56 protein-coding genes (1 of these 56 only partly in view) are annotated in these 55617 nt (G+C 63.4%); 34 read left to right on the top strand and 22 right to left on the bottom strand.

What is annotated here, in order from left to right; genetic code table 11:
• Positions 1-111: 111 nt before the first annotated feature.
• The 5 genes from ACL9RI_RS24985 to msrB form a co-directional block, all read right to left on the bottom strand.
• Positions 112-885: a ferredoxin--NADP reductase gene (locus ACL9RI_RS24985; RefSeq protein WP_422729171.1), complete on the bottom strand. Its 774-nt coding sequence runs from the start codon at positions 883-885 to the stop codon at positions 112-114.
• Positions 886-1067: 182 nt separating this feature from the next.
• Positions 1068-1640, bottom strand: coding sequence for a DJ-1/PfpI family protein (locus ACL9RI_RS24990; protein WP_422729172.1), 573 nt, complete (start codon positions 1638-1640; stop codon positions 1068-1070).
• Positions 1641-1755: 115 nt separating this feature from the next.
• Positions 1756-2478, bottom strand: coding sequence for a peptide-methionine (S)-S-oxide reductase MsrA (gene msrA / locus ACL9RI_RS24995; RefSeq protein WP_422729173.1), 723 nt, complete (start codon positions 2476-2478; stop codon positions 1756-1758).
• A gap of 27 nt (positions 2479-2505) precedes the next feature.
• On the bottom strand, positions 2506-4299 hold the full coding sequence (locus tag ACL9RI_RS25000) for a cytochrome c biogenesis protein DipZ (protein WP_422729174.1): 1794 nt from the start codon (positions 4297-4299) through the stop codon (positions 2506-2508).
• A gap of 38 nt (positions 4300-4337) precedes the next feature.
• Entirely contained in the window at positions 4338-4844 is a 507-nt protein-coding gene (gene msrB / locus ACL9RI_RS25005; RefSeq protein WP_422729175.1) for a peptide-methionine (R)-S-oxide reductase MsrB, read from the bottom strand.
• A 163-nt stretch (positions 4845-5007) separates the two neighbouring features.
• Here msrB and ACL9RI_RS25010 point away from each other — a divergent pair, with 163 nt between their 5' ends.
• Positions 5008-5727, top strand: a complete 720-nt coding sequence (locus ACL9RI_RS25010; protein ID WP_422729176.1) for a response regulator transcription factor — start codon at positions 5008-5010, stop codon at positions 5725-5727.
• Positions 5724-7211, top strand: coding sequence for a HAMP domain-containing sensor histidine kinase (locus tag ACL9RI_RS25015; RefSeq protein WP_422729177.1), 1488 nt, complete (start codon positions 5724-5726; stop codon positions 7209-7211). Before ACL9RI_RS25010 ends, ACL9RI_RS25015 begins: the two co-directional genes overlap by 4 nt.
• 184 nt (positions 7212-7395) lie before the next feature.
• Here ACL9RI_RS25015 and ACL9RI_RS25020 read toward each other — a convergent pair whose 3' ends face one another.
• Together ACL9RI_RS25020 and ACL9RI_RS25025 are read right to left on the bottom strand one after the other, a co-directional pair.
• Positions 7396-7692 carry a type II toxin-antitoxin system RelE/ParE family toxin gene (locus ACL9RI_RS25020; protein WP_422729178.1) on the bottom strand — a complete coding sequence of 99 codons (297 nt, stop codon included), beginning with the start codon at positions 7690-7692 and terminating at the stop codon, positions 7396-7398.
• Complete coding sequence (locus ACL9RI_RS25025; RefSeq protein ID WP_422729179.1) at positions 7689-7910, bottom strand: TA system antitoxin ParD family protein; 222 nt, start codon at positions 7908-7910, stop codon at positions 7689-7691. Before ACL9RI_RS25025 ends, ACL9RI_RS25020 begins: the two co-directional genes overlap by 4 nt.
• A 109-nt stretch (positions 7911-8019) precedes the next feature.
• Between ACL9RI_RS25025 and ACL9RI_RS25030 the strand changes: the two genes are divergently transcribed.
• The 8 genes from ACL9RI_RS25030 to ACL9RI_RS25065 all read left to right on the top strand — a co-directional run bounded on the left by ACL9RI_RS25030 (position 8020) and on the right by ACL9RI_RS25065 (position 19243).
• Positions 8020-8193, top strand: coding sequence for a hypothetical protein (locus tag ACL9RI_RS25030; protein ID WP_422729180.1), 174 nt, complete (start codon positions 8020-8022; stop codon positions 8191-8193).
• 327 nt (positions 8194-8520) lie between these two features.
• Positions 8521-9207, top strand: a complete 687-nt coding sequence (locus ACL9RI_RS25035) for a glycine zipper 2TM domain-containing protein (protein WP_422729181.1) — start codon at positions 8521-8523, stop codon at positions 9205-9207.
• Positions 9208-9326: 119 nt separating this feature from the next.
• Complete coding sequence (locus tag ACL9RI_RS25040) at positions 9327-10592, top strand: MdtA/MuxA family multidrug efflux RND transporter periplasmic adaptor subunit (RefSeq protein ID WP_422729182.1); 1266 nt, start codon at positions 9327-9329, stop codon at positions 10590-10592.
• A 16-nt stretch (positions 10593-10608) separates the two neighbouring features.
• A complete protein-coding gene (locus ACL9RI_RS25045) occupies positions 10609-13755 on the top strand; it encodes a multidrug efflux RND transporter permease subunit (protein WP_422729183.1) in 3147 nt (1048 codons plus the stop codon).
• On the top strand, positions 13752-16859 hold the full coding sequence (locus ACL9RI_RS25050) for a multidrug efflux RND transporter permease subunit (protein ID WP_422729184.1): 3108 nt from the start codon (positions 13752-13754) through the stop codon (positions 16857-16859). The genes ACL9RI_RS25045 and ACL9RI_RS25050 overlap by 4 nt, the downstream gene beginning before the upstream one ends.
• Before the next feature lie 4 nt (positions 16860-16863).
• A complete protein-coding gene (locus tag ACL9RI_RS25055) occupies positions 16864-18333 on the top strand; it encodes an efflux transporter outer membrane subunit (RefSeq protein ID WP_422729185.1) in 1470 nt (489 codons plus the stop codon).
• Positions 18334-18455: 122 nt separating this feature from the next.
• A complete protein-coding gene (locus ACL9RI_RS25060; RefSeq protein ID WP_422729186.1) occupies positions 18456-18662 on the top strand; it encodes a hypothetical protein in 207 nt (68 codons plus the stop codon).
• A 122-nt stretch (positions 18663-18784) separates the two neighbouring features.
• Positions 18785-19243, top strand: a complete 459-nt coding sequence (locus ACL9RI_RS25065; protein WP_422729187.1) for a hypothetical protein — start codon at positions 18785-18787, stop codon at positions 19241-19243.
• A 14-nt stretch (positions 19244-19257) separates the two neighbouring features.
• On the opposite strand, the gene ACL9RI_RS25070 is transcribed toward ACL9RI_RS25065, so the two are convergent.
• Positions 19258-19989 (bottom strand): response regulator, encoded by a 732-nt coding sequence (locus tag ACL9RI_RS25070; protein WP_422729188.1) that lies wholly within the window; start codon positions 19987-19989, stop codon positions 19258-19260.
• Between the two features lie 49 nt (positions 19990-20038).
• Between ACL9RI_RS25070 and ACL9RI_RS25075 the strand changes: the two genes are divergently transcribed.
• Positions 20039-22129, top strand: coding sequence for an ATP-binding protein (locus ACL9RI_RS25075; protein ID WP_422729189.1), 2091 nt, complete (start codon positions 20039-20041; stop codon positions 22127-22129).
• Here ACL9RI_RS25075 and ACL9RI_RS25080 read toward each other — a convergent pair.
• Positions 22112-22921, bottom strand: a complete 810-nt coding sequence (locus ACL9RI_RS25080) for a hypothetical protein (protein ID WP_422729190.1) — start codon at positions 22919-22921, stop codon at positions 22112-22114. The two genes, ACL9RI_RS25075 and ACL9RI_RS25080, sit on opposite strands and share 18 nt — an antisense overlap.
• A gap of 65 nt (positions 22922-22986) precedes the next feature.
• Positions 22987-24141, bottom strand: a complete 1155-nt coding sequence (locus ACL9RI_RS25085; RefSeq protein WP_422729191.1) for an FAD-dependent oxidoreductase — start codon at positions 24139-24141, stop codon at positions 22987-22989.
• 94 nt (positions 24142-24235) lie between these two features.
• Between ACL9RI_RS25085 and ACL9RI_RS25090 the strand changes: the two genes are divergently transcribed.
• The gene (locus ACL9RI_RS25090) at positions 24236-25036 is read left to right on the top strand and encodes an AraC family transcriptional regulator (RefSeq protein ID WP_422729192.1); all 801 of its coding nucleotides are present in this window, start codon (positions 24236-24238) and stop codon (positions 25034-25036) included.
• Here the strand turns inward: ACL9RI_RS25090 and ACL9RI_RS25095 are convergent.
• On the bottom strand, positions 25021-26457 hold the full coding sequence (locus ACL9RI_RS25095; protein WP_422729193.1) for a serine hydrolase: 1437 nt from the start codon (positions 26455-26457) through the stop codon (positions 25021-25023). The genes ACL9RI_RS25090 and ACL9RI_RS25095 overlap by 16 nt on opposite strands.
• Positions 26458-26500: 43 nt before the next feature.
• Positions 26501-27337 carry a DUF2306 domain-containing protein gene (locus tag ACL9RI_RS25100; protein WP_422729194.1) on the bottom strand — a complete coding sequence of 279 codons (837 nt, stop codon included), beginning with the start codon at positions 27335-27337 and terminating at the stop codon, positions 26501-26503.
• A gap of 145 nt (positions 27338-27482) precedes the next feature.
• Between ACL9RI_RS25100 and ACL9RI_RS25105 the strand changes: the two genes are divergently transcribed.
• The gene (locus tag ACL9RI_RS25105; protein WP_422729195.1) at positions 27483-28550 is read left to right on the top strand and encodes a sensor histidine kinase; all 1068 of its coding nucleotides are present in this window, start codon (positions 27483-27485) and stop codon (positions 28548-28550) included.
• Positions 28547-29311 (top strand): LytR/AlgR family response regulator transcription factor, encoded by a 765-nt coding sequence (locus ACL9RI_RS25110; RefSeq protein WP_422729196.1) that lies wholly within the window; start codon positions 28547-28549, stop codon positions 29309-29311. Before ACL9RI_RS25105 ends, ACL9RI_RS25110 begins: the two co-directional genes overlap by 4 nt.
• Here the strand turns inward: ACL9RI_RS25110 and ACL9RI_RS25115 are convergent, their stop codons facing one another.
• Positions 29312-30550: an NADH:flavin oxidoreductase/NADH oxidase family protein gene (locus tag ACL9RI_RS25115; RefSeq protein ID WP_422729197.1), complete on the bottom strand. Its 1239-nt coding sequence runs from the start codon at positions 30548-30550 to the stop codon at positions 29312-29314.
• Positions 30551-30691: 141 nt separating this feature from the next.
• On the opposite strand from ACL9RI_RS25115, the gene ACL9RI_RS25120 reads away from it, so the two are divergent.
• Positions 30692-31090, top strand: coding sequence for a MerR family transcriptional regulator (locus tag ACL9RI_RS25120; RefSeq protein WP_422729198.1), 399 nt, complete (start codon positions 30692-30694; stop codon positions 31088-31090).
• A gap of 64 nt (positions 31091-31154) precedes the next feature.
• Here ACL9RI_RS25120 and ACL9RI_RS25125 read toward each other — a convergent pair whose 3' ends face one another.
• Positions 31155-32072, bottom strand: coding sequence for a 2-dehydropantoate 2-reductase (locus ACL9RI_RS25125; RefSeq protein WP_422729199.1), 918 nt, complete (start codon positions 32070-32072; stop codon positions 31155-31157).
• Between the two features lie 190 nt (positions 32073-32262).
• Between ACL9RI_RS25125 and ACL9RI_RS25130 the strand changes: the two genes are divergently transcribed.
• On the top strand, positions 32263-33543 hold the full coding sequence (locus tag ACL9RI_RS25130; RefSeq protein WP_422729200.1) for an arsenic transporter: 1281 nt from the start codon (positions 32263-32265) through the stop codon (positions 33541-33543).
• 4 nt (positions 33544-33547) lie between these two features.
• Here ACL9RI_RS25130 and ACL9RI_RS25135 read toward each other — a convergent pair whose 3' ends face one another.
• The 3 genes from ACL9RI_RS25135 to ACL9RI_RS25145 form a co-directional block, all read right to left on the bottom strand.
• Positions 33548-34324, bottom strand: a complete 777-nt coding sequence (locus tag ACL9RI_RS25135) for a phosphodiester glycosidase family protein (RefSeq protein WP_422729201.1) — start codon at positions 34322-34324, stop codon at positions 33548-33550.
• A 108-nt stretch (positions 34325-34432) separates the two neighbouring features.
• Positions 34433-35041, bottom strand: coding sequence for a class I SAM-dependent methyltransferase (locus ACL9RI_RS25140; RefSeq protein ID WP_422729202.1), 609 nt, complete (start codon positions 35039-35041; stop codon positions 34433-34435).
• 20 nt (positions 35042-35061) lie between these two features.
• Positions 35062-35514 carry an Rrf2 family transcriptional regulator gene (locus tag ACL9RI_RS25145; protein WP_422729203.1) on the bottom strand — a complete coding sequence of 151 codons (453 nt, stop codon included), beginning with the start codon at positions 35512-35514 and terminating at the stop codon, positions 35062-35064.
• 278 nt (positions 35515-35792) lie between these two features.
• Here ACL9RI_RS25145 and ACL9RI_RS25150 point away from each other — a divergent pair, with 278 nt between their 5' ends.
• From ACL9RI_RS25150 to ACL9RI_RS25190, 9 genes are all read left to right on the top strand, one after another.
• Positions 35793-36785: an aldo/keto reductase gene (locus tag ACL9RI_RS25150; protein WP_422729204.1), complete on the top strand. Its 993-nt coding sequence runs from the start codon at positions 35793-35795 to the stop codon at positions 36783-36785.
• A 47-nt stretch (positions 36786-36832) separates the two neighbouring features.
• Positions 36833-37729 carry a LysR family transcriptional regulator gene (locus tag ACL9RI_RS25155; protein WP_422729205.1) on the top strand — a complete coding sequence of 299 codons (897 nt, stop codon included), beginning with the start codon at positions 36833-36835 and terminating at the stop codon, positions 37727-37729.
• A 120-nt stretch (positions 37730-37849) separates the two neighbouring features.
• The gene (locus ACL9RI_RS25160) at positions 37850-39286 is read left to right on the top strand and encodes an NAD-dependent succinate-semialdehyde dehydrogenase (protein WP_422729206.1); all 1437 of its coding nucleotides are present in this window, start codon (positions 37850-37852) and stop codon (positions 39284-39286) included.
• An 11-nt stretch (positions 39287-39297) separates the two neighbouring features.
• Complete coding sequence (locus tag ACL9RI_RS25165) at positions 39298-39612, top strand: hypothetical protein (RefSeq protein WP_422729207.1); 315 nt, start codon at positions 39298-39300, stop codon at positions 39610-39612.
• A 13-nt stretch (positions 39613-39625) separates the two neighbouring features.
• A complete protein-coding gene (locus ACL9RI_RS25170; RefSeq protein WP_422729208.1) occupies positions 39626-40708 on the top strand; it encodes an epoxide hydrolase family protein in 1083 nt (360 codons plus the stop codon).
• Between the two features lie 327 nt (positions 40709-41035).
• Complete coding sequence (locus tag ACL9RI_RS25175) at positions 41036-41218, top strand: hypothetical protein (protein ID WP_422729209.1); 183 nt, start codon at positions 41036-41038, stop codon at positions 41216-41218.
• Positions 41219-41232: 14 nt separating this feature from the next.
• Complete coding sequence (locus ACL9RI_RS25180) at positions 41233-41817, top strand: sigma-70 family RNA polymerase sigma factor (protein ID WP_422729210.1); 585 nt, start codon at positions 41233-41235, stop codon at positions 41815-41817.
• A complete protein-coding gene (locus tag ACL9RI_RS25185; protein WP_422729211.1) occupies positions 41814-42020 on the top strand; it encodes a hypothetical protein in 207 nt (68 codons plus the stop codon). Before ACL9RI_RS25180 ends, ACL9RI_RS25185 begins: the two co-directional genes overlap by 4 nt.
• 30 nt (positions 42021-42050) lie before the next feature.
• Positions 42051-42968: a catalase family peroxidase gene (locus ACL9RI_RS25190; protein ID WP_422729212.1), complete on the top strand. Its 918-nt coding sequence runs from the start codon at positions 42051-42053 to the stop codon at positions 42966-42968.
• Here the strand turns inward: ACL9RI_RS25190 and ACL9RI_RS25195 are convergent.
• Positions 42965-43897 (bottom strand): LysR family transcriptional regulator, encoded by a 933-nt coding sequence (locus ACL9RI_RS25195; protein ID WP_422729213.1) that lies wholly within the window; start codon positions 43895-43897, stop codon positions 42965-42967. The two genes, ACL9RI_RS25190 and ACL9RI_RS25195, sit on opposite strands and share 4 nt — an antisense overlap.
• Positions 43898-44017: 120 nt before the next feature.
• Here ACL9RI_RS25195 and mdcA point away from each other — a divergent pair, with 120 nt between their 5' ends.
• The 9 genes from mdcA (at position 44018) to mdcH (ending at position 51334) form a co-directional block, all read left to right on the top strand.
• Positions 44018-45688 (top strand): malonate decarboxylase subunit alpha, encoded by a 1671-nt coding sequence (gene mdcA / locus ACL9RI_RS25200; RefSeq protein WP_422729214.1) that lies wholly within the window; start codon positions 44018-44020, stop codon positions 45686-45688.
• Positions 45688-46584, top strand: a complete 897-nt coding sequence (locus tag ACL9RI_RS25205) for a triphosphoribosyl-dephospho-CoA synthase (protein ID WP_422729215.1) — start codon at positions 45688-45690, stop codon at positions 46582-46584. The genes mdcA and ACL9RI_RS25205 overlap by 1 nt, the downstream gene beginning before the upstream one ends.
• Positions 46571-46879: a malonate decarboxylase subunit delta gene (locus tag ACL9RI_RS25210; RefSeq protein ID WP_422729216.1), complete on the top strand. Its 309-nt coding sequence runs from the start codon at positions 46571-46573 to the stop codon at positions 46877-46879. The genes ACL9RI_RS25205 and ACL9RI_RS25210 overlap by 14 nt, the downstream gene beginning before the upstream one ends.
• The gene (locus ACL9RI_RS25215) at positions 46876-47730 is read left to right on the top strand and encodes a biotin-independent malonate decarboxylase subunit beta (RefSeq protein WP_422729217.1); all 855 of its coding nucleotides are present in this window, start codon (positions 46876-46878) and stop codon (positions 47728-47730) included. The genes ACL9RI_RS25210 and ACL9RI_RS25215 overlap by 4 nt, the downstream gene beginning before the upstream one ends.
• The gene (mdcE, locus tag ACL9RI_RS25220; RefSeq protein WP_422729218.1) at positions 47727-48557 is read left to right on the top strand and encodes a biotin-independent malonate decarboxylase subunit gamma; all 831 of its coding nucleotides are present in this window, start codon (positions 47727-47729) and stop codon (positions 48555-48557) included. The genes ACL9RI_RS25215 and mdcE overlap by 4 nt, the downstream gene beginning before the upstream one ends.
• 72 nt (positions 48558-48629) lie before the next feature.
• A complete protein-coding gene (madL, locus tag ACL9RI_RS25225) occupies positions 48630-49040 on the top strand; it encodes a malonate transporter subunit MadL (RefSeq protein ID WP_422729219.1) in 411 nt (136 codons plus the stop codon).
• Positions 49033-49797 (top strand): malonate transporter subunit MadM, encoded by a 765-nt coding sequence (gene madM / locus ACL9RI_RS25230; protein ID WP_422729220.1) that lies wholly within the window; start codon positions 49033-49035, stop codon positions 49795-49797. The genes madL and madM overlap by 8 nt, the downstream gene beginning before the upstream one ends.
• Positions 49797-50405: a malonate decarboxylase holo-ACP synthase gene (locus tag ACL9RI_RS25235; protein ID WP_422729221.1), complete on the top strand. Its 609-nt coding sequence runs from the start codon at positions 49797-49799 to the stop codon at positions 50403-50405. The genes madM and ACL9RI_RS25235 overlap by 1 nt, the downstream gene beginning before the upstream one ends.
• On the top strand, positions 50402-51334 hold the full coding sequence (mdcH, locus tag ACL9RI_RS25240; RefSeq protein ID WP_422729222.1) for a malonate decarboxylase subunit epsilon: 933 nt from the start codon (positions 50402-50404) through the stop codon (positions 51332-51334). The genes ACL9RI_RS25235 and mdcH overlap by 4 nt, the downstream gene beginning before the upstream one ends.
• Before the next feature lie 70 nt (positions 51335-51404).
• On the opposite strand, the gene ACL9RI_RS25245 is transcribed toward mdcH, so the two are convergent.
• From ACL9RI_RS25245 to ACL9RI_RS25260, 4 genes are all read right to left on the bottom strand, one after another.
• The gene (locus ACL9RI_RS25245; RefSeq protein WP_422729223.1) at positions 51405-52238 is read right to left on the bottom strand and encodes an oxidoreductase; all 834 of its coding nucleotides are present in this window, start codon (positions 52236-52238) and stop codon (positions 51405-51407) included.
• Positions 52239-52503: 265 nt separating this feature from the next.
• Positions 52504-53070: a TetR/AcrR family transcriptional regulator gene (locus tag ACL9RI_RS25250; RefSeq protein WP_422729224.1), complete on the bottom strand. Its 567-nt coding sequence runs from the start codon at positions 53068-53070 to the stop codon at positions 52504-52506.
• An 80-nt stretch (positions 53071-53150) separates the two neighbouring features.
• Positions 53151-53582 (bottom strand): EamA family transporter, encoded by a 432-nt coding sequence (locus ACL9RI_RS25255; RefSeq protein WP_422729225.1) that lies wholly within the window; start codon positions 53580-53582, stop codon positions 53151-53153.
• A gap of 131 nt (positions 53583-53713) precedes the next feature.
• Positions 53714-55617: the 3' portion of a TonB-dependent receptor gene (locus tag ACL9RI_RS25260; RefSeq protein WP_422729226.1), read on the bottom strand. It continues 421 nt past the right edge of the window; only the last 1904 of its 2325 coding nucleotides appear in the window; the start codon falls outside the window, past its right edge; its stop codon occupies positions 53714-53716.

Consider the following 55617-nt stretch of genomic DNA (forward strand, 5'->3'; position numbering starts at 1 on the left):
TTGGGACGCCACCCAACTCCCCCTCTCCCTCTCTCCTTCCGCTCCCCGTTTACAGCCCCGCCCCCCCCGCCCCCGCCATCCCCCCCGGGCCTCCGGGCAACATGAAAAAAATTACTTCTCGGCGAAGGCGCGCTCGACCACGAAGTCGCCAGGCGTGGAAGTATTGCCTTCCTTGAAGCCGCGTTCTTCCAGCATTTCCTTCAGGTCGCGCAGCATGTCGGAGCTGCCGCAGATCATCACGCGGTCCACGGCCGGGTCCAGCGGCGGCACGCCCAGGTCTTCGAACAGCTTGCCGTTTTCGATCAGCTCGGTGATGCGGCCCGTGTTGCGGAAGTCTTCGCGCGTCACGGTCGGGTAGTAGCGCAGCTTGTCGGTGACCATTTCGCCGAGGAACTCATGGTTCGGCAAGTGATCGACCAGCAGGTCGTGGTAAGCCAGCTCATCGACCTGGCGCACGCCGTGCACCAGGATCAGCTGGTCGAAGCGCTCGTAGATGTCCGGATCGCGCACGATGCTGAGGAATGGGGCCAGGCCGGTGCCGGTCGACAGCATGTACAGGCGCTTGCCTGGCAGCAGGTAATCGGACACCAGGGTGCCGGTCGGTTTGCGGCCGACGATCACGGTGTCGCCCACTTGCAAGTGCTGCAGGCGCGAGGTCAGCGGGCCGCCCGGCACTTTGATGCTGAAAAATTCCAGGTGTTCTTCGTAATTGGCGCTGGCGATGCTGTAGGCGCGCAGCAGCGGCTTGCCGTCCACGCGCAAGCCGATCATCGTGAAATGGCCATTCGAGAAACGCAGCGACGTGTCGCGCGTGGTGGTAAAGGAGAACAGGGTATCCGTCCAGTGGTGCACGCTTAATACGCGCTCTTCATTCATCGAACTCATAGTGTGTGTTTACTAGTCAAAAATATGGTTATGTGCTGGCAAGTGCTGGCAAAAGTGAAACCCTGTGTCGGCCCAGCTGCTATTGTACGCAGCTCTGCATGAAATTGTTACCGTCTATCGCCACCAATGCTGCCGCACACGATACTGACATTATAGTGCCGATGACAAGATGCGGCGCAATTTCACCATATTTGCCCATGTTCGGCCGCATGCATGGCGATATAGCTTGCAAGATTATCATCGCAGATATCGAGATTACGCAAGATTTCATTCATGAAACTGACGGGCGCCGAGCCGGGCGCCGTGACGACCCTGCCATCGGCGACAGCGTACGGTACATCCTGGTAATGGCCGGCGCCTGCATAGCCCGTTTGCGCCAGGTTCTCTGCACAATTGGACGTATGGCGCACCCGGTCGAGCAGGCCAGCTTGCGCCAGTGCGCGGGTGCCATCGCACATGCCGGCCACCACGCTGCCGCGTGCATGGGCGGCGACCAGCAAGGGGCTGAGGTCGGGCGCCTGCGGCGTCTGCCAGATGCTGCCGCCGCAGACGATCAATGCATCGAGTCCATCGAGCGAAATATCTTCCAGCGCCAGTTGCGGCGTGACCAGCATGCCGCCGGAGGACGCTACCTGCATGCCGCCTGGCGTGGCAAAGCTGGTGTAGAAACCATAGTACTGGCGGGCGGTGGAATTGAGCAGGGCGGTTTCCCAGTCGGAAAAATTATGGCTCAGGATAGTGATGGCGCGTGGCATGGCGGTCCTTTCAAGGCAAAGGCGCGCGCACCGGAGGGACTCTGGTGCGCGCGCGGAAAGGCAGCACTGTAGCTGTCGCCACTGTCAGTTTCTGTCAGTGGCAGGCCAGCGCAGTCTATTTCATGGCCACTTTCACCAGCACCGGATCGGCGCGGTAGACAGCGGGCATGAAACGTTTCAGGTTCGCCACTTTCGGCAAATCGTTGACGGCGATATAGCCATTGTCCGGGTACATGGCCAGGAAGTTCTGGTGATAGGCTTCCGCCATGTAAAAACGCTTGCCGTCTTCGATCTTCGTCACGATCGGCGCCTTGAAGGCGTGCGAGGCGTCGAGCTGGGCGATGTACGCCTCGGCCACCTTGCGCTGGGCCGGCGACGTGGGGAAGATGGCCGAGCGGTATTGCGTGCCGCTGTCCGGGCCCTGGCGGTTCAGCATGGTGGGGTTGTGGGCGACGGAAAAGAACACCTGCAGCAGCTTGCCGTAGCTCACTTGCGATGGATCAAATGTCACTTGCACCGATTCCGCATGCCCCGTATTGCCATAGCCGACTTCTTCATAGTGCGCGCTGCCCGCCGCGCCGCCCGTGTAGCCGGAGACGGCGTTCTTCACGCCCTTGACGTGCTGGAACACGCCTTGCACGCCCCAGAAGCAGCCGCCGGCAAACACCGCCGTCTCTTCATGGCCGCTGACCGGTTCATCGACCGTGGGCGCGGCGATGACGACGGCGTCTTCGGCCGACAGGGCAGGCAATTGCGGCAGCAGCAGGACGGCGGCCAGGGCTGCGCCACCAGCCAGTTTCAACAGCGTCGCTGCACGGGGTTGGGATTGCTTGTTCATGAGCTACTCCTTTACATTATTGAAAAATCAGCCGAAGGTGAAGGCATAGGCCTGCACGCCGGGGTCGAGGAATTCGATGCTGAAAGTGTGGTCAGCCACCGGGCCGTCCAGGCGCAGCAGCTGGTACAGGCGCTGGCCGGTCACCGTGCCGCTGCCATCGGCCTGCACATCGCTGCCGTGGCTGGTGTGTGGCGCGGCGCCATCCAGCGTTACCTTGAAGCGCACCGGCTTGCCATCCTTGCCCGGGCCCAGCACCAGGTGCACGTCACGGGCATGGAAGCGGTAGACGATGCGGCCAGGAGCTTGCGTCAGGGCCACGTTTTCAGCGCTGGCGTGCCAGCTGCCTTCCAGCGCCCACTGGTTCAGGGCCAGTCGGGCTGGCGCCGAGTACTGCTGCGTGCGGTCTTTCTTTTCGCCGCCCGGCGAGGCGAAATTGCTGGCGCGGTCGGTGCCCAGATAGGTTTCCGGCGAACCCACATCGGCGTTATTGCTGGCTTGTTCCACGCCGGTGGCGTCGGGCATGCCGCTGACCACGCCGCCGGCCACGTTCTTGTTGCCCGCTTCGGCCAGCAGTTGCTGGATGATTTTTTCCGACTGCGCATACTCGCCTTCACCGAAATGGTGACCACGGATCTGGCCCTTGGCGTCGATGAAATAGTGGGCAGGCCAGTATTCGTTGCCGAAGGCGCGCCAGATGCTGTAATCGTTGTCGATGGCGACCGGGTAATTAATGCCGAGGTCCTTGACGGCCTTGCGCACATTGCCGATATCGCGTTCAAAGGCGAACTCCGGTGCATGCACGCCGATCACTACCAGGCCCTGGTCGTGGTATTTCGCAGCCCAGGCCTTGACGTACGGCAAGCTGCGCAGGCAGTTGATGCAGGAGTAAGTCCAGAAATCGACCAGGACTACTTTACCTTTCAGGCTGGCGGCCGTCAGCGGTGGCGAATTGAGCCATTGCACGGCGCCATCGAGCGATGGCAACTGGCCTTCGACAGGCAAGCTGGCTGGAGCAGACACGGCAGCGGCGGCCATCATGGCGTTCGAGGCAGCCATGGCAGATGCAGGTACAGCTGCCGGGGCTGGCTTGGGCTTGAATTTATCGAGCAGCGATTGTTCCAGCGAAGTCGTGCCGCTGTTCGACACCTTGGTCAGCAAGCCCGTGTCCAGGCCCAGCGCGATGGCGGCCACGCCGGCCAGCATGGCCAGGCCCAGGCCACGGCGTATCCATTCGCCGGCGCCCAGCGAGCGTTTCATGGCCGTGAATACCTTGCCACCGATCAGCAAGGCCACGGCCAGCGAGGTGGCGGCGCCCGCTGCATACGCCAGCAACAGGAAAGTAGTGCCCACGCTGGCGCCATTCAAGGCTGCGCCCGTCAAGACCAGGCCCAGTATGGGGCCGGCGCAGGGCGCCCACAGCAAGCCGGTGGCGATGCCCAGCAAGAAGGAAGCACTGATGCTGCCTTGCTTGCCGTCAACTGCGGGTTGTTGGGCTGCGTTGGATAAACGGCTGCCCAGCGCCACCAGCGGCGCCGTCAGTTTTTCCGCCAGGTGCGGCAGCAGCAGGGTCACGCCAAAGAAGGCCATCAGCGCCATCGCCAGCCAGCGGCCATATTGGTTCGCCTGCACCACCCAGCCGCCACCGACGGCAGCTAACGTCGCCACGGCGGCAAAGGTCAGGGCCATGCCGGCCAGCAAGGGCAAGCCGCTGCGGCGGAACGGTTCGCTGCTGCGCGCAAACACGAAGGGCAGCACAGGCAGGATGCAGGGGCTGACGATGGTCAGGGCGCCGCCCAGGTAGGAAAGGAGCAGTAATAACATGGTGTCTTCTTTTTATGGGTAGATAAGAGGTGAACCGCTCAGGCTGCGCCGGGCGTAAAGTTCATGGCCACGCCATTCATGCAATAGCGCAAGCCGGTGGGCGCAGGGCCGTCATCAAACACGTGGCCCAGGTGGCCGCCGCAGCGCCGGCACAGCACTTCCGTGCGTTCCATGCCCAGCGTGCTGTCGGTCTTGTCATTGACGGCGCGTGCCAGCGGTTTCCAGAAGCTGGGCCAGCCCGTGTGGCTGTCGAACTTGGTGCTCGATGAAAACAGCGGGAGCTGGCAGCCGGCGCAGCTGAACGTGCCGCGCCGGTGTTCCGAATTCAATGGGCTGCTGTAGGGACGTTCCGTGCCGGCCCGGCGCAGCACGTCAAATTGTTGATCGGTGAGTAACTTTTTCCATTCAGCATCAGAGTGCATGACTTCATACACGGTGCTCGCTGGCGTTGCCGCGTTGGCAGTATTGCGCCAGCTCAGCGAGCCGGCGATCAGGGCAGCGCTACTGGCGGCGCTGGTGAGCAGGAATGTGCGGCGCGATAACATGGGACCTCCCGGGCTGGTTAGATGAAGAATCGTTGATTCGATGTCGCCATTGTGTTCCTGCCCTGGTGACGAAGTCCTCACGTAAAGTTAAATGATTTGTGATACTTTCAAACGGCATCCTCAGGCACAATGCGGCCATACTGACCATGAAAGGCCCGGACAATTGGACAAGAACAAGCGCATCCTGATCGTTGAAGACGACCAGCCCATCGCCGACCTGCTGCGGCTGCACCTGCGCGACGAGGGGTATGAAGTCTGCCATTGCGCCGATGGCGACCTGGGTTTGCAGCAGCTGCGCCAAGGCGGCTGGGACGCGCTGATTCTCGACCTGATGCTGCCCGGCGTCGACGGCCTGGAGATTTGCCGCCATGCCCGCGCCATGCCCACGTACACGCCCATCATCATCACCAGCGCGCGCGCCAGCGAAGTGCACCGCATCCTGGGGCTGGAACTGGGCGCCGACGACTACCTGGCCAAGCCATTTTCCGTGCTGGAACTGGTGGCGCGTGTGAAAGCGCTGTTGCGCCGCACGGACGCCATGCTGAAGCAGCGCAAGGGCGAAGAGGGCAGCCTGTCGCTGCACGGCGTGGCGCTGGACCCGATCACCCGCATCGCCAGCGCCGATGGCAAGCGGCTGGACCTGACGCCGCGTGAATTCGACCTGCTGTACTTTTTCGTCAAGCAGCCGGGCAAGGTGTTTTCGCGGCTGGACTTGCTGAACCAGGTCTGGGGCTACCAGCACGACGGTTATGAACACACGGTCAACACGCATATCAACCGCCTGCGCGCCAAGATCGAGCTGGACCCGGCCGACCCGCAGCGCATCCTGACCGTTTGGGGCCGCGGCTACCGTTTCGCTGCTGCGGACGAGGGCGTAGCGTGAAATTGAACCTGACCCTGACCCAGCGCCTGTCGCTGGTGTTTGCCATCTTGCTGCTGGCCTGCTGCGGGGCCTCGGCCTGGCTGCAGATCCGTTCGAACAGCATGCATGAAAAGGAAGTGGTGCAGGGCTTGTCGCGTGGCGTGGCGGAAAGCATCGCGCACGACACGCCGGTGATGGGCGAACATGGCTTGATGCCCGAAGCCGTGCGGCGCATGTTCGACCAGCTGATGACGGTCAATCCCAGCGTCGAAGTCTATCTGCTGGACCCGCATGGCGTGATCATCGGCCATGCGGCGCCGGCCGGCCATCTGCTGCGCCCGGTGGTGAACCTGGCGCCCATCCATCGCTTCCTGATCGGCGGCATGCTGCCGATCCTGGGCGACGATCCGCGCAGTATCGATGGCAAAAAAGTCTTCAGCGTGGCCGCCTTGCGTTCAGGCGCGCATCAGGATGGCCCCGTTTCCGGTTATATCTATGTGGTGCTGCAGGGCGAGGAACACGACCGCCTGGCTGCCCGCGTGGCGGCCAGCTCCGTGCTGCGCAACACCTTGTGGTCGATGGCCCTGGTCGGCCTGCTGGTCCTGCTGGCCGGTTTGATGGCCTTGCGCCTGATCACGCGCCCGCTGCACCGGCTGACGGAAACCATGCGCGGTTTCGACACCCACGCCGAGCCGGTGGAGTTGCCCTTGACGACCACGCCAGCCAGTGCCGACCAGCGCGATGAAATCGCCGTGCTGGAAACGGCGTTCGTACAAATGGCAGGCAGGATAGGCGAGCAATGGCGCACCCTGTCGCGCCAGGACCAGGAGCGGCGCGAACTGGTAGCCAATATCTCGCACGATTTGCGCACGCCCCTGGGTTCCCTGCATGGCTACCTGGAAACCCTGCTGCTGAAAGACGCCACGCTCGAAGCAGCCGAACGCCGCCGCTACCTGGGCATTGCGCTGGCGCAAAGCAGCAAGGTAGGCAAGCTGGCGCAGTCGCTATTCGAACTGGCGCGGCTCGAGCATGGCTCGGTGGAACCGGTGGCCGAAGATTTCCTGCTCAGCGACCTGATACAGGACGTGTTCCAGAAGTGCGAACTGAAGGCGCAGGCGGGCCACGTCAGCCTCGACGCCGACATGCCGCGCGACGCCAACCTGGTGCACGCCGACCTGGGCCTGATCGAGCGCGTGCTGACCAACCTGCTCGACAATGCCATCCGCCATACGCCGGCCGGCGGCACGGTCACGGTAGCGCTGCAGCGCGAGGGCGAGCAAGTGCGGGTGACCGTCAGCGATACCGGGCCGGGGATTGCGCCCCAATTGCTGGAAAAACTGTTCCGCCGCCCCTTCAGCCCCGGCACCGACGGCCGCAACGGCGGCCTGGGCCTGCTGATCGTGCAGCGCATCCTGCAATTGCACGGCAGCGCTATCGAATTGCGATCCGAAGCAGGCAAAGGAGCGGTGTTCTGTTTTGCGCTGAGGGCGGCGGGGCGTGTTTGAGTAGGAAGGAGAGTGCGTGTGCAAGCATTTGTTTAGACGGCGAGTTGTTTCTTCGAACGCATTGTTATATTCGCTACGTTACTTTTGTCTTACCAGTGGCATCAACAAGTTCCACTGGTAATGCCCAGGTCAAGGCCAGCATAAATAGAATTACTCGCGGTGAGAATTTGCCACATAGTTTTTCCTAATTTAATCGCTTCAAGTCAGTATAGAAATTCTCGTGCGATCCCATGCTCAGCAGTATTACCGAGACAGGCTGGAGCTTTGTCGGATGTAGCTGATACGCCAACAAAATCTCCTGCTTATTGATCTTGAATTTGTACACAAAAATCCCGGCCAGATCCCCTTTTTTTTCTTCTCCAATTGCGGGGTTGCTTGCAACAGCTTTCACAGCTTTATCGACAACAGCCTTATCTTTGGCATGCAGCTTTTTGACAGCCTTCGCAAACGTTGGAGTGACAAGGACTTCAAGCACTGTCATGCCCCAAATTGGTAGGGAGTCAGCATTCCAGCCTTGGCTTCCTGTGCGGCGAGCAGCGTATCTTTGATGAACTGAAGAGGCAAGCCAGGGTTTTCATCCACGGCCTTACCCAAGCGCGCCCAGTATTCAATCTGCTTTGGTACAGAACGGTGCTCCGCAGCCGCGTGGGGCTTGGCCATCTCAACTAAGTCGTCAGATAATTTCAATGCGATTGCCATAATTTCACCTCGTTGTTTGAGGTTTAGTATGTCACCTATTGCAACCTTTTACAACCATAGGCCAATATTATTATGGTCTTTCCTCAGAACTTCCGGCCCGGCGAACAAAGTGCCGTTAGTAGCGGCCGTGGAAATGCGCGAGGGGCGGCCGCAGCGGGTGCGCTTCGATCCGGTAGCCGTTTTTTCCCGCAGCGCGCTCATGCCATGGGTGCAACTGGCCGTGGCGCCGGGCGGTCGCGCAGACCCTGCCGTGCCCCAGGCGCAAGATCATGGCGGAAGCTGAAATAACAGCATAATCAGGTCAAGTTAAGTGCTGCAGTTTCAACGTTGAAACTGTTTATCAGGTGTAGCGTAAATCAATATTCAAGTTGTACGAAAAATACGTCAACTCCCGTAACGTGACTGTCTGAGCCGCGACAGTAGAAATGCGCGTCTCAGCTTGCTCAGTCACAGGCAGCGGCATCCCATCCATCCCCCAGCACTTCCCCCCCCCCAACCGCCAGATTTCAACTGAAACAATCTTTCGATAGCCCGAAACATGGCTGTCGTCCTGGGGTCTTATTCTGTACTCATGGCATCGGCCATTCAAGTCCAGAAAGCGAGGCTTATCATGAAAACCAGGATTCCTTTACTTATTCCATTCATTGCCGTCGGCCTTGCCAGCGTCTGCAGCGCAGCGCTGGCGACCGAGTACGGCAACGTTGTCTCCAGCACGCCTGTGACGGCGCAAGTGGCCGTACCGCAGCAAAGCTGCCAGAACGTCACGCAAGTGCGCGCCCCCGAAACGTCGGGCGGCGGCGCCGTGGCGGGCGCGCTGATCGGTGGGCTGGCCGGTAACGCGATTGGCGGCGGCGCTGGCCGCGCGCTGGCGACCGGTATCGGCGTGGTGGCGGGCGCGATTACCGGCAACAACATCGAAGCGGCCAACACGCCGCCGCAACAGGTCAATAGCGTGGTGTGCCAGAACGGCGCCAGCTACGTCAACCGCGTAATCGGCTACGACGTCACCTACGATTACCAGGGCCAGCGCTACCAGGCCCGCGTGCCGCAAGATCCGGGCGACCGGATCGCCGTGAACGTGTCCGTGACGGCCAACGGCGACACCTCGTCGCCCGCTGTGATGCAGCAGCAAGTGGTGCCTGTGGTCAATCCCGTCAGCACCACCGTGTATGTCGATAACAGCGACTTTGGCTGGTATCCACCGTATGGTTACTACGGGTATGGAAGCTTCGGCCGGCCGGTGATCGGCATCGGCGCGCACTTCGGCGGCGGCTTCCACCACGGGCGTCGCTTCTGATCCAGGGCGTCGCTGTCGTCATCGAACGGCAGCGGCGCGGCTGTTATGGACGCGGCCGTCAATACGATGTGCCGCGTGTAGACTTTGACATTGTAAAAAAGAAATTTTAGGGGTAATAGATGACGCGTTCTGCCCAAACCGTTTTTCCTGTGCGCGCTGCTGGCCGCACTCTGCCGTGGCTGCTGGTAGGCTTGCTGCTCGCAGCCGGCGCTGGCGGCTGGTGGTGGCACTCCCATCAACAGGCACAGGGCCAGGCTGCAGGCCAGTCGCATGACGGTGCCAGTGGCAATCGCGGTGGCCGCGCACATGGACAGGCAGGGCCGGGGGGCAGGGCCGCGCCGCCATCGCCGGTTTCCGTGCAAGTGGCGCGCCGGCAGGATATCCGCGTCCTGGTCACGGCCATCGGCAATATTGCCGCCTCGAATACGGCCATCGTGCACGCCCAGGTCAGCGGCGTGCTGCAGCGCCTCGACTTTGTCGAAGGCCAGCAGGTGAAGGCGGGCCAGCAACTGGCGCAAATCGATCCGCGCTCGTTCCAGGCCAGCCTGGACCAGTCGCAAGGCGCGCTGCTGCGCGACCAGGCGCAGCTGGAAAACGCCAGGATCGACCTGGCCCGCTACCAGGGTTTATTGGCCAAGGATGCGATTCCGAAGCAACAGCTCGATACCCAGGTCGCCCTGGTGCACCAGCTGGAAGGCACGGTGAAGCTGGACCAGGCCGCCGTCGCCAGTGCTCAGCTGCAATTGTCCTACACGCGCGTGACGGCGCCGATAGCGGGCCGGGTGGGCCTCAAGCAGGTCGACCTGGGCAATGTGATCCAGCCTGCCGATGCGAATGGCGTGGTGATCATCACGCAAACCCGGCCCATCGCCCTGACGTTTGCCGTGCCGGCCAGCAATATCCCCGTGATTTCAAAGCGCCTGCATGGCGGCGTGGCCATGCCCGTGCAGGCGTTTGACCGTGGCGGCCTGCAGCCGCTGGCCGTGGGCACGGTGGCCACCGTGGACAACAGCATCGATGTGACGACCGATACCATCAAGGTCAAGGCGCTGTTCCCGAATCTCGATGACAGCCTGTTCCCGAACCAGGCCGTCAACGTGACCTTGCAGCTCGATACCCTGCACGATGTGCTGGCCGTGCCGCAGGCGGCCGTGCTGCGCGGCGCGCAAGGCGCGTATGTGTATGTGGTGGGGGCGGATAACAAGGTGTCCGTGCGCACGGTGCAGCCAGGCGCCGCCGACGCCAGCTGGGTCGCCGTGCAGGGCGACCTGCAGGCCGGCGACCGGGTAGTGATCGATGGCAGCGACCGGCTGCGTCCGGGCGCCACGGTGGAGGTGGTGACAGGGCAGGCGCAGCATCATGCCGCCCCGGCAGTTGCACACTGATCAGCGGGAACCACGCATGAATCCCTCGAAGATTTTTATTGAACGGCCGGTGGCCACGGCGCTGCTGATGGTGGCGATCCTGCTGGCCGGCATGCTGGCTTACCGGCTGCTGCCGCTGTCGGCGCTGCCGGAAGTCGATTACCCGACCATCGAAGTGACTACCCTGTATCCGGGCGCCAGTCCGGACGTGATGTCGACCACCGTGACGGCGCCGCTGGAGCGCCAGTTCGGCCAGATGCCGGGCCTGAGCCAGATGACGTCTACCAGTTCCGGCGGCGCTTCCGTGATTACCCTGCGCTTTTCGCTGGGCCTGTCGCTGGACGTGGCCGAGCAGGAGGTGCAGGCCGCCATCAATGCGGGCAGCAATCTGCTGCCGACCGACTTGCCCATGCCGCCCGTGTACAGCAAGGTCAATCCGGCCGACGCGCCCGTGCTGACCATCGCAATTACTTCGCCCACCATGGCGGTGACGGCCGTGCACGACCTGGTGGAAAACCGCCTGGCGCCCAAGCTGTCGCAAGTCGATGGGGTGGGGCTGGTCAGCATTGCCGGTGGCCGCCGGCCCGCCGTGCGCATCCGCGCCAATCCGCAGGCGCTGACCAACCTGGGCCTGTCGCTCGACGATGTGCGCACCGCCATCGTGGCCGCCAACGTCAACCAGGCCAAGGGCAGTTTTGATGGCGCCCAGCGCGCTTCCACCATCGACGCCAACGACCAGTTAAAGTCGGCGGCCGAATACCAGGACGTGATCATCGCCTGGAAAAATGGCAATCCCCTGCGCCTGAAAGACGTGGCCAGCGTGGTCGATGACGCTGAAAATCTGCACCTGGCCGCCTGGTCCGACCGCACGCCCGGCGTGATCCTGAACGTGCAGCGCCAGCCTGGCGCCAACGTGATCCAGACCGTGGAAAGAGTGCGCGCGCTGCTGCCCAAGCTGCAAGCCTCGCTGCCCGAGGCGATGCAGGTGCAGGTGATCGCCGACCGCACCACCACCATCCGCGCCTCGGTCGATGACACCCAGTTCGAGCTGATGCTGTCGATTGCGCTGGTGATCATGGTGATCTTCCTGTTCCTGCGCAGCGCCAGCGCCACCGTGATCCCCAGCGTGGCCGTGCCGCTCTCCTTGGTAGGCACCTTTGGCGTGATTTACCTGGCCGGTTTTTCCATCAATAACCTGACCCTGATGGCGCTGACCATTTCCACCGGTTTCGTGGTCGATGACGCCATCGTGATGATCGAAAATATCGCCCGCTACGTGGAAGAGGGCGAAACGCCGATGGCGGCTGCGCTGAAAGGCAGCAAGCAGATTGGGTTTACCATCATTTCGCTGACGATTTCGCTGCTGGCTGTGCTGATCCCGCTGCTGTTCATGGGCGACGTGGTGGGCCGGCTGTTCCATGAATTTGCCATCACGCTGGCCGTGGCCATCCTGATTTCCGCGTTTGTGTCGCTGACCCTGACGCCGATGATGAGCGCGCGCCTGCTGCGCCCCGAGCATGAACGCCGCCAGACCCGTTTGGGCGCCTGGAGCGAACGCAGTTTCAATGCGCTGGTCAGCCGCTATGGCGTGGCGCTGGACTGGGTGCTGGACCGTCCGCGCATGGCCATGCTGGTGTTTGTCGCCACCCTGGCGCTGACCGGCTTGCTCTACGTGATCGTGCCGAAGGGATTTTTCCCCGTGCAGGATACGGGCTTGCTGCAAGTGATCACGGAAGCGACGCAAACCACCTCGTTCGACGCCATGGCGCAGCGGCAGCAGGCGATCGCCGACGTGATCCTGCGCGATCCCGATGTGGACCATTTGGCCTCCTTTATCGGCGTCGATGGCGACAATCCCACGCTCAACACGGGCCGCATGCAGGTCACGCTCAAGCCGTTTGCCGAGCGTGGCTCGGCCGCGCCCGAGATCATCCGCCGCCTGACGGCCAGCACCTCGCATGTGCCGGGTATTACTGCCTATTTCCAGGCCGTGCAGGACCTGACCATCGAAGACCGCATCTCGAAGACGCAGTATCAATTCCTGCTCAGCTCACCGGACCAGGCCCAGTTGAGCGCCGCCGCCACCAGCCTGCTGGCGAAATTGAAAACCCTGCCGGACCTGGCCGACGTGGCCAGCGACTTGCAGCAGCAGGGGCAGCAAGCCTATGTGCAGATCGACCGCGAAGCGGCCGGCCGCCTGGGCGTGACGGTGTCCGCCATCGATACGGCGCTGTATAACGCGTTTGGCCAGCGCCTCATTTCCACCATTTATACGCAAACCTCGCAATACCGGGTGGTGCTGGAAGCGGCCGGTGCCGCCAACGGCGGGCCGGACGTGATCTCCGGCCTGTACGTGCCGGGTTCCACGATCAACGCCGCCGGCGTGACGACGGTGGTGCAAGTGCCGCTCGCTTCGGTGGCGCACGTCGTCAGCCGGCTTGCGCCGCTGGCCGTCAATCATGTGGGGCAGTTCCCGGCCGTGACGATCTCGTTCAACCTGGCGCCCGGCGCGGCGCTGGGCCACGCGGTGGACGCCATCAAGGCGCAGGAAGCGTCCTTGCATTTCCCGGTCAGCGTGGAAACCAGCTTCCAGGGGGCGGCCGCAGCCTTCCAGGCCTCATTGAGCAGCACCGTGATGCTGATCCTGGCGGCCGTGGTCACCATGTATATCGTGCTGGGCGTGCTGTATGAAAGCTATATCCACCCGCTGACGATTTTGTCGACCCTGCCGTCGGCGGGCCTGGGCGCGCTGCTGGCCTTGCTGGTGGCGCGCGAAGACCTGGGCATCGTGGCCATCATCGGCATCGTGCTGCTGATCGGCATCGTCAAGAAAAACGCCATCATGATGATCGACTTCGCCCTGTATGCGGAGCGCGAGGAAGGCATGGCGCCGCGCCAGGCCATCCACCAGGCGTGTCTGCTGCGTTTCCGGCCGATTTTGATGACCACCATGGCCGCCTTGCTGGGCGCCTTGCCGCTGATGCTGGGCACGGGCGTGGGCCACGAGCTGCGCCATCCGCTGGGCGTGACCATGGTTGGGGGCTTGCTGGTCAGCCAGTTGCTGACCCTGTTTTCCACGCCGGTGATTTACCTGGGCTTTGCCGCCTGGGCAAAATCGTTTGCCGGCTGGCGCGCGCGCCGCGCCGCTGTCCGAGAAGCACATGACGCAGGGAGCGCCGCATGAATATTTCTGCGCCGTTTATCGCGCGTCCCGTCGCCACCACCTTGCTGACCCTGGCCGTGGCGCTGGCCGGGGTGCTGGGCTTCATGCTGCTGCCCATCGCGCCCTTGCCGCAAGTGGATTTCCCCACCATTTCGGTCAGCGCCAGCCTGCCTGGCGCCAGCCCCGACACCATGGCGGCCACCGTCGCCACGCCGCTGGAACGGGCGCTGGGCAGCATCGCCGGCGTCAATGAAATCACCTCGCGCTCGTCGCTGGGCTCGACCAGCATCACCATGCAGTTTGAACTCGAGCGCGACATCGATGGCGCGGCGCGCGACGTGCAGGCGGCCATCAACGCGGCCCGCACCTTGCTGCCGACCGGCTTGCCCAGCAACCCGACGTACCGCAAGGTGAACCCGGCCGACGCGCCCATCATGATCCTGGCGCTGACGTCATCGACCCTGACGCGCGGCCAGATGTACGACGCGGCGTCCACCGTGCTGGCGCAGCGGCTGTCGCAAGTGCAGGGCATCGGCCAGGTGAACGTGGGCGGCGGCGCCTTGCCGGCCGTGCGCGTGGAACTGGACCCGGACAAGCTGGCGTCCAGGGGCATCGCCATCGATACCGTGCGCACCGCCATCACGGCCACCAACGCCAACCGTCCCAAGGGTTCGGTGGAGCAGGATGGCCGCAGCTGGCAGATCGGCGCCAACGACCAGGCGCTCAAGGCTGCCGACTATGCGCCGGTGCTGCTCAGCTATCGCGATGGCGCGGCCGTGCGCCTGCGCGACGTGGCCACCCTGGCCGATTCGGTGCAGGACGTGCGCAACTACGGCGTGGCCAATGGCAAGCCGGCCATCGTGCTGTTCCTGCTCAAGCAGCCGGGCGCCAACATCATCGAGACGGTGGAACGGGTGCGCGCCTTGCTGCCGCAGCTGAAAGCCTCGATCCCGGCCGCCATCGACATGAACGTCGTCAGCGACCGCACGCCCACCATCCGCGCTTCGCTGCATGAAGTGGAACGCTCGCTGGCGATCGCCATCGGCCTGGTGGTGCTGGTGGTGCTGGCCTTTTTGCGCAACTGGCGCGCCGCCTTGCTGCCCGCCGTCGCCGTGCCCGTTTCGCTGGCGGGCACCCTGGGCATCATGTATTTGTGCGGCTACAGCCTGGACAACCTGTCGGCCATGGCGCTGACGGTGGCCACCGGTTTTGTGGTCGATGACGCCATCGTGGTGCTGGAAAATATCTCGCGCCATATGGAGCAGGGCATGGGGCCGCGCGAAGCGGCCTTGAAGGGAGCGCGCGAAATCGGCTTTACGGTGGTCTCCATCAGTATCAGCCTGATCGCCGTGTTCATTCCGCTGCTGCTGATGGGCGGCGTGGTGGGGCGGCTGTTCCGCGAGTTTGCCGTGGTGCTGTCGACGGCGATCCTGATCTCCATGTTCGTCTCGCTGAGCACCACGCCGATGATGGCGTCGGTGCTGCTCAAGCCGCCCACGCACAAGCGGCCGGGGAGGGCGGGCGCGGCGCTGGCACGGGCCAGCCGGCGCCTGATGCGCGGCTACCGGCGTTCGCTGGCCTGGACCTTGCGCCACCAGCCGGTGGCCATCATCGCCTTGCTGGCCGTGATCGGCCTGAACGTGTTTTTGTACACGGCCATCCCCAAAACCTTTTTCCCGCAGCAGGATACGGGCGTGATCGTGGGCAGCGTGCAGGCCGACCAGGGCAGTTCCTTCCAGATCATGCAGCAGCGGGTGGACCGTTTCGTGGCGATCCTGCGGGCCGATCCGGCGGTGGCCAATGTCAGCGGCTCCACCGGCGGCAACCAGATCAATACCGCCAACTTTTATATCACCTTAAAACCCCTGGCCCAGCGCAAGCTGCCAGTGGACGCGGTGGTGGCGCGCCTGCGCGGCCGGCTGTCGCATGAACCGGGCGCCAACCTGTTCCTGGTGCCGGTGCAGGATATCCGCATCGGCGGACGGCAGGCCAACGCGCAGTATCAATACACCTTGCAGGGCGACGATATCGACACCTTGCGCACCTGGGAGCCGCGTATCCGCAACGCGCTGGTGAAACTGCCCGAGCTGACCGACGTCAATAGCGACCAGCAGGACAAGGGCGCGCAAACGGCGCTGCAGGTGGACCGCGATGCAGCGTCGCGCCTGGGCGTGAGCATGACCACCCTCGACAACAGCTTGAACGACGCCTTCGGCCAGCGCCAGGTAGGCGTGATCTACAACCCGCTGAACCAGTACCGCGTGGTGATGGAGCTGGCCAGCCCGTATCTGCAAGGCCCGGAAACGCTGAACAAGCTGTATGTGAGCAGCGCGTCGGGCGCGCAAGTGCCGCTGTCCGCGTTTGCCACGATCGCGCCGCGCAATACGCCGTTGTCCGTCAATCACCAGGGCGGCAGCCCCGCGTCCACCGTCAGTTTCAACTTGCCGCTGAATATGTCGCTGTCCGAGGCGACCGGCGCCATCGACAAGGCCATGCACGACCTGGGCTTGCCGGCATCCGTGCGCGGCAGCTTCCAGGGCACGGCCAGCGCCTTCCAGGCGTCACTGTCATCGCAGCCGATCCTGATCGCGGCGGCCATCGTCACGGTCTACCTGGTACTGGGCATGCTGTATGAAAGCCTGATCCACCCGGTGACCATCCTGTCGACCCTGCCGTCGGCCGGCGTGGGCGCCTTGCTGGCCCTGATGCTGTTCAAGACGCAGTTTTCCATCATCGCCCTGATCGGCGTGATCCTGTTGATCGGCATCGTCAAGAAAAACGCCATCATGATGATCGACTTCGCCATCACGCGCCAGCGGGCCGGGCACATGGGGGCGGGCGGCGCCATTTTCCGCGCCGCCAACCTGCGTTTGCGGCCTATCCTGATGACCACGGTGGCGGCCATCTTTGGCGCCATCCCGCTGGCCGTGGGCAGCGGCGACGGCGCCGAACTGCGCCAGCCGCTGGGCATCGCCATCGTCGGCGGCCTGATTTTGAGCCAGTTGCTGACCTTGTACACCACGCCTGTCGTGTATGTGCTGATGGACCGTTTGCGCCGCCAGGGCAGTAAAGCTGTACCGGCGCCAGACACTGATCCCTCCCATTCCACCCTTATTGCCAGGTAGCGCCATGCATAACCGTGTTCTTCACCTCCCTCGTTTTGTTATCTGCCTGCCCTTGCTGCTGACCGCCTGCGCCGTGACGCGCGTGGCGCCGCCAGCGCCCGTTACTGCGCCCGCCGCGTTCAAGGAAGACACGCCGTGGCAGCGCGGCACAGGCACCGCCACGGCTGCTGTCCCCGACGATTGGTGGACCTTGTTCGGCGACTCGCAGCTCAATGCACTCGAAGCGCGCCTGGTGGTCGGTAATGAAAACCTGAAATCGCTGGCCGCCCAGCTGGCCAGCGCCCGCGCCGCCGTGGAAGCGAGCCGCAGCGCCTTGTTTCCCACCTTGTCGGTGTCGGCCGGGGCCACGCGCGATGGCAATCCTGCACAAGGCAATACCAGTGGCAACACTGTCAATAACATGACCTTGGGCGCCAACGCCGCCTGGGAAGTCGACCTGTGGGGCCGGCTGTCGCAGGCCAGCGAGGGAGCGCAGGCGAGTGCGCAAGCGAGCTTCGATGACCTGGCGGCGGCCCGTCTGTCGGCCCAGTCCACGCTGGCGCAAACCTATTTTTCGCTGCGCACCAGCGACGCCCAGCTGGAACTGCTGACGCGCAGCGTGGCCGCCTACCAGCGCTCGCTCGACCTGACGCAGGCGCGCTACGATGGCGGTGTGGCTGCCCGCAGCGATGTGCTGCAGGCGCAGACCCAGCTCAAGAGCGCCCAGGCGCAGCTGGCCGACATGTCCGCCCAGCGGGCCACGCTGGAACACGCGATTGCCGTCTTGCTGGGTATTCCCCCCAGTGCGCTCGAGGTGAAGTCCACCTTGGCTGGCGTAGCGGGTTTGCCCGCCGTGCCGCCGGTGCCCGCACTGCTGCCATCGACCTTGCTCGAGCGCCGGCCCGATATCGCCGCCGCCCAGCGCCGCGTGGCGGCCGCCTACGCACAGATCGGCGTGGCGGACGCCAGTTATTTCCCCGCGCTGTCGCTGTCGGCCAGCGCCGGCTACCGCAATACCTCGCTTGCTAACCTGGTCAGCGCACCCAATTTCCTCTGGTCGCTGGGATCGAGCCTGACGCAAGCGATTTTCGATGGCGGACAGCGCAAGCTGGCCAGCGCGCAGGCGAGGGCGGCGGCGGACCAGGCCACCAGCACGTACCGCCAGTCGGTCTTGACGGCCTTGCAGGAAGTCGAGGACAACCTGGTGCTGGCCAGGCGCTTGCAGGAAGAGGTGGCTTACCAGGCCGACGCCGTGGCGGCCGCCCAGCGCAACCTGGCCATTACCAACGACCAGTACGCGGGCGGCACGGTCAGCTATCTGAACGTGGTGACGGCGCAGACGGCGGCCTACACCAGCGAAAGCAGCTTGCTGTCGGTGCAAAACCGCCAATTGGCGGCCACGGCGATTTTGCTGAAAAATATCGCCGGGCGCTGGCAGCCTGACGCACCGGTCCCGGCTGCGGCGCCGGTCCCGCTTCCGGCGCCCCGGAGCTAACTGCTTTATGTCAGATGTCATCATGTTTTTGCTAACAGAAACATGATCGACATGGCTGGGGAGCAAGATGGAATCAGATGCAGCGCTGCGCTGCATCGCTTCCACCTTCAAGGAGAATGATCATGAACGTCGATTATCAAATCAGCAGCAGGAGCTCCCACGCCATCTGCGCCGTGATCGCCCTGGCTACCACGGCTGTGCTGATGTGGCTGGTCTTCACGGTGGCCGGCGATTATTACGTGGCCGATGCACAGGCCGCGGCCGTTGCCACCCAGACCGTGGCCCAGGCGGATATCCCCGCCAGCAGCATCGTCCATGTCCACCCATAGCGGTGGCTGGACTTATGTTACAGATGACATATTCGAAGGCCCGCGCCGACATGGCGAAACGCTGAGAGCGGGCGAGAATACCCTCAGCGCGCCACTGCCGGCGCGGCCGACAGGAGAACAGTATGCAGACCACGCAAATCGCCATGCCGCTGGCCACGGGCCAGGATCAAAAGCTGGAAGTCGCTGAGCTGATCGGCGTTGTATATACAGAAATACCACCGGTGGAACAGCGCCACCTGCTGTCACAGATCCTCAAGCCGCTGGGATTGTTGTCGCTGGCGGCCGTGGCCAATGGCGTGTTTGCCCGGCTGTGGCTGCGCGGCGACAGCCAGCATGAACACCTGCGGCTGGACGACGCGCACAACCTGCCGCCCGGCGATATCGTCACGCTGGTGCACTTCGTGCAGCAGGTGAGCGCCGAAACCATCGAGGGCCTGGCCAGCACCCTGTGCACGTCGCCCACGCTGGTGGGGTCGGCGGCGGCGGCCATGCTGCTGCGGGTGCTGATGCGGCGGATACAGGAAAGAAGCGAGGAGCGCCGCGAGGAACGCCGCGGCGCGCGGCCGGCTGGCGCCCATTGAAAACTTGTATACCATCAGAACAGGGTATCGACGTCGCTGGCCAGGCGGTAGCCGGCGCCGCGCTCGGTGACGATCAGCTTGGGCGCGGTCGCGTCTTCTTCCATTTTCACGCGCAGGCGGCGGATCTGCACGTCGATCGAGCGGTCATAGACTTCCGCCTCGTGCAGGCGCGACAGCGACAGCAGCTGGTCGCGGCTCAGCACGCGCTGCGGCGAGCGGCACAGGGCGTTGAGCAGGCTGAATTCGCCATTCGACAAGTCGACCAGCGTGCCATCGGGCGCCGTCAGGCGGCGCGTGCGCAAGTTCAGCTCCCAGCCCGAAAAACGGAACGCGCGGCGGCTGCCATCGCGCTCGGGCAAAGTGGCTTGCACCTGGTAGCGGCGCAGCACGGCGCGCACCCGCGCCAGCAATTCACGGGGGCTGAACGGTTTTGTCACGTAATCGTCGGCGCCCAGTTCCAGTCCCATCACCCGGTCCGCTTCTTCATTGCGTCCCGTCAGCAGTATGATGGGCACGGTGGCGCGTTCGCGTACCTGGCGCGCCAGGTTCAAGCCGTCTTCACCGGGCAGTTTCAAGTCCAGCAGCACCAGGTCGACGGCATGCGCTTCGAGCGCGGCAAACATGGCGCTGCCCGTGTGCACGCAAGTGACGCGCATCTCGTTATTACCCAGGTATTCAGCCACCAGTTCGCAAATGGCGGCATCATCGTCCAGCATCAGGATATGCGGCGCAACGGAGTTAGTCATGTTCAGTCATCAATCGTCGGTGGGGGCCAGGGCAGGAGCAAGATCGGGCATGGATGATATCGTAGCAGAAGCAAAGCCCTTGCTGCGCCGGTCCATCGTGCTGGCCCTGATTATTTCTGCCGTCATGATATTGGTGGCAAGCTTGTCGCTGCTGCATCTGCGGCGCGAAGCGATCGATACCCAGGGCCGCGAATTGCGGCTGCTGTCGCTGGCCCTGACAGCCGAAGTGGGGCGCGGCTTGCAGGGCGTCGATGAGGGATTTCGCGCCATGCAGACGGAATTGCGCGAAGGCCGGCTGCCCACCAGCGGCCCGCTGGCCGCACGCGTGCTGAAAACGCATGTGGACTTGATGCCGATGGTGCAGAATTTATGGCTGTTCGACGAGCAGGGCCAGGTATTGGCGGCAGCCGACGCCAGCCCGCCGCCGGCGCTGGCCTCGTTTGCGCCATCGCTGGACAGCCTGCAGGGCGACCAGGTCGCCATCAGCCGGCCGTATGCGGCGGCGCCCGGTGCGCCGGCCAAGGTAGCGATGGCGGCGCACTTTCCCGCCGATGGCAGTCGTCCCGGTGGCTGGTTCGTGGCGGCCTTGCCGGCAGAATCGCTGCTGGGCGCGTTTTCCATCGCCTCGCCCGCACCGGACGCCCGCATGGCCGTGTTCCGCACCGATGGCGTGCGCCTGGCCGGCGCCATCGTGGCGGGAGCCAAAATAGGCGAGGCGCAGCTGGCGCGCCGCCTGGCCGCCATGCAGGATAGCGCCGTGCGCCACTTCCACGATGACAGCGAACGCCTGGTCGCCATGCACAGCCTGCAGCAATTCGGCATCGACGTGGTGCTCACGCGCGACCTGGGCGTGATGCTGGTCAGCTGGCGCCAGGCCGTGCGCCTGACCCTGGCCGTGGTGGCTTTCCTGCTGCTGGTACTGGCCGTATCGGTGTACTACATCGTCCGCGCCGATGCGCGCCGGGCGCTGGCGCAGCAGGCCTTGCAGGCGCAGCAGGCGCGCAGCAGCAAATTCAGTTCGCTGGGCGCGCTGGCCGGCGCCGTCGCGCATGACTTCAATAATGTGCTGGCCGCGATCATCGGTTATGGCGAGATGGCGCAGGATGCGGCCGTCGAGGGCAGCGCCCAGCGCCGCCACCTGGACATGGTGATCAAGGCGGCCTTGCGCGGCAAGACCCTGGTGGCGCGCATCCTCACCTTCAGCGGCGGCGGCGCGCGCGCATCGACTTCGTTTGACTTGAAAGCCATCGTCGAAGAAGTGCTGGCCATGCTGGAAGGTTCGCTGCCGGCCGGCGTCACATTGCAAGGGCAGCTGCAGCTGGACGAGGGCAGGGCCAATGGCGACCCGACCCAGGCGTTTGAGGCCATCATGAACCTGTGCACCAACGCCATGCAGGCGATGCCGTCCGGTGGCGCGCTGACGGTGGGACTGCGCCGCGTGCAGGTGGAGCAGGCGCGCATCCTGTCGCACAGCCGGCTCGAAGCGGGCGCTTATCTTGAGCTGAGCGTGGCTGACGAAGGCCGCGGCATCTCGCCGGAAGTGATGGAACACCTGTTCGAACCATTCTTTACCACCCGTGCCCAGGAGGCGGGCACGGGCCTGGGCCTGGCCGTGGTGCATGGCGTGGTGGCGGAATTCGGCGGCGCCATCGACGTGCGCAGCAAAGTGGGGCGCGGCTCGGTATTCACCATCTTCCTGCCCGAATCGACCGATACGGACGACGATGGCCAGCTGGCCGCCACGCCCGTCAACGGCGCGCCGCAGACCGTCATGGTGATCGACGACGATCCCGACCTGGTGGCGATGGTCGAGGAAATGCTCAGGGAGATGGGGTATGACACGGTCGGCTACACGGAATCGCCGGCCGCGCTGCAAGCCTTGCTGGCCGAACCGCAGCGTTATGCGCTGGTGATTACCGATGAAGTGATGCCTAGCCTGAGCGGCACGGCGCTGGCCCAGGTGGTGCATGCGCAATTGCCGGACTTGCCGCTGGTGTTACTGAGCGGCTATGGCGGCCCCTTGATGGCGGCCAAGGCCACGGCGGCTGGCGTGTCGCAACTGATGCTCAAACCGTTGCGGCGCGAAGAGCTGGTGCAGGTGATGGCGGAATTGCTTCCTCACTCACTGCCGCGCGCCTGAGGCTGAATTCAAGCCCAGCAGCAGGTCGAACAGGTCCGGCGCCTGCTTGTCCTGGCCTGCCTTGCTCATGCTGGCGAGCGAGCCCGGTGTCGGTCCGCCATCGCCAGCGGCATGGTTGAAGTAGTTGAAGTCGAGCTTGATCTTGTCCTGCAGGTCGCTGGCGTAATCTTCCGGGTACAGCGCCTGTTCCAGCTTGGGCAAGCCCTCGAAATGCGACAGCACCGACTTGAAGAAATCGGTCATCTTGCCGGTGGTATCGTATTCGTGCATGGCTTGCGCCACCACTTGCGTGCGCCAGGCCTGCTCTTCATCGTAGGCCTGCGTATAGGCGGCGCGTCGTTCATTGACGGTAAACGTGCCGCTGTCGTCGTGGGTGATGGTCGCCAGTTGCTCGCGCGACAGCCCGGCAAACGGATTGGGGCCCCTGCCATCGATAAAAGCGGTGGCGGCAGCGGCCGACCTGGCCGACGCGGCGTCGTTCGGTTGCGGCAACTGCCTGGCGGCCGCTTCCTTGTGGGCCGCGTCCAGCGGATAGTTGATGTCCTTGATGTTGCCATTGAGCTTGGCCGCCAGCGCCTGATGGTCCAGGCCCTGGATGTTCGCGCTGGTGGACGACTCGGCCCGCGACAAACGGCCCGCCAGGGTGGAGATTACCGTCGTGTCCGACACGGCGCCAGCGCTTGCTGTTTCAGCCGTTTTTTCCGTTGCCGCCGCCTTGCTGGCAGTGGCGTTGACTGAAAGGGCATTATTTTCCCGCGCCATGCTGCTTGCCGAGGCAGTAATATTTACCATTGCACACTCCTTGATCGATAAATATTACTTTATCACAATTTATAATTTCTTAACTTGTTCTTAACTTATGCCGTACTTTGTGCGCCGCCAAACAATTGTTCGCTGCCCCGGCGCGATGCGGCCACGGCTGCATCGCCACGCAAACGTAGTCCTTCTTCATAGCGGGCAATCGCTGGCAGCAGCCCGGATTTACCATTGGCGACATCCAGCAAGGTTTGCAATAGCGCTGCCGCATCGGCCAGCGCCGTATTGGCGCCCAGGCCGCTGGCGGGACTCATGGCGTGGATGGCGTCGCCCAGCACGGTGACAGGACTGGTTTTCCACGGTTGGAGGGGACTAGCGTGGCGGATGGGCGCCACCGTGATGGCGGCAGGGTCGGCCAGGTCGAACAGGTGTTTCAAGGACGGCGACCAGTTGGCCGTGATGCGGGCGATACAGCCCGGCAAATCCTGCTCCATCCCCGGAAAACGTTCGCGCCTGCCTATCATGGCCCAGTACAGATAGTCGGAAATCGGCGTGATGAGGATGTCAGCCGGCACTGCCTGCGTCGTCATCGCGTCGATCACCACTGCCAGGCCAGGTTCAAACAGCACTGACGTGCCCGATTGCAGTGCCTGTGCGACCCGGTGCGTGGCGGCGTCCAGGCTGGTTTGGCCATACAGGCAGATAGCGCCAGACTCTTTCGGCCGCAGACCGGGAATACGCTGCCCCATCACGGCCGAATGCACGCCATCGGCGCCGACCAGCACATCGGTCACCACGCTGCTGCCATCGCTGAAGTGGACAACTATCTTGTCATCGGCCTTCTCCGTGTAACGTTTGAAGGCCTTGCCGAAGTGCACGTGCTCGACTATGCCGGTCAACAGGACTTCACGCAGGCTCAGGCGGTTGATGCGCAAATCGGGTTCTTGATCCTCTTGCCAGTCATCTACTCCTTTGTCATGCAAGGTGCAGAGTTGCGCGTCGATCATGCGCACGCCGGGCGAAGGCGGGGCGCCGCACTGTTTCAATCGTGAGTACGACTGCGGCGGCAGGCAGGCGGCCAGCGCGGCCAGGCCAGTCTGGTCCAGCCGCAACCGGTAGCCCTGGCGACGGCTGTTGGTGGCCGCGTCCTTTTCGTAGATATCGCAAGCGATGCCCGCCTGCTGCAAGCCTTGCGCCAGGCACAGGCCGCCGATGCCGGCGCCGATGATGGTGATGTGGAAGGAAGTGGTATTCATGCTGATCCTTGCGGTAGAGGTCGATACAGCATTATTCGACAGCAAGTCTCTGACGTGATAACGTTGCCAAGACATAAAATAATGAATTTGAGCCATGCAGGAAGCAGAGGACAGCACCCCGGATTTCAGCGAACTGGCCGATGGTCCACCGCTGATCGTCCAGTGGAGCGATGACGGCGCCGCCAGCCAGTTTCGGCTGGGCACGCGCGAGGTCGACTGGCATCGCCATGTGCGGGGACAGTTGATGTGCGTCGAGAGCGGACTGGTACATGTGCGCACGCGGCACGGTTCGTGGATCTTGCCGCCACACCGGGCCGGCTGGCTGCCGCCGGGGCAGGAGCACAAGGTCAGTATTTCCGGGGCGTTGAGCGGCTGGAATGTGTTGCTGGCTCCCTACGCCTGCGCCGGCTTGCCACCCCAGCCTTGCGTGATTGGCAGTAGCGAGGTGCTGGTCGCCCTGGTGCGCCGCGCCGCCAAATGGCCGCAATTGGCGCCATTCACTGCGGCCCAGCAGCGGATGCTGGCCGTGCTGCTCGACGAATTAGCGGATGCGCCACAGGAAGCCTTGCATTTGCCCATGCCAACGGACCGCCGCCTGCTGGCCGTGGCCAACGCCGTGCTGGCTCAGCTTGATAGCCAGCGTACCTTGCAGGAATGGGCAAGGTGGGGCGCCATGTCGGCCCGCACCCTGAGCCGCTTGTTTCCTGCCGAAACCGGCATGAGCTTTGCCCAGTGGCGCACGCAAGCCGCTTTGCTGCATGCGCTGGAAAGGCTGGCAAACGGCGACGCCGTGGCCGAGATTGCCTACAGCCTCGGTTACGCCACGCCCAGCAACTTTATCGCCATGTTCCGCCGCAGCCTGGGCGTCTCGCCAGGGCGTTACTTCGCAGCTTGAGGCAGCAATTGCCGCGATTTTTCATATAGCAGCTTTGCTTTCGCCTGGTCGCCCTTGGCCTGCCAGGCTTCGGCCAGGCTGTCCCAGGTATTGGCCGAGGCAGGGAACAGCACGGTATTGAGTTCGAACACGCGCAGGGCGGCGTCCAGCCCCAGGTTCTCGCGCAGCATGTAGCCCGTATTGTTGATGGTCTGCTCCAGCGCCGCACCCTGTACCGGACTGTGGGCTTGCAGTGATTTCGCTTGCGCGGTCGTGTCAAAGGCGGGGGCCAGCGCGGCCTGGATCAATTGCTCGGAAACGACTTCTGCCGGAAACTGGTCCGGCGCGGCGGCGGCCATCACGCTATTGACCAGGCTGCGCGACCAGACGTTTCTGGCGCTGCCATTGGTCAGGTAAATGATGGTGTAGCGGTCGCCGTCCAGGCCGCCCCGGTAGGCGACGCGGGCACGCACCTTGGTGCCGCCGTCATGGCCGACTTCATGGTAGGGACCCATCTCGCCCGTTTCCCAGCCCGTGGCAAAGCCGGCGCGCCGGCCTTTGGGCGGTACAGGCGTTTGCCAGAACTGCTGCAAGGCCGCCTTGCCGACCAGTTTGCCATCTGTCAGCGCCTGCAGGAAGCGGCTCAGGTCGTTCAGCGACATATACAGATCGCTATGGCCATGGGCGTACGCCGGCCACGACCACTCCTGACTTGGCTGCAAGAGACCATCCTTGCCTGTATAACTGCGCGCCACGCCAGTCCTGGGCAGATCGGTGGCGCCCAGGTAGGTGTGTTTCAGGCCCAGCTTTTGCAGGATGCGCTCATCGGCGATGCGCTCATACGGTTTGCCATAATGGGCTTCGAGCAGGGCGGTGACCACCAGGTAGTTGGTCTGCGTGTAGCGCGTGTCCGTGCCCGTGGGAAATTGCAGCGGCTGCTCCGCCAGGCCGTCCAGCGCTGCCTGCAGGCTGGCGGGAAACGGCGCGCGGGGGCCATCTTCCGTGGTCTGGGCAGCGCCATAATACTCGGGCACGCCCGACGTGTGATTGAGGAACTGGCGCACCGTGATCTGCTGCCAGGCTTGCGGCAAGCCCGGCACATACAGGCTGGCGGGCTTGTCCAGTTCGACTTTCCCTTGTTCCACCAATTGCATGGCCAGGGTGCTGGCAAGCAGCTTGCTCAGCGAATAGATAGGAAACACGGTATCGGCCGTGACGTCTTCCCCGCTGGCCTGGTCAGTTTTGCCATCGGCGCCGCGGAATAGCACCTTGGCGCCATGGGCAATAAATACCGCCTGGCCGCCGATGCCGTAGCGCTGCGCATTGAGATGCATTTGCCCGCTGACGGCTTGCGCCGGCGACGTTGCTGCAGCAGCATGGGCCGCGTGCGGGACCAGTAGAGCCAATGGCAGGACGAAGCGGAAGAGGGGACGCAGTATCAAGGAAGCTCCTCATGGCGATGGTAAATTTGTTGGCGGAAGCATATCACCATTTAATGCTCGGCAGCCACATCCCCATGGTGGCGACAGCGATGCCGATACTCATGGCCAGAGTACACAGGACCAGCACGGCGGCCATGCCGAAACGGGCAGCCGTGCCGCCATGTGCACGGCACAGCAGGTACAGCTGCAGCACGGCCAGCGGCAGCAGATACTGGGCATACGACAGGAAACTCAGGAACGGTCCTGTAAAAGTGTCGGGATTAAAACCCGAGGGGCCGCCATGCAGGGCGATCCAGAACATCAGGCCGACGCGGAAAAACCAGACGCCGCTGACCGCCAGGAATAGCCGCAGCGCCCAGCGGCTGTGCGCCGCAAAATCGCGCTGCAGGGCGCGCCACAAGGCCATGCCGGCAAACAGCAGCACCAGCACGGCGTTCAGGCTGGTGCCCAGATGCTGCACCATGTCGCCCACGGCGCCGCGCAGCCACACCATATATAAGCCGGACAGGGCGGCCACCACTGCGCCTGCCAGGTAGATGCGCCCGTTCCAGCGGTGAAACACGGGCATGCGGCGGCGTATTGGCGGCGCCAGTTGCAGCGCGCCGCCCAGCATGACGATCAAGGCCAGCAGCAGATGAGCGCCCGTGACCAGATTGCCGGCCGTATCGCCCGGCACATGGCCACGCGTCATCACATGGTTCCAGCCTTTGAAATTGCCGCGCACGGCGCTGCCGCCATACAGGGCCAGGATATAGACGGCAAAGATGCCCTGGCCGATGACGGTGGCCGCGAACCAGAAGGTGGTGGCCGAGACCAGGGCGGTGATCGACCAGCCTTGCAGTTGTGGGGGCGCTGGCAGTGTGGCAGTAGCTGAAGGCATTTGTGAATCCCTGTGAGTTGTTTGATCCTCACGATAGGCAGTTGCCGCCTCGCCAACAACGGTGGCTGGGCAAACTTGCGATGAACGGCGGTTTTCGGGACTTGAACGACGGTGGCAGAGCGGTTATTGTGACGGGATGCCAAACATGCCACTCACATTCACCGGGCGCGGTCTTGCCGCGCTGCTGCCGACCGCCAGGCATGCGCTGATCGTGCTGGTGTTTACGCTGGTGCTGTCGTGGGGGCTGCATTTGTTCAGCGGCACGCCGTATCCGGCCGTGTTCGGGCGCATCGGTTTTATCGGCGCGGCCCTGCTGCTGGCGTATTCGGTGGCAGGGGTGTTGCATCCGCGCTGGCTGTCGCCGTCCGTCGCGCGCCTCGCCGCCGTGGTGGTCACGGCGCCCATCGCGGCCCTGGTCACGGCCATCGTTGCCCAGCGCGGCCAGTTCATCGCTCACCTGAGCCAGATGGAAAACCTGATCGGCCACATCCTGATGGTGTTCCTGGCGCTGCTGTTCGGCATCCTGTTTTCCCTGCTGGCCATGCGCCGCGAACGCCACGAACGCGAACGCACGGAGCGGCTGCAGGCCGAGCTGGAAAAGAACCGGCTGGAGCGCGAATTGCTGGACGCGCGCCTGCGCCTGTTGCAGGCGCAGATCGAGCCGCACTTCCTGTTCAATACCTTGTCCAACGTGGAAGCGCTGGTAGCTTCCGGTTCCAGCAACGCCGGCCCCGTGCTGCGCCATCTGATCGCCTATCTGCGCGCCGCCATGCCGCGCCTGAACGATGCCGAAGCCACTTTGGCGACGGAATTGCAGCTGGTGCGGGCCTATCTGGAACTGATGCATTTGCGCATGCCGGACCGGCTGCAGTTTTCCGTCACCGACGTGCCCCAGGCGGCCAGCTTGCGTTTTCCTGCCATGTCCTTGCTGACCCTGGTGGAAAACGCCGTGCGCCACGGCATCGATCCGGGCATGGAAGGCGGACGTATCGACGTCGGCGGCCTGCGCGACGCCGGCACGGGCAAGATGATCTTTTGGGTCAGCGACACGGGCGTGGGCATGTCGGAAACGGCCCGGCCCGGCGTGGGCCTGGCGAATCTGCGCAGCCGCTTGCAAACCTACTATGGCGCCAGCGCCCGCCTGGAGCTGCATGAAGTGGCGCCCCATGGCGTGCGGGTTGAACTGCATTTTATCCCTGGAGAAACCCCATGACGCGCACCAGCGCACTGATCGCCGACGACGAACCGCTGCTGCGCGAGCGCCTGCGCACCCATCTGGCAACCCTGTGGCCCGCCCTGCAATTGCTGGACGACGCCCGCAACGGCCCGGAGGCGCTGGAACTGTTCGAGCTGCACCGGCCGCAGGTCGTGTTTCTCGATATCCATATGCCGGGCTTGAACGGCATCGAGGTGGCGCGCGCCCTGGCCCGCCGCGCCCACCTGGTGTTTATCACGGCCTATGAGCAATATGCCGTGCAGGCATTCGAGCAGGGCGCCATCGATTACCTGGTCAAGCCCATCGACCCGGCGCGCCTGGCCGATACGGTGCAGCGCTTGCAAGGCCAGCTGGCCAGTCCGCTACGAACCAATCCATCGCTGGACGCCGTGCTGGAACAGCTGGCCTGGCGATTGGTGGCCCAGCCCCGGCCATGGCTGCAATGGATCAAGGCGTCAGTGGGAAACAGCGTGCGCCTGATTCCCGTCGAGCAAGTACGTTTCCTGCGCGCCGAGGACAAATACACGCAGGTCGTCTGGGACGAAGGCGTGGTCCTGATACGCAAGAGCATCCGCGAACTGGCCGAACAGCTCGATCCCGGCCGTTTCGTGCAGACGCACCGCTCCGTCATCGTCAACCTGGGCTGCGTGAACGAGGTGGTGCGGGGCATGAATGAAACGGCCGAGCTGCATCTGCGCGGCAGCGGTGAAACCTTGCCCGTCAGCCGCAATTACCTGTATCACTTCCGGCAGATGTAATTAAGAGGCTGGCCGTTTTGCGGCCCAGCGCCGGTATTGCCGTGTCCGCAAGGCATTGCCGATTTGCTGGAAAATCAGGGCACGCAGGGGGCTGACGCCAGGTTGCGGTAATCGGCCCTGGCTCAAACGCTGGAGCTGGAACTTGACGGTCGCCATGTTGGCGGCCGCCGCATACAGCTTGTTTTTCCAGCTGACCGGTTTCAGCACGGGCACGCTATCGGCGCCCGCACGCCAGTCGCGCGGCAGCGATGGCTGCAGGGCCAGCGCCGTGGCGATGCCGGCCATGGCGATGCCGCTCTCAATCACTTCTTCCGCCACGGCGCGCCGGCGGATGCCGCCCGTTACCATCAGCGGCATATGGGCGACGGCAGCCACTTCCTTGGCGAATTCCAGGAAATACGCTTCGCGCGCCAGGGTGCGTCCATCGCGCGCCTCGCCCTGCATGGCGGGCGCTTCGTAGCTGCCGCCCGACAATTCGACCAGGTCCACCTGCAAATCGTTCAGCATGGTCACCACGTGGCGGGCGTCTTCCAGGCTGAAGCCGCCGCGCTGGAAATCGGCTGAATTGAGTTTCACGGCAACGGCAAACGTGGGCGCCACGGCGGCCCGCACGGCCTTGACGACCTCGACCAATAACCTGGCCCGGTTGGCGATGGAGCCGCCCCAGCGGTCCTGGCGCCGGTTGCTGAGCGGCGAAAGAAATTGGCTGAGCAAATAACCGTGCGCCGCATGGATTTCCACGCCCGTAAAGCCGCTTTGCTGGGCCAATCGGGCTGCGGTGACGAAACGCTGTATCACCTCGGCGATATCGGCTTCCGTCATTTCACGGGGTTGAGGAAAGATTTTGGAATGCTTGCCCAGGTCTACCGCGATGGCCGACGGCGCCAAGGTGACCTGCTGCATGGCGGCAGGCATTTGCCGGCCTGGATGGTTGATCTGCATCCAGAATTGCGCGCCACGGGCGCGGCCCGCCTGCGCCCAGTCCCTGAAACGCTGCAGGTGGGCATCATTTTCCAGCACCACGCCACCGGGCCCCGTCATGGCGCGGCCGTCGACCATGACGTTACCTGTCAGTATCAAACCGGCGTCGCCGTCGGCCCATTGCTGGTACAGCCGTCGTAATTGATCGGATGGCGCCTGGTCGGCATCGGCCATGTTTTCTTCCATGGCCGCCTTGGCCAGGCGGTTGGGGATGATTTGCCCGTTGGGCAAGGTGAGTGGAGTAAATAAAGTCTTCATGGTGCTGTTTTCCTGAAAAGAGGATGTCATGCAGGCCACTATAAGATTAAACCTCAGTTGAAGGTCAAGCACCTTTGACGCTTTTTGCTATGATTAAAGCTTAAGGCAAGCTTTAATGTTGAAGGGACAAGCGAGATGGGCATGAAAATCGGCGAACTGGCCAGACAAAGCGGCTTGAATGCGTCGCGCATCCGCTTTTACGAAGCGCGCGGCTTGCTGCATGCGGTGCTCCGTGGCGACAATGGCTACCGCAGCTACCCGCCCGAAGCGCTGCAGGTCTTGCGCATCATTACGGGCGCGCAAAAGGCAGGATTTTCCCTGGAAGAAATACGCAAGCTGATCCCGGCCGACTTGAACAGCTGGGACCACGCAGAACTGCTGCAGGCCTTGCGCCGCAAGGTGATCGACATCGCCGCAATGGAAGAGCAACTGCGGCAGAGCAGGGCAGAGATCGAGCGCCTGCTGGAGGTGATTGAGGCAAGACCGGCCGACATGGCGTGTGGCGACAATGCCAGGCGGGTGATGGGAGAGGTACGCTAGTAGTTATGCCGGAACAAGTTTATCGATCCGGCGCCACTGCCATACTTTTGAGTCAACCCTCAATTCATGCGCGCTGTTTTTGTGATTCGTAGACTTTCAGCTGGCAATAGGCAGCGCGCAGCAGCGGCACGTCCAGGCCGTGTTTTTCTGCCCGCTCGGCCATATTGCCCAGGATATCGTCCGATTCCAGCCGCGCAATATCCTGCGTGATATCGCGCATCATCGACGCCGCCCAGCTTGATTGTTCGTCGAGCAAGAGTCTGTCCATGCGCTGTACTGTCTCAGGGGCAAGATCAAATCCTTCTGCCGAGGCCACGCTGCGGCATTCCGCGATCGCTCTTTGCATCAGGCTGCGTCCGCCTGACGCCGCCAGGATGTCGGCCACCGTGCCGCGCATCAAGCAGGTCATCAGGGCGCCCGCTGCGATCATCACCCATTTGTCCCATAGGGCCTGGGTGATATTGTTTGAAAACGTGCGCGCGCCGGGGCTGGCGGCGTGCAAGGCCTGCGCCTGCTCGTGCAGCAGCGGCGTTCGGGCGCCAGTGATCACGACATCGTTCGCGCCCAGGTGCCGGATGGCGCTGTTTTCAGCGAGCATGGTGGCGATGTAGGCGACACCACCCAGCACCTTGTCCCTGCCGAAGCGTTGGTCCAGCCTGTCGTAGGCGCCGAGTCCGTTCAAAAAAGGCAGGATGGCGGTGGCCTGGCCCACGGCCGGTGCGATGGCGTCCATCGCCTGATCGAGGTCATAGCCCTTGCAGGTCACGATGACCACATCGTAATCGGCCTGGACGGTATCTTGCGTCACGGTCGGCACCGGTGCGTGAAAATTGCCGAGTTCGCTGTGCACTGCCAGGCCGTGCGCGGCGAGCAGGGCGGCGCGCTGTGGGCGGACCAGGAAGGTGACATCGGCGCCAGCCTGTATCAGGCGCGCTCCGTAATAGCCGCCGATGGCGCCGGCGCCCAGCATCAATACTTTCATGATGTGTTCCTCATAATGAATTGCAACACTGTGCATCACGCGTCTATGCACGCTGTCCGCCAATTTACCCGCATGACAACATATATGTCAATCATCATTTATGTAACCGGCAGCGATTTCGCTTACATAAATTCGATAATTCAACTATTATCGAAATATTGACTCATTACCTTGCTGATGGAGATGTTGCATGCTCACCGCTTTCCTGATTTTTCTTGCCACCCTGGTGCTGGTCATCTGGCAGCCCCGGGGCCTGGGCATAGGCTGGAGTGCCGTGATCGGCGCTGGCGTCGCCTTGCTGGCCGGCGTGATCCAGCTATCCGATATTCCCGTGGTCTGGCATATCGTCTGGAACGCCACTGGCACCTTTGTTGCTGTCATTATCATCAGCCTGCTGCTGGACCAGGCCGGCTTCTTTGAATGGGCGGCGCTGCATGTGGCGCGCTGGGGAGGTGGCAGCGGGCGCCGCCTGTTTGTGCTGCTGGTCTTGCTGGGAGCGGCCGTGGCGGCCCTGTTTGCCAATGATGGGGCGGCGCTGATCCTGACGCCCATCGTCATCGCGATGCTGCTGGAACTGAAATTTTCACCCAGGGCAACCCTGGCCTTCGTCATGGCGGCCGGTTTTATCGCCGACACGGCCAGCCTGCCGCTGGTGGTGTCGAACCTGGTCAATATCGTCTCGGCCGACTTTTTCAAGATCAGCTTTGCCCGCTATGCCAGCGTGATGGTCCCCGTCAATGTGGTGGCCGTGCTGGCCACCCTGGGCGTGCTGATGTGGTTTTTCCGCAAGGATATTCCCCGCGATTACGAGCTGTCGCAGCTCAAGCGCCCCGGCGCCGCCATCCGCGACCTGGCCACCTTCAAGGCCGGCTGGCTGGTGCTCGCGGTATTGCTGGTCGGTTTTTTCTGGCTGGAAGACCTGGGCGTGCCGATCAGCGCCGTGGCGGCCGTGGGCGCCGCTGTCTTGCTGGTGGTGGCGGCCAGAGGCCATGTCATCTCCACCCGCACCGTCATCCTGAATGCGCCCTGGCAAATCGTGGTCTTTTCGCTGGGCATGTATCTGGTCGTGTATGGCTTGCGCAATGCGGGCCTGACCAGCTACCTGACGGGCGTGTTGAATCACTTTGGGGATTACGGCGTGTGGGGCGCGGCCATGGGGACCGGTGTGTTGACGGCCGTGCTGTCGTCGATCATGAACAATCTGCCGACCGTGCTGGTGGGGGCATTGTCGATCGAACCAGCCACGGCGCATGGCGCGGTGCGGGAGGCAATGATCTACGCCAATGTCATCGGCAGCGACCTGGGGCCGAAAATCACGCCGATCGGCAGCCTGGCCACCTTGCTGTGGTTGCATGTGCTCGACAGCAAGAATATCCACATTTCCTGGGGATATTATTTCCGCGTTGGCATCGTGCTGACCTTGCCGGTGCTGCTGCTGACCCTGGCGGCGCTGGCAGTGCGACTCAGTTGATGTTTTAAGGCGATTTTTTCGTCACGCCTATCATCGCGCCAAAGTCCGGGCCCACTTCAAACACCTCGCCCGGATACATGCGCGAGACGCTGCCGTCCAGGTACAGGGCGTCATTGCAGGCCAGTTTTTCGCGCAGGAAGCGGGCAAACATGTAGAAGCTCACCACGTCGCGCGACACTACCAGGGTCAAGGTATTGCCGGGGCCCGTGCAAGCCGCGTTGCGGATTACGCGGTTGTCGGAATCGGGCATGAACAGGGTATTGATCTGGCCGTGGTAAATCAGGATGGGGCCTGACTGCGTGGCGAAGTTGACGCCGGCGAGCAGGGTGTCGCGGTGTTTGGACAGCTGGTCCGTATCGATGATGGCGGCGCGCCGGTCGCCCAGCAGCAGTGCGCCGTTGGGCTGGAGATAGAAATTGCCGTAGGCATTCTTGCGTTCGTTGAGCTGGCGTTTGATGAGGCCATCTTCGATATACAGGCCGCGCGGGCGCAAATCCGTGTCATAGATGCCGGCATTGGTCGCGCACACCAGTTCTTCGCCACGCTGGCGCAGCCATAGTTTCAGCTGGTTCAGGCGCCGGAATTCCTGGCCCCGGTCATCCTTCCAGTACATGCGCACGGCATCCTTGTCGAGATCAATCTTGCAGACGCTGTAGCCCGTTTCCTGGAACACATGGCGACTCAACTCCGCTGCCGGTGCAAGCAAGGGCAGGGCCAGCGCGGCGCAGGCAAGGAGGCGCCGTGGCGCAAGCAGGGTTCGGACTATCTTCAACAGCGGCATCTTCTTTCATGATCATGGGCCGGGAGCGCCAGCTCCAGGGATACTGGCGCTGGCGCGGCCAACATGATACCAGTCCGGGCGACTATCGGCATGCGCCGGACGGTGGCCTCAAGCTTTTTTGCAGATGATGTAGAAGAACGGGAAATTCTCGTGAATTTTGCGGATCTCCAGCAAGCCTGCCTGGCCAAACTCGGCCTGTATCGAGACTTCGTCATAGAAAAACATGTGTACGCCCTCATGGATTTCATAGCGGTCCTGGCCCAGGCGCCTGCCCTGGCCATAGGTGGGTGCCTGCCTGGAGATGGCCGTAAACACCATCAGCCCGCCCGGCGCCAGTTGCCGGTAGCAGTCGCGCACCAGCTTTGCCCGTTCGCCGCTATCGAGCAAATGGATCAGCGCGTAGCAAAAGATGCCGTCGTAGCTAGCCTCATCGAAGGGCATCTGCGTGACGGAGCCGTGGTGGATGGCTACCGCCGGCCCGAGATGCTTGCCGGCCAGCGCGATGGCCGTCTGCGAGATTTCGATGCCCGTGACCTGCATGCCCTTGTCCCTGAACACCTGTGCATTGCGGCCATAACCGATGCCCGGTATCAGCACCTGGCGCAGGGATTGTTCGGCAAACAGGTCGCTGGCCAGCACGGCAGAAAGGGCCGGCGCCATGCCCCACATTTCCTGCTTGTCCTGGAAATTGGCTTCCCAGAATTCAGTTTTTGACATGGTAATCCTTTCAGGCAGGTTTATTCGTGGCCGTCGATAGTCCAGTTGCCAGCGCGGCACAAGGCGTCGAAATCGACCAGCAAGTCGGCCAGGGTCACGCTTTGCAAGCGGGCATTGAGCAGCGCCTCGGCTTCCTGCAGGGCGCCATCGAGGGCCTTGTCCACGGCCCGCGCCACTGCGCAGGCGGGATTGGCTTCATCGCCGCCGATATAAAACAGGCGCGGGCCGCCGACGGCGCGGTGAATATCGAGCAGGCTGGTAGTGTGCAGGTCGCAAACGATGGTCCAGCCGCCGCCATGGCCTTTGAGCGAGGAGACATACCCGGCTTCGCGCAGGCCGGCCATGGTCCGGCGCACCACGGCGGGATTGGTGTCGAGCATCTTGCCGATTTGTTCCGACGTAAAAGGCCCGTCGTGGCGGGCCATGTGCAGCAGCACATGCAGCATGCGCGACAAACGGCTGTCATTTCTCATGGTTACTCCTCGAGTTTGTGCTCATCTTCATGCGGCAAGAATATCACGATACTTTATATGTTACAAATAATGAAGACATGCCTGTCGCCGGCGGCCGTGTCTTGCTGCCGGAAGTGGGTGGGCGAATGCCGGAAAGTGCGTGGCGGCAACGCAATCGTTGCTTCAGGCGCAAAAAATCATTGCATTTCAGGGTAATTGTTTATTTTTTGAGCAAAGATGATACTTGTCTGTATGCAAGTTTTTGATTGCATGGCGAGATTTTCAACTCTGGAATAACAATGATCAGACAGCGTAAACTGGGTTCGGCTGGACTGGCCGTTTCGGCCCTGGGATTCGGCTGCACGGGGCCGGGTGGCGCCTATGGTGCAGCCGATGACAGCGCAGCCATCGCGGCCATCCACCGGGCGATCGAATTGGGCGTCACGCTCTTCGATGCCACCGAGCAATGTGGGGTATTCGAGCATGAAAAATTGCTCGGACGGGCACTGCAGGGCCGTCGCGAACAAGTGATTCTTGCCACCCAATCCGCTTTCAGGCGCACGCAGGGCCAGCCCATCGATATCGATAGCCATCCCGCGTCTATCAGGCTGGCGGTCGAACGATCATTGCGCCGCCTGGGCACTGACTATATCGATCTGCTTTATCTGCACAGTGGCAGTGCGTTGGCGCCGATCGAGGACATGGTGGGGACGACGGCGGATTTGGTGCGGGAAGGCAAGGTGCGGTTTTTGGGCCTGTCTGAAGCCGGGGCCGGCGCTATCCGCAAAGCCCATGCAATCCATCCTGTCAGTGCTGTGCAGGGCGAGTATTCCTTGTGGGAACGTAATCTGGACACCGATATCCTGCCGGTATTGCGGGAACTGGGCATCGGCCTGGCGGCTGGCAGTCCGCTGGGACCCGGATACATGACGGGAGCGGCAAAACGCGCCAGCGACTATCCGGCTGCCGATTGCCGCCATCCGCAGCCGAAAGCGCAAGCCGTCAATCTTGACGTCCATGTCCAGCTGGCCAGGGTGCTCGGCGACATTGCCGATGCCAGGAACCTGCGTCCCGGCCAGATCGCACTTGCCTGGACGCTGCACAAGGGGGACGACATCGTGCCCATTCCCGGCGCCAGACGCCGAAGCTCTCTCGAACACAACCTCGCTGCACTCGCCATTACGCTCGATGCAAGGGAGCTGGAGCAACTTGAGCGTAGCCTGAAAAACGTCGCGGGCCGGCGTTGCCGGCTTGTGCCAGACGAAATGGCAACAGCGTGCAGGGCAGGCTAGCTTGGCTTACACTGCAGGAAATTTAGTCATTCCTCAGGAGAATAGCCATGCACCTGCTTTCCGCCATGGAAGCCTTTGTTTATGTGGTCGAGACGGGCTCGTTTTCGGCGGCGGCGCGGCGCTTGCGCATCGGCCAGCCCGCCGTCTCGAAGACCATTGCCCAGCTGGAAGCCGAACTGGGCGTGCATCTGCTGTTGCGTTCCACGCACGGTTTGACGCCCACCGAATCGGGCCAGAATTTTTATGAACATGCGCGCCGCACCCTGGAAGCGGCCGAAGAAGCCGTGCTCGCCGCGCAAGGCCCGCGCGCGGCATTGTCGGGTCGGCTGCGTGTCAGCGGTCCCGTGACGTTCGTGCGCCTGCACCTGATGCCGCATCTGCCCGACTTCCTGGCCGCGCACCCGGCGCTCGATATCGATCTGTTCCTGGAAGACCGCAATATCGACTTGATCGAGGCGGGCGTCGACGTGGCCTTGCGCATGGGCGTGCAGACCGATTCGGCGCTGACCGCCCGGCGCCTGGGGCACAATCCCCGCCTGGTGATGGGCACGCCCGATTATTTTGTCCGCGCCGGCGTGCCGCAGAGTCCGCAAGAGCTGGAGCAGCACCAGGCCGTGATCTACGACTTGCGCGGCGGCGGCAGCAGCTGGACCTTCCGCCAGGGCAATCATGAAGTGGCGGTCAGCGTGCGCGGGAGGCTGCGTTCGACCGGCATGGAAGCCGTGCGCGAGGCGGTGCTGTCGGGTATCGGGTTGGGCATCATGTCGGAATGGATGTTTCGCCGTGAATTGGCCAGCGGCCAGATCGTGTCCGTGCTGCAAGACTGGAGCTTGCCGCCGATCGACCTGTGGGCCGTATCGCCGTCCGGCCGCGCGGCCAGCGCCAAGACGCGCGCCTTTGTTGCCTTTGTCGCAGAGCGGGTCTTCGGCACCACGCTTCCGTGATTGCTTATTCTTTGCGGGAATAAGCAATATTCCCCGGGCCGGTCTTCCAGCCGCTGATAGCCGACTCCATACTTGTTTCATGGGCGCCAACTCTGGCGCCCCCTTTGGAGGAAGCATCACATGACGTATCCTGATACCCCATTATTTATCGGCGGCCAATGGCGCGACGCCGCCAGCGGCAAGAGCATCGCTGTTTTCAACCCGGCCGACGGCCAGCAAATCGGCCGCGTGGCGCAGGCCGGACTCGCCGACCTCGACGCAGCACTGGCCGCGGCACAACAAGGCTTCGAGGCCTGGCGCGAGCTGCCTGCCATCGAGCGCGCCGCTACCATGCGCCGCGCCGCCGCACTGTTGCGTGAACGCAGCGAATCGATTGCCGCCCTGATTACGCAAGAGCAGGGCAAGCCGCTGGCCGAAGCGCGCTTTGAGGTAGGCGCTGCCGCCGAAATTACCGAATGGTTTGCCGACGAAGGCATGCGGGTCTATGGCCGCATCGTGCCATCGCGCGATGCGAATGTGCAGCAACTGGTGCTGAAAAGCCCGGTCGGCGTGGTGGCCGCTTTTACCCCCTGGAATTTTCCTGTCGGCCAGGTGGTGCTGAAACTGGCCGCCGCGCTGGCGGCCGGCTGCTCTATTTTGCTCAAGGCGCCCGAAGAAACCCCAGCCAGCCCGGCCGAGCTGATCCGCGCCTTTGCCGACGCGGGCGTGCCTGCGGGCGTGGTGGGCCTGGTGTATGGCGATCCGGCGCAGATCTCCAGCTACCTGATCCCGCATCCCATCGTGCGCAAGGTCACTTTCACGGGTTCCACCGCAGTCGGTAAGCAATTGGCTGGCCTGGCTGGCCAGCACATGAAACGGGCCACCATGGAACTGGGCGGCCACGCGCCCGTGATCATTGCCGAAGACGCCGACATCGCGGTGGCGATAGAGGCGGCCGCTACCGCCAAGTTCCGCAATGCCGGCCAGACCTGCATCTCGCCCACGCGTTTCCTCGTGCATGACAGCCTGCACCAGCAATTCGTGGCGGGCCTGGTCGACTGGGCTGAAAGCCTACAGCTGGGCAATGGCATCGATCCGGCAACACAGATGGGCCCGCTGGCCAATGCGCGCCGGGTGAGCGCCATCGATGCACTGGTGGCCGACGCCGTCCAGAAAGGCGCCAAACTGCTGACGGGCGGCAAGCGCATCGGCGGCGCAGGCAACTTTTATGCGCCCACCGTGCTCGACGACGTGCCGCTGGACGCCCGCGCCTTCAATGAAGAACCGTTCGGCCCGGTCGCCCTGGTGCGGCGCTTTTCCGACCTGGAAGACGCGATAGACGAAGCAAACCGCCTCGATTACGGCCTGGCCGCCTATGCATTTACGCGCTCGGCGAAAACGGTGCATGTGCTGTCGCAGCGCGTGGAAACCGGCATGCTGTGGCTCAACCAGCCGATGACGCCATCGGCCGAACTGCCTTTTGGCGGCGTGAAGAGTTCCGGCTACGGCACCGAAGGCGGGCCGGAAGCGGTCGAGGCTTACCTCAATACCCGCGCCATTTCCGTGACCCACGTCTGAACGGGGCCGATATGAAACTGTATTACAGCCCTGGCGACTGTTCCCTGTCGCCGCACATCATGGCACGGGAAGCGGAAGTTGCTTGCGAACTGGTGCGCGTCAAGCTGCAGGACCACACACTGGATGATGGCAGTGATTTTTACGCCATCAACCCGCTCGGTTATGTACCGTATCTGCTACTCGATACCACCCTCAACTGGGCGCGACATGCCGGTCTCGACTTGCAGGGCTTGCCCAGGCTACAAGCTTATCACCGGCGCGTGGCCCGGCGCCCGGCCGTGCAAGCGGCCATGCAGGCTGAAGGCCTGACCTTTTTATCGATCTGATCTGGAATTAACGATGTCTGCTCATAACATTTTCACTTTGCCGTCCGCGACCGACGAGGTCACGCCATTTACCGTCCACGTACCGCAGGCCGCCATCGACGACTTGCGCTTGCGCCTCAGCCTGACCCGCTGGCCAGACCAGGAAACCGTGAGCGACTGGTCGCAGGGCGTGCCCCTGGCTGCCGCCAGGTCGCTTGTGGATCACTGGCTGAACCATTACGACTGGCGCCAGTTTGAAGCGCGCCTGAACAGCTACCCGCAATTTCGCACCAAAATCGATGGTGTCGGCATTTATTTCATCCATGCCCGCTCGCCGCATCTCAATGCCACGCCGATTCTGCTGACCCACGGCTGGCCCGGATCGGTGGCCGAATTCCTCGGCGTGATCGAGCGCCTGACCGACCCGGTCAAGTTTGGCGGCAAGCCTGAAGACGCCTTCCACGTGGTGGTGCCGGCAATTCCCGGTTATGGCTTTTCAGACAAGCCGGCCGAACCGGGCCGGAATCCGGCGCGCATCGCCCGTGCCTGGAGCGTGCTGATGACGGAACGGCTGGGCTACCATCACTGGGTGGCGCAGGGCGGCGACTGGGGCGCGGCCATCACCACCGCGCTGGCGGGCCAGGCGCCGCCAGGCTTGCTGGCTGCCCACGTCAACTTGCCGATGGTGGTGCCTGCCGAATTGCCGGCCAATCCGACGGCCGAAGAGCAAAGGGCGCTGGCCGATATCGAGCACTATGTGTCGAAGATGGCCGGTTATGCCAACCAGATGAACACGCGCCCGCAAACGGTGGGCTATGCCTTGAACGATTCGCCCGTGGCGCTGGCCATGTGGATGTATGAGAAATTCTGGGAATGGACCGACAACCAGGGCCGGCCGGAAGATGCCTTGACTCGCGAACAGATGCTCGACGACATTTCCCTGTACTGGTTTACCGGCACGGGGACATCGAGCGCGCGCCTGTACTGGGAAGGCGTGGGCAGCACCATCCGTGGCCCGGACTTCTTTTCCGGCGCCCGCTCCGGCGTGGCCCGCATCACCGTACCGATGGGCGCCAGCATTTTCCCCGCCGAAACCTTCCAGCCACCGCGCGCCTGAGCGGAAGCGACCTGGGCCAACCTGTTTTACTGGAACGAAGTGGAGCGGGGCGGCCATTTCGCGGCATTCGAACAGCCGGAAATCTTTGCCCGGGAACTGTGGCTGGCGTTCCGGCCATTCCGTGGACAGGCTGCGGGACAGTAAAGAGCAGCGAGCGCCGCCGTGACAATGTGCCTGTTTTTCAAATACGCCGAAAATAGTTGTAACAAGTGCTTGTTCAAGCCGACTTACTGAAACAAAACCTGCTGAACAAAAACCAAGGAGTGATCTTGAACACCAGATTGTCACGCGGCGTTGCCGCCGCCACCGCCATGCTGGCCACCACCCATGACCCAGCGTATCGGCCTGGGCCGCTTACAAATCAGCAAACTGGCCGACAACAACAGTGGCGATCCGCTAGTATTTATTCCTTTGCAATTGCCGACCGGCATAACGGCTTCCGACGATCCTGTTTTGAAGGAACGTAACGCCTCGTATGCCATTTCCCTGTCGCACCGTTTGAAACAGTAAGAAAGCTACCAAAGATGTCCGCACACCAAGCCAGCCCAGACACCACGCCCGATAGCTGGGAGCAGATCACGCGCGAGCGCGGCTTTCTGCTGCGCCTGGCGCAGCTGCAACTGGCGTCCAGCGCCGATGCCGAAGACGCGGTGCAGGAAACCCTGTTCGCCGCGCTGCGCAGCTGGGACGCTTATGCACAAAAGTCCACCGTGCGCAGCTGGCTGTGCGGCATCTTGCGCCACAAGATCGTCGATGCGATCCGCGTGCGCGGCCTTGGCATGGCGCCTATCGAGCATGACGATAGCGACGCCATCATCGATAGCTGGTTCACGGGCGACGATGCCTGGCATCCGGCCACCTTTGTCGATCACCTGTGCGGCGAAAAAATCGCGGAACGAAGCCAGCTCTTGGGCATCATAGAGTTATGCATGGCGCGTTTGCCGGAACAAAGTGCGCGGCTATTTTTGATGCGCGAATACCTGGGCATGGATTTATGCGAAATCGAGGCCGGTTGCCAGCTTAGCGCCGGCAATTTGCGCGTCATCTTGTATCGCGCGCGCATGCGTTTGCGCGACTGTGCCGTACGCGGCTGGGGAGAATTCACATGAGCCAGGAAGCACCGGCGTCATCCATCACTTGCCGCGACACCACTTACCTGGTGTGCGAAGCGCGCGACCGCAGCTTGAGCGCAGGCGAACAGGCATCGCTGGCTGGGCATATACAAACCTGTCCGTATTGCCAGGTTGCCGCGCAACAGTTCAGCCAGCTGTTTTCACAGCTGGACGCGTTACTGGCCCGCAGCCAGCCCTGAATAACACAACATCTAATTAAGGAGGCTGATATGCACCCATCCACCCCAAGTCCGGCCGAGCTGGTCGACGCCCTCAACAATACCTTCGGCAAGCATCCGGGCAAACGCGCCTCGCACGCCAAGGGTTTCTGCGCCAGCGGCGAATTCATCCCGGCCGAAAGCGCAGCAGTGCTGGTCGACAGCCCCCTGTTCAAGGCTGGCCGCTTGACGGCGATCGTGCGCTTTTCCATCGGCGGCGGCAATCCCGGCGTGTCCGACAAGAGCCGCTCGACGCGCGGCCTGGCGATCCGGCTGCAAGGCGCCACGGAAAAATACGACCTGGTGCTGTTGTCGGAACCCGTATTCTTCGCCGCCACGCCCGAATCGTTCGTCAGCTTTTTAGCGGCGCGGGTGGCCGATCCGGTAACGAAAAAGCCCGATCCCGCCAAGCTGGCCGCGCACAATGCCGCTTTTCCGGATGGCATGCGCCAGCCAGCCTTGCTGGCCAGCCACGCAGCGCCCGCGTCCTACGCCAGCACGCCTTATTTTTCCAATAACGCCTTTGTGTTCACCAATGCCGACGGCAGGCAGGCCACGGCGCGCATCGTCGTCGAACCGGCTGCCGGCACCCGGTACCTGAGCGCCGACCAGGAACGGGACTTGCCAGATAATTTCCTGCAAGAAGAATTGGCAGCGCGCCTGGCGAATGGCCCCGCATCGTTCACCGTGTACGCGCAATTGCCGGCCGAGAACGATTCCTTGCTGGACTCCAGCCAGCCGTGGCAAGGTGCAGGGCGGGTGGCCTTGGGCGAACTGCGCGTGACGGCATTGGCCGGGGCCGAGTTGTGCGACGGCCTGGAATTCGTGCCCATCATTTTGCCGCGCGGCATCGCGCCATCGGACGACCCGATCCTGGCCTCGCGCGCGGCCGCGTATGCGGTCTCGCTGGCCCGGCGCAAGGCGGCTTAGGCAGACCGGGCAGGCCGGGCAGGCCGGGCCGGCCGGTACATGCGGCATTCGGCCGCCAACGCCAGCAAGTTCGGATCGCGTTCGCGGCTGTTGAGCATCAGCAGGGTAATCAGCTGGTGCGACGCGTATTTGGCCTGCAGCGGCAGCAGTTCCAGGCGCGAGCTGAAGGCGCTGACCCGGCCTGGCAGCAGGCTGTAGCCGAGGCCGCCGCTGACCATATTAATCAGAGAAAAAATGTCGCCCACCCGCATCGCCGTGTGCGGCACGAAACCGGCCAGTGCAAACGCATGGTTAAAGCTTTGCGCCGTGACAAAGCCTTCGTTGAGCGTGACGAATTTTTCATCGCGCAGCGCCTGCAAGTCGACGGGGCCTGTGCCCGCATACGGCGAGTCGGGCGGCGCGGCCAGGAAGATATCGTCCTGGAACAGCGGCACCGACACCAGGCTGGCATGGTTTTCTTCCCCTTGCTCGCCAATGATGATGGCGTCCAGGCGGCCATCGGCCAGGCTTTGCAGCAGGTCGCGGTTGGAACCCAGGGTCAGGTCGATATCGAGGCCCGGCCGGCGCAGTTTCAAGGCGATCACCAGTTGCGGTATGCAATGCAGGGTCAGCGAATACAGCGAACCGATCTTGAGCCGCACCGGATTGATGCCCGACATTTCGCGCACCTTGCGCACGCCTTCCTCGCATTCGGCCAGCGCGCGCCGCGCCGATTCGGCAAAGGTATAGGCCGCATGCAGCGGAATCAGGCTGCGTCCCTCGCGCTTGAACAGGGGGCAGCGCAAGCCGTCTTCCAGCGAGTGCAGTGCGCGGTGCACGCTGACGGTGCTCTGGCCCAGGGTTTCACCGACCCGCGCCAGGTTGTTCAACTCCATAAAGCTGAGGAATACTTCCAGCTTTTTCAGCGTGATTTCTTCGTTGATGGCCATTTTTTCCTCATTTTTATCGACTTCATTAACTTCAGAGTAATGATCATGGTAGCAGGTTGATTGAAAGCGCTGCGTTTTCTTTCTATCGTATGGTTTCGATAGAGCTCAAACGGAGACACGATGTCCATCGACACCGCCACGCCACCCCAGCCCCGGCAATGGGACAAGAGACGCACTGAAAAGCGGCGCCGCCTCGACGCGGTGCGCCATTACGCCAGCGGCCCCGTGCTGCAGCAGGCCGATATGGTCGCCGTGCTGGAAACCTTGCTGGCCCCGGGCGACCGGGTCGTTTTGGAAGGCAATAACCAGAAGCAGGCCGACTTCCTGGCGCGCATGCTGGCCAAAGTCAATCCTGACAAGGTCAACCATCTGCACCTGATCATGCCCAGCGTCAGCCTGCCCGAACACCTGGACCTGTTCGAGCGCGGCATCGCCCGCAAGCTCGATTTCTCGTTCGCCGGCACGCAAAGCCTGCGCATCGCCCAGTTCCTGCAAGACGGCTTGCTCGAAGTGGGCGCCATCCATACCTATATCGAACTGTATGCGCGCCTGTTCGTCGACCTCACGCCCAACGTGGTGATGGTGGCCGGCTATATGGCCGACCGCCAGGGCAATCTGTACACGGGCCCCAGCACCGAAGATACGCCGACGCTGGTGGAATCGGCCGCCTTCCGCGATGGCATCGTGATCGCCCAGGTGAACCAGATCGTCGACGACGTGAGCGAGCTGCCAAGAGTGGACATCCCCGGTTCGTGGGTCGATTTCGTGGTGCAGTCGGATCAACCGTTTTTCATCGAGCCCTTGTTTACCCGCGATCCGCGCGTGATCAAGCCGGTGCACGTGCTGATGGCCATGATGGCGATCCGCGGCGTGTATGAAAAACACCAGGTGCAGTCGCTGAACCACGGGATCGGCTTCAATACGGCCGCCATCGAACTGATTCTGCCCACCTATGGCGAGCGCCTGGGCCTGAAGGGCAAGATCTGCCGCAACTGGGTGCTCAATCCGCATCCGACCCTGATCCCCGCGATCGAGACGGGCTGGGTCGAGAGCGTGCATTGCTTCGGCGCCGAACTGGGCATGGAACAGTATGCGGCGGCCCGGCCCGACGTATTTTTCACGGGCCGCGACGGCTCCATGCGCTCGAACCGGGCGTTATGCCAGCTGGCCGGCCAGTATGCGGTCGACCTGTTTATCGGCGCCACCCTGCAGATGGATGGCGTCGGTAACTCCTCGACGGTGACCAATGGCCGCCTGGCCGGCTTTGGCGGCGCGCCCAATATGGGCCACGACCCGCACGGCAGGCGGCATGCTACGCCTGCCTGGCTCGATTTGATCGAGACCGACGATCCGCTGGCGCGCGGCAAGAAACTGGTGGTGCAGATGGTGGAAACCTTCCAGGACGGCGGCCAGCCCACCATCGTCGAATCGCTCGATGCGGTGGCGGTCGGGCAGGCCAGCGGCATGCCGCTGGCGCCCGTGATGATTTATGGCGACGACGTGACCCACGTGCTGACCGAGGAAGGCATCGCCTACTTGTACAAGGCGCGCTCGCTCGATGAACGCAAGGCCATGCTGGCGGCGGTGGCGGGCGTGACGCCGATCGGCCTGCGGCACGACCCGAAAACCACGGCCAGCCTGCGTGCCAGCGGCCTGATCGCGCTGCCGGAAGATATCGGCGTGCAGCGCGGCGAGGCAAACAGGTCTCTGCTGGCGGCAAAAAGCATCGCCGACCTGGTCGACTGGTCGGGTGGCCTGTATCAGCCACCGGCCAAATTCAGGAGCTGGTAATGACGACCATGACATTGCAAATACAACAGCGGAAAACCGGCCTGACACCGGCAGTACTGGCCAGGCAAGTGGTGCAGGCCCTGCTCGATGAAGTGACCCTGACGCCGAAACCGGGCCTGGTCGACCTGCGCAGCCGTGGCGCGCACACGGACTTGAACTGGGCCTTGATGAGCCATTCGGCCTGCACGCTGCAGCCCGTGTTTGCTGCGCTGGCCGGCGCAGGCTGGCATGCCGATCAAGATGACGACAGCCTGCGCCAGCAGATAGGGCGCATAGGCCGGCATGGCGAAGCGCTGATGATGGCGGCAACGGGCGGCGTCAACACCCACCGCGGCGCCATCTGGGCGCTCGGTTTGCTGGTGACGGCGGCCGCCCAGCTGGGCGCGCGGGGAGCGCAGCTTGCTCCCGCGGCGGTGGCCGAACGGGCCGCCGCCCTGGCCCGCCTGCCTGACCGGGGCGCGCCGCCGGAGACGGGCAACAAGGGCGAACTGGCTTGCCGCCAGTACCAGGTGGGCGGCGCGCGTGGCCAGGCCATGGCCGCCTTCCCGCACGTGGTCGATGTGGGCCTGCCTTGCCTGCGGGCCTCGCGGGCACGCGGCGACACGGAAACCACGGCGCGCCTGAACGCGCTGCTGGCCATCGTCGCGCAGCTGGACGACACCTGCGTGCTGTCGCGCGGTGGCAAAGAAGGCTTGCTGGACCTGCAGGCTGGCGCGGCGCAGGTGCTGGCTGCCGGCGGTGCGGCCAGCCAGGAAGGCAGCGCCGCCTTGCTCGCGCTGGAAGCGCAGGTGCTGGCACGGCGCGTCTCGCCGGGTGGCGCCGCCGACCTGCTGGCGGCTACCTTATTTCTCGATAGCCTCGATAACACACATGGAGTACCGCATGGAACGGCGTGAATATACTTTTGCGGCGGGTTTGCCCGCTGCCGGACGGGCCCTGGCCGGCGTGGTGGGCTCGGGCGACCTGGAAGTGCTGCTGCAGCCGCATGCACAAGGCGTAACCCGCATTGTGGTCAACACTTCGGTCGATGGCAAAGGGGCAGTCTGGGATGCCTTGCTGACCCGCGTGTTTGGCGGCGCGCTGCTGCCGGCCGCCAGCATCGTCATCAACGATTGCGGCGCCACGCCTGGCGTGGTGCGCATGCGCATAGAGCAAGCCTACGAAGAACTGGCATCGGGGGAGCAGGCATGAGCCCCCAGGAACAACTGCTGGAGCGCGACAGCTTTATCGAGCGCAGCGCGCGCAGCCGCGCCCGGGCCTTGCTGGACGCCGGCAGCATGCGCGAACTGCTCGATCCTTTTTGCGGCGTGACTTCGCCGTGGCTGCCGCAGCAGGGCGTCACCGCGCAGGCTGACGATGGCGTGGTGGTGGCCAAGGGCTTGTTCGCCGGCCAGTCTACCGTGGTGCTGGCCATCGAAGGCGCGTATCAGGGCGGCAGCATGGGCGAAGTGGGCGGCGCCAAGATCGCCGGCGCGCTGGAACTGGCGGCCGACGACAACCGCCGTGGCATACCGACGCGGGCCGTGATCCTGTTCGAGACGGGCGGCGTGCGCCTGCAGGAAGCCAACCTCGGGCTGGCCGCCATCGCCGATATCCAGGCCGCGATCGTGGACTTGCGCCGCTACCAGCCGGTGATCGGCATCAGCGCCGGCACCGTGGGCTGCTATGGCGGCATGTCGATCGCAGCGGGCCTGTGCAGCTACCTGGTCGTCACCCGCGAAGCCCGTTTGGGGCTGAACGGCCCGGCCGTGATCGAGCAGGAAGCGGGCGTGGCCGAATTCAACTCGCGCGACAAACCCTTCATCTGGAGCCTGACCGGTGGCGAGCAGCGGTATCACAGCCAATTGGCGGACGCCTATGTGGACGACGATACAGCGCAAATACGCCGTAGCGTGGCGAGCCTGTTCCAGCGCGGCCTGCCGGCACGGCACCGCAGCGACCAGGCGGACGGCTTCCTGGCCAGGCTGGCGGAAGTGGACGCCAGCGCGCCGGCAACACCGGAAACCGTGCGCAGTATTTACAGCAAAGGATATGCAGCATGAGCACCATTGAACATAGCCGTGGCGCCGCCTGGCTGGCGGCCCTGACCGACAATGCGGCCGCACAGCCGTCTTATTCCCCGTCGGTGCGCGTGGTCGATGCGCCGCTGGCCGGCCAAAGCGCCCGTTATATCGCCGTCGTGCCCGATGCCCTGAACCGCTTTGCCCGCGTCCGCACGGGTGAAGTCGGGCTGGTCGAAGGCTGGCAGCTGGCGCGGGCAGTGCAAGAGGTGCTTGAATTGGATCGCGCGCACGCCGTCAAGCGACCGATTGTCGCCCTTATCGACGTCGCCAGCCAGGCCTATGGCCGGCTGGAAGAAGCCTACGGCATCCACCAGGCCCTGGCCGGCGCGGCAGGTGCATATGCCGAAGCGCGGCTGGCGGGCCATCCCGTGATCGGCCTGATCGTCGGCAAGGCCATGTCGGGCGCTTTTCTGGCCCATGGCTACCAGGCCAACCGCCTGATTGCGCTGGACGACCCGCAGGTCATGGTGCATGCCATGGGCAAGGCCTCGGCCGCGCGCATCACCTTGCGGTCCGTCGAAGCGCTGGAAGCGCTGGCCGTAACGGTGCCACCCATGGCGTACGACATCGGCAACTACGCCAGCCTGGGCCTGCTGTGGCAAACCCTCACTGTCAGCGCGCCGGACCAACCCTCGCCAGACGATATCGCGCTGGTAGCACGGAGCTTGCAGGACGCCTTGGACGATATCAGCGCCGATCCTGAGCGTGGCCTGGCCAGCCGTCTGGGCGCACCGAACCGGCAAGCATCGCAGCGTGTACGTGAATTATTACGCCAGCAGTGGATGGGGGAGGGCGAAAACAGCTAGCAGTTTATAAAATCAACATACGAGAATACAGAGAAGACTTGAAAGTCATTCCATTCCAACGGAGACAACACCATGATTATCTACGGAACCGCATTACTGGCGATCTGCCATTTGCTCGGCATCTTCCTGGGCGACCTGCTCGGGCAGTTGATGGGCGTCAAAACCAATGTGGGCGGCGTCGGCATCGCCATGCTGCTGCTGATCTGCGCCCGCCTGTACCTGCAGCACAAGCAATGGATGCCGGCCCTGACCGAACGCGGCGTCGAATACTGGGGCGCCATGTATATCCCGGTGGTAGTGGCCATGGCTGCCCAGCAGGACGTGGTAGCCGCCCTGCGCGGCGGACCGGTGGCCGTGCTGGCCGCGCTGGGTTCGGTGCTGGTGTGCGCCTGCGCGATTTCGCTGATCAACCGCACGGAAAGCCCGGCGTCGATTGCCGCCGCCGAAGCGCTGGACATCGCCAGGGAGGCCCATCATGCTTGAGACCTTTGAAAAAGCGGCCCTGAACAACGGCCTGGTGACGGCGTTTGCCTTTGTCGGCCTGATCGTGCTGCTGTCCGGCGCGCTGTCGCGCCACCTGACCCTGGGCCGCGTGCACGGTTCGGCCATCGCCATCGTGATCGGCCTGGGCCTGGCGTACTGGGGCGGTTTGCATAGCGGTGGCCACAAGGGCCTGGCCGACCTGTCGCTGTTCGGCGGCATCGGCCTGATGGGCGGCGCCATGCTGCGCGACTTTGCCATCGTCGCCACCGCGTTCGAGGTGCAGGCGGTCGAGGCGCGCAAGGCGGGCCTGATCGGCGTGATCGCGCTCCTGCTGGGCATCGTGCTGCCATTTATCGTCGGCGCCAGCGTGGCGTATCTGTTCGGTTACTCCGACGCCGTCAGCATGACCACCATCGGCGCGGGCGCCGTCACCTATATCGTCGGTCCCGTCACGGGCGCAGCCATCGGCGCCAGTTCCGATGTGATGGCGCTCAGTATCGCGGCCGGCTTGATCAAGGCCATCATGGTGATGGTGGGCACGCCAGTGGCGGCGCGCTTCCTGCGCCTGAAAACGCCGCGCTCGGCGATGGTCTTTGGCGGCCTGGCGGGCACGGTCAGCGGCGTATCGGCCGGGCTGGCGGCCACCGACCGCAAGCTGGTGCCGTATGGCGCGCTGGTGGCGACGTTTCATACGGGCCTGGGCTGCCTGCTGGGGCCATCGCTGCTGTTCTTTGCCGTGAAAGCGGTGATGGGGTGATGATGGCATACCGGCCGCATGATTTATTGTGGGCGCGCGAACTGCCGAAGGACTCGGCCTTGCCTGAATGGCTGTGCCCGCAATGGCTGTCCATGGCGCCGCTGGTGGTGCGGCGCGCGCCAGCGGCCAGCGGACGCATTGCGGTCGGGCTGCGGGGCATGGCCCGCAGCGAACGCCACGCTGCCGAGATCGAGGCCAGCGCCGTGCTGCGCTGCGTGACGCCGGAAATGCTGGCGGCCAAGGTGCCGGCCTGGCTGGACTGTCCCGCCATCGAGGCGCTGCACCGGCTCAAGCCGCTGCTGGACGCCACCGGCTGGCAATGGGGGCCGACCGGCGGCGTGGGTTTTGCGCTGGCCAGCGGCTTGCCCGTGCTGCGGGCCGACAGCGACCTCGATCTGCTGTTGCGCATGGAGCGTCCGCCCGACGCCATGCAGGCGGCCGCCCTGCACGGCATCGCCGCCAGCGTCACGGCGTGCCGGCTCGACCTGCAGATCGATACGGGATGCGGCGGCTTTGCCTATGCCGAATGGGCGGCCGGACGCTCCCGCGTGCTGCTGAAAACGGATCATGGGCCCGTGCTGACGGCCTCGCCGTGGGAGCAAACATGAGTGTTTTGTTTACCTTTCCCGGCCAGGGTGCGCAGCGGGCCGGCATGCTGCACGCCTTGCCGGACGACCCGGCCGTGGCCGCCACCGTGGACGAAGCCGCATCGGTGCTGGAACTGGATCCCCTGGCGCTGGACACGGAAGCGGCGCTGGCCTCGACCCGCGCCGTGCAGCTATGCCTGCTGATTGCCGGCGTGGCGATGGCGCGTTCTTTAAGCGTGCAGGGCGGTGGCCCCGATATGGTGGCCGGTTTTTCCATCGGCGAGTATCCGGCCGCCGTGGTGGCCGGGACGCTCGATTATGCAGACGCCTTGCGCCTGGTCGCGCTGCGCGGGCAGTTGATGGAAGACGCTTATCCCAGCGGTTACGGCATGGCCGCCATCGTGGGCCTGGAACACGCGCCGCTGGCAGCGCTGGTGGCGCAGGTCCACAGTGCTCTGTCTCCTGTGCATATCGCCAATCTGAATGCCCGGCGCCAGATCGCGATTGCCGGCAGCGATAGCGCGCTGCAGCGGGTGATGGCGCTGGCACTGGCGCGCGGCGCCAGCAAGGCCCAGCGCCTGGCTGTCAATGTGCCGTCGCATTGCCCGCTGTTTGACGCCCAGGCGCAAGAGATGGCGGCGGCCTTTGCGCAAGTGAACATGCGCCGGCCTGCCTTGACTTATCTCAGCAGCAGCGCCACGCGCAGCCTGGCCGACCCGGCCCGCATCCGCGATAGCCTGGCCAGCAATATGGCGCGCCAGGTCAACTGGGCAGACACCGTGCGCCTGGCCTGGGAGCGCGGCGCGCGGCTGGCACTGGAAATGCCGAGCGGCTCCGTGCTGACCCGGCTGACGGCGCCGGAACTGGCCGATGGCCTGGCCATCAGCTGCGAGGACCAGCGCAGCGACAGCTTGCTGGCGATGCTGGCAGCGGCAAGGCGCACACCATAAATCCTGGCCAGGTCAGCGTTGCATGAACAGGAGATCGGCGCTGGATGCCGCGATAGAGGCCATCTTCATATCAGCCTTCTATCGCCTTGGAGACCAGCCGGTCAAACATGCGGTCGCTCAGTATCCAGCGCAGGAACAACAGCGGTGCTGCCAGCACGCCGCCGTGGTAGCGGGCCTTGGGCTGTTTGGCTTTCAGGGCTTTGACGATCAGGTCGCTGATCACCCTGGTGGGCGCTTGCCCGGTGTTTTCCTGTATCTTGCCAAAGCCTTTCACCAGCCCGGCATACGCGCCCTGGGCGGAATAGCGGCTGGCTTCCTGCGTTGCAATGCCGGCCCATTCTGATTCGACGCCGCCCGGCTCGATCACCACCACGGCAATGCCGAACGGCTTCACCTCAAGGCGCAGCGCATCGGAATAGCCTTCCAGCGCAAACTTGGAGGCGTGGTACCAGCCGCCCAAAGGCCCGGCCAGCTTGCCGCCGATAGATGAAATATTGAAGATGCGGCCGTAGCCTTGCGCGCGCATATGCGGCAGGCATAGCTGCACCAGGCGGGCCGCGCCGAACAGATTGGTTTCCATCTGGCGCCGGCCTTCGTCCAGCGGCACGTCTTCCAGCGCGCCAAACTGGCCGTAACCGGCGTTATTGATCAATACATCGATGCGGCCCTGTTCTTTGATGATCTGCTGCACGGCCGCCGCCATGGAGTCGTCATCGGTCACGTCGAGCGCCAGCACGTGGCCGCTGGCCGCCTCGATGTCCGCCATTTTATCGACGCGCCGCGCGGCGCCATAGACTGCGTAGCCTTCCTTGATCAGGCGCAGGGCAAAATCCTTGCCCATGCCGGAAGAAGCGCCCGTGATCAGGGCCACGGTTTTTTGTTTGATGCGGGTGTGTGCGTTCATGCTGTTGACTCCAGAGTTGGTGACAAAGTGGCCCGCAGATTGCTGAACGGGCAGGGTTAATATAATGTATGACTAGTCAGTCATTTAATGATTAAAAATAAAGCGCCAAGGCTGTGGTAATGCTGTTCAGTTAGCTTCATTTTTACCCCAAAAGCAAACTCCGGGGTCGGACCCTGCAGGGTCCGACCCCGGCATTCACGTCGTTGGGGTGCATAAAAATATACAGGTCTGCATCACTGAACGACATTAGCAAGTCTGAGCCTTATCACCCCAGCAAGCGCCATGCCGCCTCAAACCCCATCAGGCCATGCTGCTCCGCATGTGCCGGGTCGGCGATCATCAAGTCGACGGTCGCGTCGGCGATGGAATTGAGCAGGGTGCCGACAAAAACCAGGGGCGCATCGCGCAGTGAACCGTGCTGGCGGCTGCGTTCGATAAAAGCCGCCATGCCTGCCGTCGCCTCCATGCCAGCCTGCCGCGTTTGCGGCGTAATATCGTCCGACACCAGCAGTTGCGCCATTGCCTTGCGTTTTTCCGGCGCGGCCATCGTCCAGCGTAGCCAGTTGCGCCACAGTTGCTGCATCTGGCTACGAATATCGCGGTCGACGGGCAAGCCTTTCAAGGCAGCCGAGCTCAGGTCGACCTTCAGTTCCAGGTACAGTGCATTGAGCAGCACTGCCTTGGTCTCGAAGTAGGTGAACAGCGAGCCATTCGACACGCCGGCTTCCCTGGCGATCACGGCCGTGGGCGCACCGAGTCCCTGGCTGGCAATCACCCGGGTAGCCGCCGCCATGATGGCGCTGCGTCGTTCTTCACTTTTCGGTCTGGCCATGCTTGCTTTTATCGACGATGGATCTGTAATGGACGTATATTATAAGAGAGTGCCCAGTCAGTCAATAAATCTTGTTCGTACTAAAAAACCACCATGATGATGGACCCGGCAACGATCAGGCTGCCGCCGAGCGCCACCGGCCAGGTCAGGGTTTCGCCGAGAAAGACGATGCCGAACACGATGGCCAGCGCCACGCTGAGTTTGTCGAGCGGCGCCACCTTGCTGACCGGCCCCAGTTGCAGCGCCCGGTAATAGCACAGCCAGGACAGTCCCGTGGCGATCGCCGACAGTACCAGGAACAGCCAGCTGCGCGCGCTGATGGTGGATGGATTCTGCCATTCGCCGCGCAGTGACACGATGCCGCCGATCACGGCCAGGATCACGACGGTACGGATAAAGGTGGCCAGGTTGGAGTTCAGCCCAACTACGCCCAGCTTGCCAAACAGCGCCGTCAGGGCGGCAAACAAGGCGGAGGCGAGGGCGAAGGTGATCCAGTTCGATTGTGGGGACATTGGGGGCATCCTTTCGCGCTAAGTAATTCCCCGATGGTAGCAGGCGCAACCCGGGTATCGAGGCATTTGCGTGAAATACGGTAGTGGAAAGCCGCCGCGCCCTCATCGCCGGCGCGGCAGCTCCTGGGCGCTTAATAATTAAACTTCAGCTCCGTAAACAGCGTCCGCTGCGGGAACGGGTGATACAGGTAGTAATCGCGGTTGTTGAGGTTATCGACCCCGCCGGCCAGGCTCCACTGGCGGTTGAGCTGATAATGCACGCGCAGGTCGGCCACCAGGAAACCTTCGAAACCGGTGTAGGTGTGGCCGTTGACGTCGGTGTTGTCGACCGTGCCGTATTGCTTGCCGCTGTAGCGGGCCGCCAGAGTGATGGCCCATTTGTCGGCCGGCCGGTAAGTCGCCATGGCCGTGGCGCGCCATTCCGGCACATACGGCGTGCGCGCGCCGACCGACGTGGCGCCGGCAGTGGAGGGCACGTAGCTGCTGTTGGCCACAATGCGCGCATCGACATAAGTGACCGAGCCGCTCAGGTCCAGGCCAGGAATCAGGGCGTTCTGGCGTTCACCGACCAGTTCGATGCCGCGCTGGCGCGTCTTGTCGACGTTTTGCGTGAATGACACCGGCGTGGCGTAGCCGGTGATAAAGCTGGTTTGCGAGATCAGCGCATCGCTCACGTGCTCTTCGAACAGCGACAGGCGCAGCTTGCTGTTATCGCCGTTGCGTTCGAAAGCCAGTTCGCCCGACTTGACGTTTTCCGGCCTCAGGAAAGGGTACGCCTGTGTAAAGGTGGTGCCGGTCTGCACGTTCTGGTACAGCTCGCCCACCGTCGGGAAGCGCAGCGCCTTGCCGAACGAGAGCGTGGCTTGCCACAAGGGATCGATCTTCCAGTTCAGGGCGGCCTTCGGCGACAATCCCTTGCGCTCAATCGCCGGCTGGATGACGGCATAACCCTTGCCGTTGCTGGCCGTCGCATAGTTATAGCCGTCAAACGCCCGCCATTGCTCGTAGCGCGCGCCCAGGGTGGCCGTCAGCGCGGGCGCGATGCGCCACTGGTCTTGCAGCCACAGCGCTTCGGTACGGGTCTTGCCCAGCGAGTTGCTATACAGGCTGGTCTCGTCGCCGCTGGTCCAGTTGAGACTGTTATAAGTCGGGCTGACCAGCTTGAACTGGTCGCCGTGCAGGCCGAAGCTGAGCACGTGCGGGCCGGCAAGCCCGTCCGGATGCCAGCGTCCGCTCAGGTCCAGTGTCGACCAGCCGGTGCCGCCGGCGTCCGCAGTGCGGCCAGCACCGCCGTTCTGGCCGGCCGGGAACAAGCCGCCCGAGGTGCGCGTCAGGTCGGTGGCGTAGCGGTAATTGCTGGCCACCACGTCCCAGTCCCAGATCTGACCGTTGCGGCTTTTCACGTCCAGGCTCTGCATCCAGTGCTGCTGGGTGGTGCTGTTGGCCGAGAACTGGCCCGCCACGCTGCCGGCACTGTAGGATTTGCCGCCGATATTGACGTTGCCGCTGGCGCCGCCGTAATACGGTGCACCGCTGGCCGTGCTCAGGTAGGAGTTCGTGCCGGCGTCGGCGTCGTTGTGCCAATAGCCCAAGGTGTAGACGGCGCTGACGTTACGCGAAAAATCGTAGGCCAGCTTGAGCTTGGCGCTGTCCTGCACCGTGTGGGTGATATTGCCCGCGCCGATGACTTGTATGGCGCCATTAGTCCGGTTCAGGTCGGGATACGCGCCATTGATCGTCGGATCGCCGGGCACGGCAGGCTTGCTCGATTGGCTCAGCGTGCCGAAGGTGATCGGCTGGCTGTGGCTGTCGAGGTGCGTTGCGCTGACGAACCACGACAGTGCGCCGTCGCGGTTGCCCAGGGTGGTGCTGATATCTTGCGTGCCATAGCGGTCATTCGTGCCGTACAGGCCGAACTTTTGCGACGCCGCGTTGAGCTTGACGCTGGCCTCGAACTGTCTCGGCATGCGCGTGTTGAGCTTGACCACGGCGCCGTAGGAATTGCCGGCGTAGGCGGCCGAGTAGGGGCCGTACA

The sequence above is a fragment of the Janthinobacterium sp. Mn2066 genome (assembly GCF_049319705.1).
Taxonomy (GTDB): Bacteria; Pseudomonadota; Gammaproteobacteria; order Burkholderiales; family Burkholderiaceae_D; genus Janthinobacterium.

Bases quoted from the DNA above. Each gene is read 5' to 3' on its own strand.
- ACL9RI_RS24985 (WP_422729171.1), bottom strand. From the start codon at position 885: ATGAGTTCGATGAATGAAGAGCGCGTATTAAGCGTGCACCACTGGACG.
- ACL9RI_RS24990 (WP_422729172.1), bottom strand. From the start codon at position 1,640: ATGCCACGCGCCATCACTATCCTGAGCCATAATTTTTCCGACTGGGAA.
- msrA (WP_422729173.1), bottom strand. From the start codon at position 2,478: ATGAACAAGCAATCCCAACCCCGTGCAGCGACGCTGTTGAAACTGGCT.
- ACL9RI_RS25000 (WP_422729174.1), bottom strand. From the start codon at position 4,299: ATGTTATTACTGCTCCTTTCCTACCTGGGCGGCGCCCTGACCATCGTC.
- msrB (WP_422729175.1), bottom strand. From the start codon at position 4,844: ATGTTATCGCGCCGCACATTCCTGCTCACCAGCGCCGCCAGTAGCGCT.
- ACL9RI_RS25020 (WP_422729178.1), bottom strand. From the start codon at position 7,692: ATGACAGTGCTTGAAGTCCTTGTCACTCCAACGTTTGCGAAGGCTGTC.
- ACL9RI_RS25025 (WP_422729179.1), bottom strand. From the start codon at position 7,910: ATGGCAATCGCATTGAAATTATCTGACGACTTAGTTGAGATGGCCAAG.
- ACL9RI_RS25035 (WP_422729181.1), top strand. From the start codon at position 8,521: ATGAAAACCAGGATTCCTTTACTTATTCCATTCATTGCCGTCGGCCTT.
- ACL9RI_RS25040 (WP_422729182.1), top strand. From the start codon at position 9,327: ATGACGCGTTCTGCCCAAACCGTTTTTCCTGTGCGCGCTGCTGGCCGC.
- ACL9RI_RS25045 (WP_422729183.1), top strand. From the start codon at position 10,609: ATGAATCCCTCGAAGATTTTTATTGAACGGCCGGTGGCCACGGCGCTG.
- ACL9RI_RS25050 (WP_422729184.1), top strand. From the start codon at position 13,752: ATGAATATTTCTGCGCCGTTTATCGCGCGTCCCGTCGCCACCACCTTG.
- ACL9RI_RS25055 (WP_422729185.1), top strand. From the start codon at position 16,864: ATGCATAACCGTGTTCTTCACCTCCCTCGTTTTGTTATCTGCCTGCCC.
- ACL9RI_RS25060 (WP_422729186.1), top strand. From the start codon at position 18,456: ATGAACGTCGATTATCAAATCAGCAGCAGGAGCTCCCACGCCATCTGC.
- ACL9RI_RS25065 (WP_422729187.1), top strand. From the start codon at position 18,785: ATGCAGACCACGCAAATCGCCATGCCGCTGGCCACGGGCCAGGATCAA.
- ACL9RI_RS25070 (WP_422729188.1), bottom strand. From the start codon at position 19,989: ATGACTAACTCCGTTGCGCCGCATATCCTGATGCTGGACGATGATGCC.
- ACL9RI_RS25075 (WP_422729189.1), top strand. From the start codon at position 20,039: ATGGATGATATCGTAGCAGAAGCAAAGCCCTTGCTGCGCCGGTCCATC.
- ACL9RI_RS25080 (WP_422729190.1), bottom strand. From the start codon at position 22,921: ATGGTAAATATTACTGCCTCGGCAAGCAGCATGGCGCGGGAAAATAAT.
- ACL9RI_RS25085 (WP_422729191.1), bottom strand. From the start codon at position 24,141: ATGAATACCACTTCCTTCCACATCACCATCATCGGCGCCGGCATCGGC.
- ACL9RI_RS25090 (WP_422729192.1), top strand. From the start codon at position 24,236: ATGCAGGAAGCAGAGGACAGCACCCCGGATTTCAGCGAACTGGCCGAT.
- ACL9RI_RS25100 (WP_422729194.1), bottom strand. From the start codon at position 27,337: ATGCCTTCAGCTACTGCCACACTGCCAGCGCCCCCACAACTGCAAGGC.
- ACL9RI_RS25105 (WP_422729195.1), top strand. From the start codon at position 27,483: ATGCCACTCACATTCACCGGGCGCGGTCTTGCCGCGCTGCTGCCGACC.
- ACL9RI_RS25110 (WP_422729196.1), top strand. From the start codon at position 28,547: ATGACGCGCACCAGCGCACTGATCGCCGACGACGAACCGCTGCTGCGC.
- ACL9RI_RS25115 (WP_422729197.1), bottom strand. From the start codon at position 30,550: ATGAAGACTTTATTTACTCCACTCACCTTGCCCAACGGGCAAATCATC.
- ACL9RI_RS25120 (WP_422729198.1), top strand. From the start codon at position 30,692: ATGAAAATCGGCGAACTGGCCAGACAAAGCGGCTTGAATGCGTCGCGC.
- ACL9RI_RS25125 (WP_422729199.1), bottom strand. From the start codon at position 32,072: ATGAAAGTATTGATGCTGGGCGCCGGCGCCATCGGCGGCTATTACGGA.
- ACL9RI_RS25130 (WP_422729200.1), top strand. From the start codon at position 32,263: ATGCTCACCGCTTTCCTGATTTTTCTTGCCACCCTGGTGCTGGTCATC.
- ACL9RI_RS25135 (WP_422729201.1), bottom strand. From the start codon at position 34,324: ATGCCGCTGTTGAAGATAGTCCGAACCCTGCTTGCGCCACGGCGCCTC.
- ACL9RI_RS25140 (WP_422729202.1), bottom strand. From the start codon at position 35,041: ATGTCAAAAACTGAATTCTGGGAAGCCAATTTCCAGGACAAGCAGGAA.
- ACL9RI_RS25145 (WP_422729203.1), bottom strand. From the start codon at position 35,514: ATGAGAAATGACAGCCGTTTGTCGCGCATGCTGCATGTGCTGCTGCAC.
- ACL9RI_RS25150 (WP_422729204.1), top strand. From the start codon at position 35,793: ATGATCAGACAGCGTAAACTGGGTTCGGCTGGACTGGCCGTTTCGGCC.
- ACL9RI_RS25155 (WP_422729205.1), top strand. From the start codon at position 36,833: ATGCACCTGCTTTCCGCCATGGAAGCCTTTGTTTATGTGGTCGAGACG.
- ACL9RI_RS25160 (WP_422729206.1), top strand. From the start codon at position 37,850: ATGACGTATCCTGATACCCCATTATTTATCGGCGGCCAATGGCGCGAC.
- ACL9RI_RS25165 (WP_422729207.1), top strand. From the start codon at position 39,298: ATGAAACTGTATTACAGCCCTGGCGACTGTTCCCTGTCGCCGCACATC.
- ACL9RI_RS25170 (WP_422729208.1), top strand. From the start codon at position 39,626: ATGTCTGCTCATAACATTTTCACTTTGCCGTCCGCGACCGACGAGGTC.
- ACL9RI_RS25175 (WP_422729209.1), top strand. From the start codon at position 41,036: ATGACCCAGCGTATCGGCCTGGGCCGCTTACAAATCAGCAAACTGGCC.
- ACL9RI_RS25180 (WP_422729210.1), top strand. From the start codon at position 41,233: ATGTCCGCACACCAAGCCAGCCCAGACACCACGCCCGATAGCTGGGAG.
- ACL9RI_RS25185 (WP_422729211.1), top strand. From the start codon at position 41,814: ATGAGCCAGGAAGCACCGGCGTCATCCATCACTTGCCGCGACACCACT.
- ACL9RI_RS25190 (WP_422729212.1), top strand. From the start codon at position 42,051: ATGCACCCATCCACCCCAAGTCCGGCCGAGCTGGTCGACGCCCTCAAC.
- ACL9RI_RS25195 (WP_422729213.1), bottom strand. From the start codon at position 43,897: ATGGCCATCAACGAAGAAATCACGCTGAAAAAGCTGGAAGTATTCCTC.
- mdcA (WP_422729214.1), top strand. From the start codon at position 44,018: ATGTCCATCGACACCGCCACGCCACCCCAGCCCCGGCAATGGGACAAG.
- ACL9RI_RS25205 (WP_422729215.1), top strand. From the start codon at position 45,688: ATGACGACCATGACATTGCAAATACAACAGCGGAAAACCGGCCTGACA.
- ACL9RI_RS25210 (WP_422729216.1), top strand. From the start codon at position 46,571: ATGGAACGGCGTGAATATACTTTTGCGGCGGGTTTGCCCGCTGCCGGA.
- ACL9RI_RS25215 (WP_422729217.1), top strand. From the start codon at position 46,876: ATGAGCCCCCAGGAACAACTGCTGGAGCGCGACAGCTTTATCGAGCGC.
- mdcE (WP_422729218.1), top strand. From the start codon at position 47,727: ATGAGCACCATTGAACATAGCCGTGGCGCCGCCTGGCTGGCGGCCCTG.
- madL (WP_422729219.1), top strand. From the start codon at position 48,630: ATGATTATCTACGGAACCGCATTACTGGCGATCTGCCATTTGCTCGGC.
- madM (WP_422729220.1), top strand. From the start codon at position 49,033: ATGCTTGAGACCTTTGAAAAAGCGGCCCTGAACAACGGCCTGGTGACG.
- ACL9RI_RS25235 (WP_422729221.1), top strand. From the start codon at position 49,797: ATGATGGCATACCGGCCGCATGATTTATTGTGGGCGCGCGAACTGCCG.
- mdcH (WP_422729222.1), top strand. From the start codon at position 50,402: ATGAGTGTTTTGTTTACCTTTCCCGGCCAGGGTGCGCAGCGGGCCGGC.
- ACL9RI_RS25245 (WP_422729223.1), bottom strand. From the start codon at position 52,238: ATGAACGCACACACCCGCATCAAACAAAAAACCGTGGCCCTGATCACG.
- ACL9RI_RS25250 (WP_422729224.1), bottom strand. From the start codon at position 53,070: ATGGCCAGACCGAAAAGTGAAGAACGACGCAGCGCCATCATGGCGGCG.
- ACL9RI_RS25255 (WP_422729225.1), bottom strand. From the start codon at position 53,582: ATGTCCCCACAATCGAACTGGATCACCTTCGCCCTCGCCTCCGCCTTG.